At 72.7% G+C, this 49,651-nt stretch carries 32 protein-coding genes; 20 read left to right on the top strand and 12 right to left on the bottom strand.

What is annotated here, in order from left to right; all coding sequences use genetic code 11:
- Positions 1 to 80 precede the first annotated feature (80 nt).
- The 3 genes from ACFV2J_RS24985 to ACFV2J_RS24975 form a co-directional block, all read right to left on the bottom strand.
- Positions 81 to 962 (bottom strand): RNA polymerase sigma factor SigF, encoded by an 882-nt coding sequence (locus ACFV2J_RS24985; protein ID WP_385087163.1) that lies wholly within the window; start codon positions 960 to 962, stop codon positions 81 to 83.
- Positions 963 to 1,305: 343 nt separating this feature from the next.
- Positions 1,306 to 1,881, bottom strand: coding sequence for a Dps family protein (locus ACFV2J_RS24980; protein WP_385440658.1), 576 nt, complete (start codon positions 1,879 to 1,881; stop codon positions 1,306 to 1,308).
- A gap of 79 nt (positions 1,882 to 1,960) precedes the next feature.
- Positions 1,961 to 2,131 carry a hydrophobic protein gene (locus ACFV2J_RS24975; RefSeq protein WP_385087168.1) on the bottom strand — a complete coding sequence of 57 codons (171 nt, stop codon included), beginning with the start codon at positions 2,129 to 2,131 and terminating at the stop codon, positions 1,961 to 1,963.
- Between the two features lie 751 nt (positions 2,132 to 2,882).
- Here ACFV2J_RS24975 and ACFV2J_RS24970 point away from each other — a divergent pair.
- The 9 genes from ACFV2J_RS24970 (at position 2,883) to ACFV2J_RS24930 (ending at position 9,278) form a co-directional block, all read left to right on the top strand.
- Positions 2,883 to 3,221, top strand: coding sequence for a hypothetical protein (locus ACFV2J_RS24970; RefSeq protein WP_385087171.1), 339 nt, complete (start codon positions 2,883 to 2,885; stop codon positions 3,219 to 3,221).
- A gap of 177 nt (positions 3,222 to 3,398) precedes the next feature.
- On the top strand, positions 3,399 to 3,575 hold the full coding sequence (locus ACFV2J_RS24965; protein ID WP_148014566.1) for a hypothetical protein: 177 nt from the start codon (positions 3,399 to 3,401) through the stop codon (positions 3,573 to 3,575).
- Positions 3,576 to 3,742: 167 nt separating this feature from the next.
- Complete coding sequence (locus ACFV2J_RS24960; protein ID WP_385087201.1) at positions 3,743 to 5,419, top strand: PP2C family protein-serine/threonine phosphatase; 1,677 nt, start codon at positions 3,743 to 3,745, stop codon at positions 5,417 to 5,419.
- Positions 5,416 to 5,853: a B12-binding domain-containing protein gene (locus ACFV2J_RS24955; RefSeq protein ID WP_385087174.1), complete on the top strand. Its 438-nt coding sequence runs from the start codon at positions 5,416 to 5,418 to the stop codon at positions 5,851 to 5,853. Before ACFV2J_RS24960 ends, ACFV2J_RS24955 begins: the two co-directional genes overlap by 4 nt.
- Positions 5,850 to 6,233, top strand: a complete 384-nt coding sequence (locus ACFV2J_RS24950; protein ID WP_385087177.1) for an STAS domain-containing protein — start codon at positions 5,850 to 5,852, stop codon at positions 6,231 to 6,233. The genes ACFV2J_RS24955 and ACFV2J_RS24950 overlap by 4 nt, the downstream gene beginning before the upstream one ends.
- A gap of 209 nt (positions 6,234 to 6,442) precedes the next feature.
- Positions 6,443 to 6,808, top strand: coding sequence for a PRC-barrel domain containing protein (locus tag ACFV2J_RS24945; RefSeq protein ID WP_385087180.1), 366 nt, complete (start codon positions 6,443 to 6,445; stop codon positions 6,806 to 6,808).
- A gap of 210 nt (positions 6,809 to 7,018) precedes the next feature.
- Entirely contained in the window at positions 7,019 to 7,390 is a 372-nt protein-coding gene (locus tag ACFV2J_RS24940; protein ID WP_385087183.1) for an STAS domain-containing protein, read from the top strand.
- A 43-nt stretch (positions 7,391 to 7,433) separates the two neighbouring features.
- Entirely contained in the window at positions 7,434 to 7,916 is a 483-nt protein-coding gene (locus tag ACFV2J_RS24935) for an ATP-binding protein (protein ID WP_385087186.1), read from the top strand.
- A gap of 156 nt (positions 7,917 to 8,072) precedes the next feature.
- A complete protein-coding gene (locus ACFV2J_RS24930) occupies positions 8,073 to 9,278 on the top strand; it encodes a cysteine desulfurase-like protein (RefSeq protein ID WP_385440651.1) in 1,206 nt (401 codons plus the stop codon).
- Positions 9,279 to 9,401: 123 nt separating this feature from the next.
- Here ACFV2J_RS24930 and ACFV2J_RS24925 read toward each other — a convergent pair whose 3' ends face one another.
- The 3 genes from ACFV2J_RS24925 to ACFV2J_RS24915 form a co-directional block, all read right to left on the bottom strand.
- Positions 9,402 to 10,448, bottom strand: a complete 1,047-nt coding sequence (locus tag ACFV2J_RS24925) for a MerR family transcriptional regulator (RefSeq protein WP_385087191.1) — start codon at positions 10,446 to 10,448, stop codon at positions 9,402 to 9,404.
- Positions 10,449 to 10,666: 218 nt separating this feature from the next.
- Complete coding sequence (locus ACFV2J_RS24920) at positions 10,667 to 12,700, bottom strand: ATP-binding protein (protein ID WP_385087193.1); 2,034 nt, start codon at positions 12,698 to 12,700, stop codon at positions 10,667 to 10,669.
- Between the two features lie 124 nt (positions 12,701 to 12,824).
- The gene (locus tag ACFV2J_RS24915) at positions 12,825 to 13,715 is read right to left on the bottom strand and encodes an oxygenase MpaB family protein (RefSeq protein ID WP_385087195.1); all 891 of its coding nucleotides are present in this window, start codon (positions 13,713 to 13,715) and stop codon (positions 12,825 to 12,827) included.
- 473 nt (positions 13,716 to 14,188) lie between these two features.
- Between ACFV2J_RS24915 and ACFV2J_RS24910 the strand changes: the two genes are divergently transcribed.
- Positions 14,189 to 14,818 carry an RNA polymerase sigma factor gene (locus ACFV2J_RS24910; protein ID WP_385440646.1) on the top strand — a complete coding sequence of 210 codons (630 nt, stop codon included), beginning with the start codon at positions 14,189 to 14,191 and terminating at the stop codon, positions 14,816 to 14,818.
- 82 nt (positions 14,819 to 14,900) lie between these two features.
- Here ACFV2J_RS24910 and ACFV2J_RS24905 read toward each other — a convergent pair whose 3' ends face one another.
- Positions 14,901 to 17,135, bottom strand: a complete 2,235-nt coding sequence (locus tag ACFV2J_RS24905) for an FUSC family protein (protein ID WP_385087199.1) — start codon at positions 17,133 to 17,135, stop codon at positions 14,901 to 14,903.
- A gap of 325 nt (positions 17,136 to 17,460) precedes the next feature.
- On the bottom strand, positions 17,461 to 17,796 hold the full coding sequence (locus ACFV2J_RS24900) for a UBP-type zinc finger domain-containing protein (protein ID WP_385440644.1): 336 nt from the start codon (positions 17,794 to 17,796) through the stop codon (positions 17,461 to 17,463).
- A gap of 664 nt (positions 17,797 to 18,460) precedes the next feature.
- Between ACFV2J_RS24900 and ACFV2J_RS24895 the strand changes: the two genes are divergently transcribed.
- Complete coding sequence (locus tag ACFV2J_RS24895; RefSeq protein ID WP_385098190.1) at positions 18,461 to 19,387, top strand: SGNH/GDSL hydrolase family protein; 927 nt, start codon at positions 18,461 to 18,463, stop codon at positions 19,385 to 19,387.
- Positions 19,388 to 19,708: 321 nt separating this feature from the next.
- The gene (locus tag ACFV2J_RS24890) at positions 19,709 to 20,314 is read left to right on the top strand and encodes a GPP34 family phosphoprotein (RefSeq protein WP_385440641.1); all 606 of its coding nucleotides are present in this window, start codon (positions 19,709 to 19,711) and stop codon (positions 20,312 to 20,314) included.
- 44 nt (positions 20,315 to 20,358) lie between these two features.
- On the opposite strand, the gene ACFV2J_RS24885 is transcribed toward ACFV2J_RS24890, so the two are convergent.
- Complete coding sequence (locus ACFV2J_RS24885) at positions 20,359 to 21,525, bottom strand: hypothetical protein (protein WP_385097700.1); 1,167 nt, start codon at positions 21,523 to 21,525, stop codon at positions 20,359 to 20,361.
- A 1,164-nt stretch (positions 21,526 to 22,689) separates the two neighbouring features.
- Between ACFV2J_RS24885 and ACFV2J_RS24880 the strand changes: the two genes are divergently transcribed.
- Genes ACFV2J_RS24880 through ACFV2J_RS24855 form a run of 6 tightly spaced genes read left to right on the top strand, consistent with a single transcriptional unit; the run spans position 22,690 to position 39,667 of the window.
- The gene (locus ACFV2J_RS24880; RefSeq protein ID WP_385091826.1) at positions 22,690 to 26,667 is read left to right on the top strand and encodes an amino acid adenylation domain-containing protein; all 3,978 of its coding nucleotides are present in this window, start codon (positions 22,690 to 22,692) and stop codon (positions 26,665 to 26,667) included.
- Positions 26,667 to 36,299: an amino acid adenylation domain-containing protein gene (locus ACFV2J_RS24875; RefSeq protein ID WP_385440636.1), complete on the top strand. Its 9,633-nt coding sequence runs from the start codon at positions 26,667 to 26,669 to the stop codon at positions 36,297 to 36,299. The genes ACFV2J_RS24880 and ACFV2J_RS24875 overlap by 1 nt, the downstream gene beginning before the upstream one ends.
- Positions 36,300 to 36,324: 25 nt before the next feature.
- The gene (locus tag ACFV2J_RS24870) at positions 36,325 to 37,398 is read left to right on the top strand and encodes a GSCFA domain-containing protein (RefSeq protein WP_385096914.1); all 1,074 of its coding nucleotides are present in this window, start codon (positions 36,325 to 36,327) and stop codon (positions 37,396 to 37,398) included.
- Positions 37,343 to 38,038 (top strand): hypothetical protein, encoded by a 696-nt coding sequence (locus ACFV2J_RS24865; RefSeq protein WP_385440633.1) that lies wholly within the window; start codon positions 37,343 to 37,345, stop codon positions 38,036 to 38,038. The genes ACFV2J_RS24870 and ACFV2J_RS24865 overlap by 56 nt, the downstream gene beginning before the upstream one ends.
- A gap of 46 nt (positions 38,039 to 38,084) precedes the next feature.
- Complete coding sequence (locus ACFV2J_RS24860) at positions 38,085 to 38,963, top strand: TauD/TfdA dioxygenase family protein (protein WP_385098350.1); 879 nt, start codon at positions 38,085 to 38,087, stop codon at positions 38,961 to 38,963.
- Positions 38,960 to 39,667, top strand: a complete 708-nt coding sequence (locus ACFV2J_RS24855; protein WP_385440629.1) for a SpcZ — start codon at positions 38,960 to 38,962, stop codon at positions 39,665 to 39,667. The genes ACFV2J_RS24860 and ACFV2J_RS24855 overlap by 4 nt, the downstream gene beginning before the upstream one ends.
- 393 nt (positions 39,668 to 40,060) lie before the next feature.
- On the opposite strand, the gene ACFV2J_RS24850 is transcribed toward ACFV2J_RS24855, so the two are convergent.
- The 3 genes from ACFV2J_RS24850 to ACFV2J_RS24840 form a co-directional block, all read right to left on the bottom strand.
- Positions 40,061 to 40,432 (bottom strand): ArsR/SmtB family transcription factor, encoded by a 372-nt coding sequence (locus ACFV2J_RS24850; RefSeq protein WP_385098334.1) that lies wholly within the window; start codon positions 40,430 to 40,432, stop codon positions 40,061 to 40,063.
- A gap of 211 nt (positions 40,433 to 40,643) precedes the next feature.
- On the bottom strand, positions 40,644 to 41,018 hold the full coding sequence (locus tag ACFV2J_RS24845; RefSeq protein ID WP_385440626.1) for a hypothetical protein: 375 nt from the start codon (positions 41,016 to 41,018) through the stop codon (positions 40,644 to 40,646).
- Positions 41,019 to 41,413: 395 nt separating this feature from the next.
- Positions 41,414 to 42,832 (bottom strand): hypothetical protein, encoded by a 1,419-nt coding sequence (locus ACFV2J_RS24840; RefSeq protein ID WP_385440623.1) that lies wholly within the window; start codon positions 42,830 to 42,832, stop codon positions 41,414 to 41,416.
- Between the two features lie 203 nt (positions 42,833 to 43,035).
- Between ACFV2J_RS24840 and ACFV2J_RS24835 the strand changes: the two genes are divergently transcribed.
- Together ACFV2J_RS24835 and ACFV2J_RS24830 are read left to right on the top strand one after the other, a co-directional pair.
- Entirely contained in the window at positions 43,036 to 47,868 is a 4,833-nt protein-coding gene (locus tag ACFV2J_RS24835; protein WP_385091705.1) for a hypothetical protein, read from the top strand.
- A 2-nt stretch (positions 47,869 to 47,870) separates the two neighbouring features.
- Positions 47,871 to 49,514, top strand: coding sequence for a hypothetical protein (locus ACFV2J_RS24830; protein ID WP_385091702.1), 1,644 nt, complete (start codon positions 47,871 to 47,873; stop codon positions 49,512 to 49,514).
- Positions 49,515 to 49,651 lie beyond the last annotated feature (137 nt).

Here is a 49,651-nt window from a genome sequence, read left to right as displayed (position 1 = left end):
TTCTCATACCGGAGTTCCGGTATGAGAAGCAGCCCCCGGCACGACGGACCCAGAAGGGACCCGGGCCGCAGCCCGGTGTGTCAGGCGACCGACGGGTCGAGCAGGCCGGTGCGCAGCCGCTTCAGGATGCGGGTGATCAGACGCGAGACGTGCATCTGCGAGATCCCGAGCTCCTCGCCGATCTGTGCCTGGGTGCGCTCCTCGACGAAACGCATGTGGATGATCTGGCGCTGACGGTCGTCGAGGCCGGCGATCAGCGGCGCCAGGGAGTTGAAGTCCTCGACCAGTTCGAGCGCGGGGTCGTCCTCGCCGATGAAGTCCGCGAGGACACTCTCCCCGTCCGCGCCGTTGTCGGCCGTGAGCGCGGCGTCCAGGGACGAGGAGTTGTAGCCGTTGGAGGCCTTGCGGGCCTCGATGACCTCTTCCTCGGAGAGGGACATCAGCGCCGACAGCTCACGCGTGGTCGGGGTCCGGCCCAGCCGGGTGCGCAGCTCCTCGGTCGCCTTGGCCAGCTCGATGCGGGCTTCCTGCAGACGCCGGGGCACGTGGACGGCCCAGCTGGTGTCGCGGAAGAAGCGCTTGATCTCGCCGACGATGTAGGGGACGGCGAAGGAGGTGAACTCGACCTCGCGGGTGAGCTCGAACCGGTCGATCGCCTTGATGAGCCCGATCGTGCCGACCTGGACGATGTCCTCCATCTCGTCCTGGTTGCGGCTGCGGAAGCGGGCCGCCGCGTACCGCACGAGGGAGAGGTTCATCTCTATCAGGGTGTTGCGCGCGTACTGGTATTCGTGGGTGCCTTCCTCCAGCACCGCCAGCCGGTCGAAGAACTGGCGGGACAGGGTGCGCGCGTCCTTCGGGCTGACCTTCAGAGGCTCGTTGATCAGAGGAAGTGCCTCCCCCTGGACCGTCACCGCATGCCGTGCCGTGTCCGTTGCCATCGCTGCCGTCACGGCTGCCATGCGGTCCACCCCAAATCGTCCGAAGGAACTGAAGACAGGGCTCGTGTGCCCTGCCCTATGCGAGTCATGCCGGCCAACACACCGAAATTCTGGAACTTGTTCGTCCCGTGGTGCGCCGACGCCGGTTCAAGCACCCCTTCCTGCCGGAGGTGCCTTCCGGATGCACCCGGTCCCGACGGATGACCGGGCGGCCGAGTGACCGGGTGACCGGACGGCCGAGTGGCCGAGCGGGCGGCTGATCAGGTGGTGAGGTGACCCGTGGTGGGCGGGCGTCGCGCGAGAGCGAAGGCCCGGACCCCAGGTACGGGTCCGGGCCTTCGTCCGGAGGACTGTCCACCGACGGCTACTGCTGCTTCTCGCCGCTCCGCTCAGCCAGCCGCGCCGCCTGCCGTTCCGTCTGCGCGGTGGCGTTGGCCAGGGTTCCGCCGGAGCTTTCGAGATGGGCGCGCACGAACCACTGGAACTGTTCCAGTGAACGCAGCTGCCCGATGAGGAGGTCCTCGGTCACCGGATCGATCTTGCCGATCTCGGCGACGGCCGCGCGGTGCTCCTCGACGATCCCCGTGTAGACCAGGTCGAGGGCCCCGAGATGGGCGATCGCGTCCGCGCGGCCGACGCTGTAGTCGTCCCAGGTGCGCTCGGCCACCAGGGCCCCCGGGGTGCCCTGGGGCACCCCGCCGAGGGCGGAGACACGCTCGGCGGTGTCATCGGCCATCCCCCGTACCGATTCCACCTGCGGGTCGAGCATCTCGTGCACGGCGATGAAATGCGGGCCCACGACGTTCCAGTGAATGTGCTTCAGCGTGAGGGAGAGGTCGTTGAGGGCGTGCAGCCGTGTACGGAGCAGATCGATGATCCTGCCGCCGTCGCTCGTGCTGATCCCGGGAATCGTGTAGTTCGGGGTCGTGGAAGAAGCCATGATTTCATTCTTTCTTTCGCGTCGTATTCCCTGCGGGTCTTGTCTGCGGGTCTTCGCGGACGCCGCGTCGACGGCGTGACTACCAGCGGTACCAGCGTCCACGGCGGCCCCCGGCCGCCCCGGGCCGTACCACGAAACCGAGCAGCCAGACGGCCAGCACGATGACGGCGATCCACCACAGGGCCTGAACGGCGAAGCCGGCGCCGAAAAGCAGCAGAGCGAGCAGAAGGACCACGATCAGGGGAACCATTCGGTATCAACCTCCAGGACCGCGAGTGCCCCGGTTCCCTGGGGCCACACATGTCCCCCGGGCCTACTCGCCCCTGTTGCGCCAGTACCAGACCGCTCCCACGACGAGCGCGAGGAAGGCGGCCAGGGGCAGGATCAGGCCCGGGACGCGGGACGCGATCACGACGCCGCTCCGCCCGGGAGGCGGGCCGGGGCGGCCGGGACGTGTGCCATGGAGTCTGCTTCCGACGGACTGCGGGCCGGTACGGCGCGGACGGCGAGGGAGCGGACCGAACGGTACGCGCGGGCCCGGGTGGCGGGGGCTCAATGATGGCCCCAGGGAACGCCGTTGGGGGCCGCCCGGGAGGGCTGGACTTGTGTACGGCGGTCGTCGTCACCCCGCCCAGACGTCATTCGAACGGCTGAACGACTTTCTGGTGACTGGCTCGTTGTCCTGTCGTGAGCATCGTCGATGCGGAGATGAGGAACCGATGAGCCGACACCGCAAGGGGCGCAGGCACCGCACGGTGAACATGACGCCGCGTCCGGTCGGACGGGCCGGGGCGCCGCGTGCTGTGCCGCCGGCGACGGCCGGTCGTGAGGAAGTGACGGCAGGCCGTGGGACGCCGTCGACCGGACGTGAGGCGCGGGTGGCCGGTGAGGGAGCACCGTCGGCCGGACGTGAATCGCGGGTGGCCGGTCGCGGGGAACCGTCGGCCGGACGCGAGGAGGCGGCCGCCGGTCGTGAGACGCCGGCGACCGGGGGCGCGGGCGTGCCGACGCCCGCTCGCGCCCCGCTTCCCGGGCAGATCCAGGGGGACGAGGGGGACGAGGAGCACCCCGCCGTTCTGCGGAGGGTGCGGGAGAGCGGACTGAGCCGCCACGCGGTGCGTACGTGGGAGCAGTTGGCGAGCGCCGGCGCGAAGGGGTCCGGCCTGGACGAACTCTGCGCGGCCGTCGGCTTCCAGGAGGCCACCGTCCTGCGGCATCTGAAGGGACTGGCCGACCAGGGGCTCGTCGTGCGGGAGGAATCCGTCTGGCGGGCGGCCGGTGCGGGCCTGGAGCCGGCAGCGCCGGAGCGCGAAGAGGCGCCCGAGTCCGTCGTCTCCTAGCGATTCGTCAGGACGCGCCCGGCGAAGGCGTTTTCCTTCGCCGGGCGCGCCCGCGTCCTCCCGGTGCCCGAGATGCCCGTATTCCTCCCGGGCGGGTGACGAGGGCGACCGGAGGTGGTGTCGGCGGGCGTCCTGGGGGCATCCGGACGTCACCATTACTTCGGAAGAGGAGACATCATGCTCGGCATCGTCGCGGCGGTCCTGCTGTTCATAGCGTTCCTGATCAACGCCGCGGACATCTCAACGAATGACGTGTTCACGTCAACCAACGTCATGCTCATCGGCCTGGCCCTGCTCGCACTTCACGTGGCCGGGATCGGCAGTGGCTGGGCCGCCCGGGGGCGCAGGCGCTGACGCGGGGCGGGCGGAGGGTACGCGAACCGGACGCGTCCCGCGGGGCTTGACGGGACTTGTGGTGGGTGACTTGCAGTGACGCGGCCCGACGCGAGATGGTTGCCGGAAGGAAACTGTTCTCGTCCTCGGAAAGAAGGTTGTGGGCACGCAGTCACGCGCCCTTGCTCGTGGACACTTCCCAGCAGCCTCCCGCCGGCCCGCGCGGTATCGATTCCGGTACGACGTGGGGCGCCGCCCCCTACCCCGTCCTGGTCGCCGACCCGTCCGGTGACGTCGTCGAAGTGAACGCGGCGGCGGCAGCCCTTTTCCCGAGCGCCGTTCCCGGCGCGTGGCTGCGCTGTGTGGTGCCGGAGTGGATCGCGGACGCGCACGCCCGGACCGGTTCCCCCGCCGTGGAGAGCGGGGACACCGCGTCCGGATCTCCCGCGTCCCCCGTCCACGGGCCGGTCGGTGACCGGAGCTTCGAGGCACATCCCACCCGCACGGACGACGGTGACGTGATGTGGTGGCTGGTCGACGACACCGACCGGCGGCTCGCCGAGGACGCCCTCGCGAGCGAACGCAAGCGCACCGCGTTCCTGGCCGGCGCCTCCAGCGCGCTGCTGTCGTCACTGAACGTCGAGCGCTGCATGGAGGTCACCGCCCGCCTGGCCGCCGAACACCTCGCCGACGCCGCCGTGATCGTCGCTCCGCCACGCGGGCGGAAGGTGCCCGTGACGTACTGCGGGCCCGACGGCGACGTCGTGCACCGGCAGATCCAGGCCGACCCGGACCAACTGCCCGGCCTGAGCGACGCCCTGCGCGGATTCCCGCCCGTGCCGTCGCGCTGGATCGACCCGGCCGCCGTTCCCGGGTGGGCCGTCCCCGACGGGTTCACCGACCCGGTCGGCTCCGCCGTCGTGACGCCCCTGCCCGGCCACGGGGTGCCCGCGGGCGCGCTCGTGCTGCTGCGCTCCGGCCGCCAGACGGCCTTCACCGAGAGCGAGGAGATCTTCGCCCGTCTCTTCGCCGCCCGGGCGGGTGCCGCGATGTCGGCGGCCCGCATGTACGCGGAGCAGGCCGCCATCACCACCACCCTGATGCGCGAACTGCTGCCGCCCCAGCTCCACAGCGTGCACGGCGTGGAGTTCGCCGGGAAGTACCTGCCCTCGGGCCAGGCCGACCGGGTGGGGGGCGACTTCTACGACGTGCATCCCGGCGCCGACGAGGGGCAGGAATCCCTCGTCGTCCTCGGGGACGTGTGCGGCAAGGGCCTGGACGCCGCGGTGCTCACCGGCAAGGTCCGCAACACGGTGCAGGCGCTCCTGCCGCTGGCCGAGGACCACCAGCGGCTGCTGGGACTGCTCAACGGGGCGCTGATGAACTCCCATCACACCCGCTTCGTCACCCTGGCCCTGGCCTCCGTCGTGCGCCGCGGCGGGACGGTCCGCCTGCGGGTCACCAGCGCCGGACACCCCGCTCCGCTGATCGTCCGGGCTGACGGCCTGGTCGAGACGGTCGAGACGCGGGGGACGCTGGTCGGCGCGTTCTGGGACATCAGTTCCACCACGGCCGAGGTCGAACTGGCCCCGGGGGAGACGTGTCTGTTCTTCACCGACGGCATCACCGAGGGCAGGGGCGGACCGCTGGGGGACGAGCTGTTCGGCGTCCGGCGGCTGGAGTCCGCGCTGGCCCGCTGCGCCGGGCTGCCCGCCGAGGCCGTGGTCGAGCACATCCAGATGCTCGCCGCGCAGTGGGTCGGGCGCGGCGGCCATGACGACATGGCGACGGTCGCGGTCACCGCACCGCACCACGCGCACCTGAGCGCGGTGAACGGCCACACCCGGGGCAGGTACACCGCATGACGAGTCCGTCCGTCCGCTGCGAGGACCACGACGCCACCGTGCTCGAACACGCCCGCGACCGCCTGTGGTCGGCGGTCAGTACGGGTGACGAATCCGGTGCCGCCGCCGCGGTCTTCGCCACCCTGGGACCCGCCGCCGACGCGGAGACGGTTCTGCTCGACGTGATCGCCCCCGTACAGGTGAGGGTGGGCGCGGAATGGGCGGCGAACCGGCTGACCGTCACGCAGGAGCACACCGCCACCGCGATCCACGAGCGGGTCATCGGCGCCCTCACCCGGCACCCCGGCCACCGGAACGACACCCCCGACGGCCCCCGCGTCACCGTGGCCTGTAAGGACTTCCCGCGTGCCCGCCGAACCCTGGGCCGGGCGCGGGAGGCGCTCGCCGCCCGAGCGCCGTCAGCACAGGTCCCCGGCCCCGGAAAGCCCGCATGACCCCTTCGAACACCCCGCCCTTCACGCTCACCGTCGAGGCCGAGGCCACAACCGTCCTGATCCACGTCGCCGGTGACCTCGACTTCGAGACGTGCGGCGAACTGATGAGGACCGTCGAGGAATGCCTCGGCGACCGGCGCGACGACGGCGACGGGCCGGCCGCACTGCGCGTCGCGTTCTCCGCGCTCGACAGCATCGACTCCATGGGCCTGTCCACGCTGCTGATGATCCGTCGGCTGACGGACCTCGCGGGCGTCCGCCTCCACCTGGACGAGCGTCCCCCCGCCCTGGAACGACTCCTGGACATCACCGGCACGCTCCACCACCTCACCGCGCCCGGTGCCGAGGGCAGCGGTGCGCGACGGCCCGGCGCGGGCTGACCTTCCGAACAGCCGTACGTGGCTGTCACGCGCGTCGGCGAATACGCCGACGCACCGGAATTTCCGCCGAATGCGATCCGGATACCAGGGTATTTGCAGCTCTGGAGCACGCGGGAGACGGTTTCCCCGTCCCGCGATCTCCCTCCGCCGGGTTTCCCCACGGGTGCGTCACCGGCGGAGCGAACCGGCTACGCAGGAGGAAAGAAGAGATGACGCTCGAGAGAATCTGGTCGTACGCGCCGCATTTCCGCAGCCCCGAGGCACAGGACCTCACGGGGTTCGCCGTCGAGGCGACCGACGGGACGATAGGACATGTGGACCGGCAGGCCGACGATTCCGGGATGCGCCATCTCGTCGTCGACACCGGTGTGTGGGTGTTCGGCAAGAGCGTCCTGGTGCCCGTGGGTGTGGTCGCCGACATCGACTCGGCGACGCAGAAGGTGACGATGGCATGCACCAGGGACGAGATCAAGTCGGCACCGCGCTTCCGGACCGACAGCGAGACCCTCGACCCCGAATACCTCGCCCGGGTCGGCACCTACTACCGCAGCCTGCCGCCGAGGCAGCCCGCCTGATGGCGGCCGCAGAGAGCAACCCCCGGGCCCGGGGCCGTCGGCGGAACCCGGCGCGGCCGCCGCACGGCCCGGTCCCACGGAGTGGACGTCGTATCCGCAGTCGTGCATGCGGAGGCTCAACCCGTGCCGAAACGCACATGGGACACGTGATGCCCGTGATGCCAGGCCGGAAGAGTGCCCTTGCACCAGCAGAGCAGAAAGAGTGTGGAGATGCCCGACGAGTTGGAGGCCACCGTCACGTACGCGGAGGCCCAAGACGCGTTCGTGGTGCGAGTCGGCGGCGACATCGACCACGAGAGCGCGCCCCAACTGGAGGAAGCCCTTGATCTCGCGCGACGGGTGGGCGCCGCCCGCACGGTCGTCGACCTGTCGGGGACCCTCTTCGCGGACTCGTCGATCCTGCACGTCCTCCTGGAAGCGCAGCGCGCCCATCGGGCCTGCGGCACGTTCATGGTGGTGTGCGGGCCCTTCAGAGACATCGTCCGCAGGCTGTTCGACGTGACGGGCACGGAGGGCTTCTTCGTCCTCACCGACAGCGTACGGGCGGCGATGACCGTAGCCGATCCGGCGGTCGGGCGATGACGGCCGGTGTGCCGCGGCAGGGCGCGACCCACGAGGAAACCGTATGAGAGCAGCGGAACGCAGGGACATCACCATCACGGACCAGAACGACGCACTCCAGCACGCCTCTCTCGCCCCGCCGTCGAGGCCCTCGGCGGCCCGGGCGCCCGAGGTGACGAGCCCCGCGACGGCACGCCGGCAGGTGGCGGCCCTCGTGCGCGAACACTGGAGATCCGCCGGTGGGGTGCGTCAGGAGGCCCTCGTCGACCTGCTTCTGGTGGTCTCGGAGCTGGTCACGAACGCCATCCGGCACGGTGAGGGCCTGGCCGGGTTCCGGGCGACACCGACCGCGGCAGGCATCCGGCTGGCCGTGCGCGACAACAGCGACGTCGTGCCGGCCGGCGCCTTCGGCTTCGCGGCGATTCCCGACGGGTACCGCCCGAACGGGTACGGATGGCCCCTGATCAACCGCCTCGCCCGTGAGGTCACCGTCGAACCGTCACCGGGCGGCGGCAAGACGATCCGGGTCCTCGTCCCGCTGACGTGACGGTCCGAGGCCGGGGCGGACGCCCCGCCTTCCCCGACGCCCGACCGCCTGCGATGATCGTCCACGGACCGTGCCCGCGCCCGCGGGCGAGCGCCTCCCCGGACGTGGCCCGGCCGGACAGGGGCGGGATCCGACGCCGCCGATGAGGAGCCCGAGTTGACCTTCGACGTCGGCGCGTTGCGCGCCCAGATCCCCGCCCTGCGGGCCGGTCTCGCCCACTTCGACGCTCCGGGCGGGACACAGACGCCCGCCCCGGTCGTCGCGGCGATCGCCGACGCGCTCGAGGGCCCCCTTTCGATCCGGGGCAGTGTCGCCCCGGGAGAGGCGAACGCGGAGGCGCTCGTCAGGGAGTTCAGGCAGGCCATGGCCGACCTGCTGGGGACGCACCCCTCAGGGGTCGTCTTCGGCCGCAGTGCCACCCAGCTCACCTACGACTTCTCCCGGACGCTGGCGAAGGACTGGGCGCCCGGCGACGAGATCGTGGTGAGCCGTCTCGACCACGACGCCAACATCCGCCCCTGGCTCCAGGCCGCGGAGCAGGCCGGCGCCGTGGTCCGGTGGGCGGACTTCGATCCGGCGACGGGCGAACTCCCGCCGTCGGCCGTGGGAGACCTGCTCACCGAGCGGACCCGGCTGGTCGCCGTGACCGCCGCCTCCAACCTCATCGGCACGATCCCGGACATCCCGGAGATCGCCCGGCTGGTCCACGGCACGGGCGCCCTGCTCCACGTCGACGGAGTGCACTACGCGGCCCACGCCTTCGTGGACCTCGCGGAGCTCGGCGCCGACCTCTTCGTGTGTTCGCCCTACAAGTTCCTCGGCCCGCACCACGGTGTCCTCGCGGCGTCCGCGGACCTGCTGGAGACGCTGCGCCCGGACAAGCTGCTGCCGTCCACCGACGCGGTCCCGGAGCGTTTCGAGCTCGGGACGCTGCCCTACGAACTCCTCGCCGGCACCCGCGCCGCCGTCGACCTGCTCGCCGGTCTGGGAACCGGCCCGGCGGAGGGCCGCCGGGCACGCCTCGGTTCCGCGCTCCGGTCCGTCGAGCGGCACGAGCGGGAGCTGCGCGACCTGACGGAGTCCGGACTGGCCGCACTGGACGGCGTCACCGTCCACTCACGGGCCGCCGAGCGCACCCCCACCCTGCTCCTGACCTTCGACGACCGCGACGCGGTGGACGCCTACCACTTCCTGGCGGAGCGGGGCGTCCACGCGCCCGCGGGTTCCTTCTACGCGCTGGAGGCGTCACGGCACCTCGGACTGGGCGACACCGGCGGTCTGCGTGTCGGGCTCGCGCCGTACAACCACCAGGGCGACGTGGAGCGGCTCCTCGACGGCCTGGCGGCGTTCCTGAAGTCGTGACCGGTCCAGCGGAGGAACCGCTCCCGCGCGACGCGTCCCGCCGGTAGCGGCGGCGATCCGTGTACCCGGGACCGGCGGGCCCCGCGGAGAACCAGGCTCCGCGGGCCGGTGGGCCGCCGGCCCCTAGTGGTCCGCGGGTCGGTGCTCCGGCGCGCCGAGCATCCGCAGCGCGTCGTCCAGCCGGCGCGGCCGCAGCAGTCCGGGTCCCGGGTCCTCGTCCCAGCCCGGGCCGCCGAGCAGGACGAGGCTCCGCGTCCGCGCGCCCCGTACGCCCCATCGTGTCCCGGCGACGTGGCGGGCGAGGGGCGGGTTCGCCGTGGAGCGCGACTGCGACCACAGGACCACCGCCGAGGGACCGACCCTTCGGACGGCCGCGATCAGTGCCTCGGCGGGCACGGTGCCACCGAGCATCAGGGCCGGCACGCCCCGCTCCGTCAGCACGGCGCCGAGCGCCTCGAGGGGCAGGGTGTGCGGTTCACCCGGAAGACAGGCCAGCAGGACGGGTGGCACACCCGTGCGCGGGTTCCGCGTCGCACACACGTACACGTGCCGGAGGGTGGCCGAGACGTGCCAGGTCAGCAGGTGCTCGACCTCGACGTACCGGTCGCCCGAGGACTCCCATTTGCGCCCGACCGCGCGGAGCGTGGGCACCATCACCTCGGCCCAGGCCGTCGCGAGTCCGTGCCTCTCGACCGCGGCGGTCAGCATGCCCTGCACGGCCGCCGCGTCCAGTCGTACGGCCGCGCGCGCCAGACCCCGGCACTCCAGCCGTACGTCGCCGAGCGGCAGACCGGTCCCCGACCGCGAGGCCGGCGCGCCCGGGGGAAGGGCCGTCGCGGGTGGTGAGTTCGGCATCCGCGGTTCGGCCGGCGGCCGTACCAGGGCGAGCGCGGGGGACCGGACGCGGCCGCGGGCCCGTTCCTTCGCCGCACGGGCGGCCTCCGCGGGAGGCAGACCCCCGGCCGTGAGCCGGCACATCTCCTGGAGCATGGCCACGTCCTCGGGTGTCCACCGGCGGTGGCGGCCGTCGGTCCGCAGGGCGGGACCGATCCCGTACCGGCGGTCCCAGGACCGCAGTGTCGTGGGCGACACGCCGAGTCTGCGCGCCAGGGAGCCGGTGGTCACGCCCGCGTCCGTGGAGTGCGGGGCCGCGTGTTCGGTCACCTTCATGGAGTGGCCTCCACCGGCGCGCGGCCGGGCGTCGCCCGGGTACGGGAGCACGGCCTCGTGAGGCGCCCGAGCGGGCGGAAGCAGCGGATCGTCACCAGTGGTTCGCCTCGATTCGGGCACCGTCCGGGATCGGCGGTCCGCCCGGCTCACCGCTTCTTCGGCGCTCGGGGGCCCCGCGGATGCAGGAAGACGCGGTCGGCCCCCGGACCGGACCCGGTTCAGGAGTCCTGGGCGGAGTCGCCGAGAAGTTCCCGCAGCACCACCTCGGGGTCGCAGAGCACCGACTGGAGCCTCGCCTCCTCGTACCCTTCGCCCAGGAGCGAGCGGGCGGTGTCCTCGTACCGCTCACGTACCGGTCCCAGTTCCGGTGTGCCGCGCTGCGGGTGCCCCACCGCGCCCCAGTACACCTCGCCGGCCCCGTACGCGGCGACCGCCGACTCCGCCTCACCCCGGGAGGCGAGCGCCGACGCCAGCAGGTCCAGGCCGAGCGCGAGGCCGAAGCTGTCACCGATGTGCCGTTTCCCGTCCAGCATCGACAGGGCGTGGACGGTGGCGTCCTCGGGGCGGTCCTCGAACAGGGAGATCAGCGCCAGCTGGTAGTCCGTGTACGAACGGGTCCACCACTCGCCGCGCCCGACACAGTCGCCGCGCAGACCCTCGGCCTCCGCACGCGCCTGCTCCAGCAGCCCTTCCGCGGTCAGCGCGAACACCCGCACCAGCCGGCACAGCACCCGGCCCGTGGAGGAGAACTCCGTCCCGTCCACGGACGCCAGAGCCCGGTCCACCTCGCTCCGCGCCGTCATCGGAAGGCCCTGGAGCAGCTGGGTCAGCCCCAGCAGATAGGCCGCCAGCAGGATTCCTTCGTCGTCGTCCTGGGCCTGCGCGCGACGGTGGCAGAACCCGGCGAGGGTCCGGGAGGGGTCGCGCTCGCCGCGCAGGACACGGGTGACGCCCAGCGCCCACAGAGCCTTGGTCCTGACCGGCCCGGCCTCGTCGGACAGCGCCAGCGCGTCCTCCAAGTACGAGGCCGACTCCCGCAGATGCCCGCAGCAACTCCAGAAGAAGCCGACCAGGCCCGCCAGTTCGAGCGCCGCGCGCGGGCGGACGGCGAGCAGGTGGTCGAGCGCCGCGCACAGATCGGCGTTCGCCCGGTCGATCCGCCCGTACCAGCGGGCCTGCTCCGGACCCGGCCAGCCCGCGTCGGCGTCGCGGGCCAGCTCCAGGAAGTGCCGGGCGTGCCGGTCCGACAGCTCGGCGCTCTGGCCGAGTTCGTCGAGCCACATGCGCCCGTACTCCCGGACGGTGTCGAGCATCCGGTACTGATCGCCGTTGCGCGAGAGGACCGACTTCCGCACCAGCCCGGTCAGCGCCCGGTCCACGTCCGACGCGAGGAGCGGGCCCCCGGCGCACACGGCGCCCACCGTGTCCGCGTCCACGACGTCACGGAACACGGACAGGCGTGCCCACATCAGGCGCTCCTGGGGCGTGCACAGTTCGTGACTCCAGCCGACCGAGGTCCGTACCGCCCGGTTCCGCGCCGGACCGGCGAGCAGGGTGTTGCCGCCGTCCGCCGCGATGTCCAGCCTCGATCCGAGCTCCCACTCCACTTCCGTGAGCGTACGGTGCGACAGCTGTCCCGCGGTCAGCTCGACGGCGAGCGGCATCCCTTCCAGCCGTCGGCACAGCCGGGCGACGGCCACCAGGTCCGCGGGGGCCGACAGCACCGTTCCCGCGGCCGAGGCCCGGCGGCAGAAGAGTTCCACGGCGTCGGTGGCCGGTGGCAACGGGCCCACGGGAACGACGTGTTCGCCCGGCAGGCCGAGCGGCTCCCGGCTGGTCGCGAGCACGCTCAGCGCGGGGCAGGCCTTGAGCAGGCCGGCGATCACCGGCCGGCAGGCCGCGAGCAGGTGCTCACAGGAGTCGAGCACGAGCAGGACGTCCTTGTCCGCGAGCCAGGTCCCCAGGGCGTCCAGCGGCATCGTCGTCGTGTGGTCGGAGAAGTCCAGCGCGTCGGCGAGGGTCGCGACGAGCAGCCGCTCGTCCTGGAGGGTCCAGAGATCGGCCCAGGCCACCCCGCGGGCCTCCGCGCGCAGGACGCGTTCCGCCGCGTGCAGCGCCAGACGGCTCTTGCCCACACCGCCTACCCCGGTCAGGGTGACCACCCGGTGCCCGCGCAAGGCCTCGGCGAGACGGATGAGTTCGTCGCGGCGCCCGACGAATCCGGGCGGAGCTTCCGGCAGGTTTCTCAACACGTCCGACAGTCTGACGCCCTGCGTCCCCCCGCGTGGCGGGGTTGGCCCGCCCGGTACCCGGACTTGAGGACTCCGCTCCCGGCGACGCCGAAGTCCCGCCGAGCGGAGGGACGCTGACGGCCGCTCACTGGGCGGGGGACGGCAGCCTGCTCCGCGACGGTGCCAGCGCCCATCGCACCACCGAGGTCACGACACCGCCGAGGGGGCGTACGAACAGTCCGTCGACCACCGGAAGTCGGGGGAGCCGCAGCTCCGCGGCGGCCCAAGGGGGCAGCAGGGAGACGGCGTTGGCGGCGAGAACCCCGTAGGGCACGCGGGCGACGAGCGGCACCGGCGGGTCGAGCAGCAGGAAGCGCGCGGTGGCGCGCGCCTCGGGGGTGGCCCGCAGTTCGCCCCGGTACGCCGTCAGTCGCGCGGCCAGTTCCGCGCGGCTCCTCGGCGGGTCGGTGACACCGAGCGCGACGGCGACCCGGGCGGTGTCCGCGACGTACGCGTCGCAGTCGTCGTCGGACAGGGGACGGACGCCGTAACGCTGGTGCGCGCGCAGGAAGCTGTCGGTCTCCGCGAGGTGGACCCAGCCGAGCAGCCGTGGGTCCGAGGCGTGGTACGGCGTTCCCTCGCCGGTGACTCCGCGCACCCGCTCGTGGACCGCGCGAACCCGGTCGCAGGCCCTCTGCGCGCTGTCGGCGGTGCCGTACGTCGTCACCGCCAGGAACGTGCTCGTGCGCTGCAGCCTGCCCCAGGGGTCGCCCCGGAAGCCCGAGTGGGCGGACACGGCCGCCATGGCGAGCGGGTGGAGCGACTGGAGGAGCAGGGCCGAGAGCCCGCCGATGAACATCGACGCGTCACCGTGCACCCTGCGGACGGGGCGGTCCGGGCCGAACCACCGGGGTCCGGGAGTGCCATGGATCCGGGCACGGTTCTCGGGGCCGTCGGGTCCCGCGACACGGGCGAAGAGGCTGTCCCCCAGCCGTTCGCGCAGGCGGGCGGCGTGCGGTCCGGTCGGTCTCGTCATGGTGGCCTTCCGTCGGGCGGTGGTCCCGTCGGTCCCGCCGTGCGGGCCTTCCGCCGTCGACGGCGGAAGGCCCGGGGACCACGGTCCATTGTCCCGTCGGTCGGGGACACGGCACCGTCCCGTCATGGATTCCGTGCCCCGGATGCTTCCGGATGCGGCCCGGGAGGGGCCATCGCCGACGACCGCGCCGATCCCCGCCTTCGCCCCTCTCCGTGCCCCTCTTTGCCTCCGCTCTTTGGCTCCGCGCTCTTCTCTTCAGCCCCGTGCCGCGGACTCCTGCGGGGGAGCGGCGCAGGCAGTCGATGCAGAGTCGATGCAAGTTGCCGCGCCGCATCGGATCTCCGCATGGTGGCAGGGACGGAACGGCTCCGAACGGCTGGAGCACCCGACATCTCCGGGACGGCACGCCCTGACGGCGGGGCACACCGTCCCGGAGCCGGGGCGGATTCCGCCCGGCACGAGGAGCAGTCACCATGACCGCACAGCAGAGCACCGAGCGGACTCCCGACTCCGCGGTGCCGAGGGCCGCGGCGCGGGAGTCACTCACCGACGAGGAACTCGCCACCGGATTCGCCGACGGCGACGAGGAGTGCCTCGCCGCCGCGTACCAGCGCTGGGGCGGCCTCGTCCACAGCCTGGCCCGGCGTTCCCTCGGGGACGCCGCCGAGGCGGAGGACGTCACCCAACTCGTCTTCCTCGCCGCCTGGCGGGGGCGCGCCGGCTTCTCGCCCGAGCGTGGCGCCGTCGCCGCCTGGCTCGTCGGGATCACCCGCCGCAAGATCGCCGACGCGCTGACGGCCCGCACCCGGCGCGCCGAGCTGGTCGCGGCGGCCGGCGCGGTGATGTCCATGGCCGCACACGACTCCGCGTCTCCGGCCGACCGGGTGCTCGACCGGGTCCTCGTCCGGCACGAACTGGCTCGACTGCCCGCGCCGCAGCGCCGCGCCCTCAGCCTCGCCTTCTACGACGACCTCACGCACACCCAGATCGCGCAGCTCACCGGATGGCCTCTGGGGACGGTCAAGAGCCATGCCCGCCGCGGGCTGCATCGGCTCGGCCGCCGACTGCGGGAGGAGTCGGCGGTCGCCGGCCCTCGCGGCTGACGCGTTCGCGGGCCTCGTGAGGACGAGGCGGAAGTCCGCCGCCTCGTGAGCGCGGGGTGTGCCGAGCGGCCATGGCGCCGCCCTACACCGCGGGACCTCGGGAGGACGCCGTCCGCCGGGACGACGCGGACCCCGGGGACGACACGCCGTCGCCGGTCGAGACGGGGACGCCGAGCGGGCGGGCCAGACCGACCACACCCTCGTCCAGCCGTTGCAGATGCCGCAGGACACGCGTGGTGACCCGGTCGTGGCGCGGGCCGTCCGGTCCTTCCGGTTCCAGCAGGGCCGCGAGGCTCGCGCCGGTCTCGGCCACCCCCTCGGTGTCGTCGTCCTCGACGCGCGCGACGAGCACCTCGATGTTGTGCGCGATGCGCCGGCCGGCCCTCCTCAGACGTGGATCGGCCGCGACCGTCTTGCTGTGGGGGAGAAGTTCCGCGGTCGCCGCCAGGGAACGCGCGTGATAGGCGCACGTCTCCAGGAGGGCCACCAGATAGCGCGCCGTCTGACGGCGGGAGCGCAGCGGGGTGATCGGGTGGGTCAGGGGCTGGACCGAGGACCGCAGATCGTCCAGCGCCTTGTCGAGATCCCGCGCCCTGTCCAGCAGGTCGAGCGCGGGGCCGCCGCTGAGCTGGTCCACCGCCGCGCCGGTGACGTCCCCGAGCCGGCGCAACACGGTGGCCAGCAGTTCGTCGGTGCGGCGGTCGGTGTGCACCGGCAGGACCAGGGCGGCGGCGATGATCCCGCAGACGGCACCGAGCGCGGTCTCCTCGATGCGCAGGACCAGCACCGCGGTGCTGTAGGTGTTGAGCAGGGTGTACAGCAGGCCCAGCATCGCCGTGACGAAGAACGACATCAGTGCGTAGGACAGCGGCGCGGTGAAGAACATGGCGAAGATGAACAGCAGGACGAGCCCGAACGCCGTCCACGTGTGGGTGCCGACCAGGCCCGCCAGCAGGGCACCGGCGACGACACCGAGGACGGTGCCGATGAGCCGGCGGTACCCCTTGACGAGGATCTCCCCGGTGGACGCCGTGTTCAGGAACACGACCCAGCAGGTCAGTACCGCCCAGTACCAGCGCTGACTGGAGAGGAACTCGCCGCCGACGATGGCCAGCGCCGAGCCGACGGACACCTGGACCGCGGTCCGGGTCGTCGGACGCTCCCAGCCCCTGCGGTCGTTCTCCTCCCGTTCGGCCTCCTCGGATCCCGCGATGGAGACGTCCTCGGCGTCCAGCTCCTCGCGGGAACGGGTCGTCGACGGGGTGTCGTCGGACTCGTCCTGGGGCCCGTCGAGGGCCAGCCGCAGACCGAGTACGGAGCGCGCCGTCTCGCCGATGCCACGGAAGACGTCCTGCACGGCGGCCGAGGCCTGCGGCAGGTTCTCCTCCTCGCGGTAGCCGAGGAGCCGGTTGCGCAGGTGGGCCAGCGCGGTGCCGCGGTCGCCGGTGATCGGGCGCATGACCAGCAGACGCAGCGCGTCGAGATCGCGGCGCAGGGTGGCGGTGATGCCGTCCTGGGCCCGCAGGCGGTCTCCGGCCGCGGGCACCGGCGCGTGCGGCAGATGCAGGGTGAGCGTGTCGGCCCGTTCCGCGCTGCGGGCGGTGAGCAGGAGCACGCCGAGCCGCTCGGCGGCGATCTCGGCGTCGGCGACACGGCGCTGCACGAGCGAGGCCGTGGCGCTGTCGCTGGTCCCCTCCGCCAGCTGTCCCTGGATCATCATCGCGCTCTCGTGGAGCCGGGCCGTGTGCCGCCGCAGGTCCTCCAGCGCCTTCTCGACGCGGTCCGGCCCGGCGTCCAGCAGTTCGATCTGGGCGGACACGAGCTGGGCCAGGCGGGCGCGGAAGGCCTTCCGCAGCCGCTGCAGAACGCGTTCGGGCGTCTCGGGCACGACGACGAACCGCACCAGCGCGCTGCACACGAACGCGATGGCGAGCGTGACGCACAGGCCGGGCAGCGCGGTGAAGGTGGCCCTGACGAAGAGCGAGACGAAGTAGATCTGGAAGCCGATGAGACCCAGGGCGGTCCCGCGGTCGCCGAACCGGCGGCTGTACACGGCGGCGAAGATCAGCGCGATGAAGAAGAGGTCGCCCACGACGACGGTCTTGTTGAGCAGCGCCCCCAGCGACATCGCGGCGAGCGCCACGGGCAGTCCGAGCAGCAGCGTCAGTGCCTGTGCGCGGCGCTGTTTGTCCTTGATGGCGAAGGTGCCGACCATGGCCGCCATGGCTCCGGCCACCATGTGCGTGACATCCACACTCAGGAGGGCCAGCACGGCGAGCGTGAGCGCGATGGCGCCCACGGTCCGCAGCCCGGCCATGAGCCGCAGCAGCCCGGGATCCGATGCCGCGAATCGGTCCCAGATCCTTGTCCGGCGCGGCCGTGTCGCTGTCCTCACGCTGCCTTTCGTCCCCGTTCTCCGCCATGATCAGCGTTTCCCAGCATGGCACGAGTCGACGTCCGTGCCGCCGGGCGGGGGCTCGGGCGGCCGGCTCGTGGCGGCGGGCCCAGGGGGGTGGAGGTCCGGGGAGAACGCCGCCTGTCGCGGTAGCAGGGCGTACGCGGTACCAGGGCGTGTGGACGGAAGGCCGCCGATGGCGTCGCGGCGCCCGGCACGTCCAAGCGGCGCTCCGCCCGGCCCCGTCCTAGCGGCGCTCCAGGAAGACCTCGTCGCGGTAGCACCACGCCCAGGTCTCGCCCTCCTCGGCCGACCGGGCGATCGGATGCCCGGTCCGTTCGTAGTGCGCGGTCGCGTGTTTGCCTCGGGAGCTGTCGCAGCAGCCCAGGTGGCCGCAGGTGAGGCACAGCCGGAGGTGCACCCACCGCTGTCCCCGGGCCGTGCACTCCGCGCAGCCGGGCGCGGCCTCGGTCCTTCCGCCGGTCCCGGGGAAGGACCCGGCGTCCGCAGTGACCTCTCCCAGGTGCGAGCAGCTCCGGCCTTCGGGGCGTCCCCCGTCGGCGGCGACCGTCCATGTTTCCATCGGCCCTCCAAGGTGCAGTTTCCCGGCGGGCGACCTCGCCCGGCGCGACCCGTTCAGAAAATCACGGTGCCCCATCGGTTGGCCCAGGCGGACGGCGGTGCCGTGGGACCGCGTCCGGCCGGGCCCCGGCGCCCCGGTACCGCGGCCGTCGCGTCCGTGCCGCGCCCCGCCGCCGACCTGGCGGGCCCCGCCGCTGACCTGACGGGCTCCGTCGCCGCCGTCGCCGCCCCGCCCGGTTGCCTGCGTCGGGAGCCCCGACCTGGTGATTCGTTGATCGGATCAGCTGGTGACATGCCCGGAGAACGAGTGGACGCCAGGGAAGGAAACGCCCGCCGGGTGCCGGGAGCGGATCAGTGGGGTGGGCGCCACGCGGACGTTCTCGGACGATCCGTGGATTCCGGGCGAGCCGTCCCGGCTCCGCGCGCGGGGCGTCAAAAGGCGGCCCGCGCAGGGCCGTTCGTCCGGTTCGGAGCGACGGACGGTCCCGGCCGTGTCCGAGCTGCCCCTGTCAGACCTCTGTTCCAGCGACCTACCGGCCGGTATACAAGCGATGTTGAATCTGCAAGGGCAGCGCTCTCCTGACCGTGATGGCGCTCGGCGTGGCCGGGGCGCCGGCGACGGCTGTGATCGGGCTTGCTGTGTCAGCGACGACGGAGGAGAGTTGATGAACCATCACATGATCCCGAGCGGCACGGCCCCACGACGGCGACCCACGCCCGCGCTCGGAGCCGCCCTCGGCTGCGGCGTCCTGCTCCTCGGTGTCGTCGCGGCGTCCCCCGCCGTCGCCGACGGAGGGCACGCGCACCGGGGCGAGAAGTACGTGGCGCTCGGTGACTCGTACACCTCGGGTCCCCTGATACCCCGTCAGGTCGACACGAACTGCGCCCGGTCCGACCAGAACTACCCCTCGCTGGTCTCGGCCGCGCGGAAGACGGCCGCCTTCACGGACGTCAGCTGCGGCGGTGCGACGACCGAGAACATGTGGAAGGCTCAGGGGACCAACGGCCCCCAGCTGAACGCTCTGGGGCGCTCCACGGACCTGGTGACGGTGCAGATCGGCGGCAACGACGTCGGCTTCAGTTCCATCATCGGCACCTGTGTCGCGCTGAGTTCGAAGGATCTCGCGGGCGACCCCTGCCGGCAGTACTACAACGCGTCGGGTGTCGACCAGCTGACCCTGAGCATCCTGCAGACGGCGCCCAAGCTGGCGCGGGTGCTGCGCGCCGTGCACGACCGTGCCCCGCACGCTCGCGTGCTCGTGGTCGGTTACCCGGACCTGCTGCCCGACGACGGCAGCGGCTGCTATCCGTCCGTCCCGTTCGCCGCGAAGGACTTCGCGTACCTGCGCGACGTGAGCAAGCGGCTCAACCTGGTGATGCGCGCGGTGGCGCTGTTCAACCGCGCCGGCTACGTCGACACGTACAAGCCCACGATCGGGCACGACATGTGCAAGGCGCCCGCCGACCGCTGGATCGAACCGCTGAAGCCCGCCTCGCCCGCCGCCCCCGCTCACCCCAACGCCAAGGGTGAGGCGGCGATGGCCCGGGCGGTTCTCGCACAGCTGTCCAGGGGTGGCGGACACCGCCACTGAGTCCCGGCCCCCCGTGGGCGTTACCCGCGCCCGTGGAATGCCCCCCGTACCGCGTCCGGTGCGGGGGGCATCGCCGTGTCGTCCCCCCTGCCGAACGACCCCGGCGAGGCGGGGGCGCTAGAGTCCCGAGTGCTGGAGGCCACGTCGGCCGGACCTGACGCCCGTCGGCCCGGCGGTCCGTTCCGTGAACGCGGCGGCCGCCGACGACGACGTCGGACCGTGCCCTGCGGCCGCACACCGGATCCCGTCCGTTGTCCGCGCAGTACCAGGACACCTGCTCAGCGACCTGTCGCCGGCGATGACTCTGTGGGAGTTCCCTTCATGACCACGGCCAAGGACCTCTTGATCATCGCCATCGAAGTGGACCCCGGCGGCCCCGTGGGACAGGGCGATCTGTCCCTCGCTCTCGCCGGCGCCGAACTGATCGATCTCCTCGGCACGCGGGCCGTCACCCTGGCGGGCGACGGCGTCGTGCCGGCCGGGGACGCCGTGCCGGAGGACCGCCTCCTGGCCGAGGCCGCGGCGTCGCTCGTACGGCAAGGGCCGTACGAGTCGGTCGACGACTGGCTGTGGCGCAGGGGCCGCGACCTGTTCTCGGCCTACACGGCCGTCCTGGAGGAGGAGGGCCAGCTGACCCGGCAACGCCGTCGCCGGATGTCCTTCGCGGCGGCCCGGATGACGGTGGCCGATTCGCCCGCCCGCCGACGCGCCCTGCACCGCTGGGCGGCGGACGAGCCCGTGGTCCTCGCCCTCGCGGCGGCCGTCGGGATCCAGTGCGACCAGAGCGCGGACGAACCGGTCGTCACCGACGACGCGGTGACGACCGTACTGGCCGCCGTCCACGGCGCCGTCATGGAGCTGGAGGCGGTCCGCCAGCGCCGGTCCTTCGAGAACGCGGCGTTCGCCAACGTGTGGCGAGGAGCCTGAGGCCCCCGGGCGCTCCGAACGGGCAGGCCTCCACCGCCGTACGTTCACGCGGACGTGTCGGTCCCGTCCCCGGGCGTGTCCGCGCTCCGGCCGGGGGCGTCGTCGCGTGCCGTACGGCGTGGCCGGATGGCCCCGGTGAACCGCTGGAACGTCCGTGTCAGCTGGTGCGGCAGCCCGCCCCCGTCCGCGTCGCCGGACGCCTCTTGGGCACGGGACGCCGCCCCCCGGAACTCCTTGATCTCGGCCAGTGCCGCATGCGCGAGTTCGGTCGCCTCGCGGTACTGGTCACGCGACTTGGTCATCGCCTCCAGCGCTTCGGCGTAGGCGGCCACCAGGGCGCGGGCGCGGTCCAGCTCCTCCTCCATCGTCAGGAGCTTCCACTGCTCCCGCAGCGCGGTCACGGCCTGCTCCGCCTCTTCGGACAGCGGCCGGGGCAGGGCGGCGTACCGTACGACCTTCTCCAGGAGCTCCGTCGGCTCCGACCCGTCGAGGAACACACTGCGCACGGTGAAGTCCTGCTCCGTGTAGCCGGTCCGGGCCGGTTTGCCGGGCAGGATCACCGCACCGCCGCGCGGCACCCGGACGCCCAGGTCGTAGAGGGCCCAGTTGACGGCCTGGTACTGGTCGGGAGCGGCCCGGTGCTCCACGACGCGGTGGCGCAGAGCCGGCGGCAGCAGGCGCACCAGGGGGACGCGGCCGCGCTGGTCGGTCGTCATCGCCTCGTGGACCACGACGTTGATGCTCCAGCTGTGCTGCGCCGACTCCCGGAGCAGACGGCGCAGCTCCTTGTCCTCCTGCGGAAGCGGGTTGAGGTCCTGAAGAGCGAGGTCACCGACCACGTCGCGGTCCCAGCGGACCTCGCCGCCGCCCGGCCAGAACATCGTCGCGGGGGAGGGCCAGGAGAGGTCCCAGGGCCGGTCCGCCTCGGCGGCCAGCGTCCAGCGCCGCTCCTCGTCCACGTGGGCGCGTCCGTCGGTCGTGAGGCGCGCACGTACGGTGACCGTGTCGTCGACGACCCAGCGTGCTTCGAAGACGTGCGCGTCGGGTTCCGTCGAGTTCCCGGTCTCCAGGAAGTCCCGGATCGTCCCGTCGGCCTTCAGTCTCCGCAGGTTCTCCCGGAGGGGCTCCTGCGGCGCGGGCCCGGCCTGGCGTCCTCGGGCCAGCCAGACGGTGTCCGGAGCGGTGGGGCGGGCGGTGGTGGACTTGGGCATGAGTCACTTTGCAGGTGGGAGGCGGCGTGCGCTCCCAGTATGGTCGCTGCGGGTCGCCGGCGGCGAGGCGAGGGCGGTGTGGATCACCGACCTCCGCTCCCGTCCCCCTATGGCCGGTTTTTCGCTTTGCGTGCGTCCGTGGGTATTCGAGGGCGATATGGATGCTTGTGGTCCACGAAGCCTGCATTCACGGACGTCGTGTTCGCGAGCCTCGTGTTCGCGGGCGTGAGAAATCGCAGAAAATTTGATCTTTCCCCTTTTCCGGGCGTGGTCAAACCATGAATTTCCGCGCGGGTTCACGGCTCGTAATGGGCGTCCTGGGTCGGGTCACGGTGAAGGGCGACGAATGGCGCGTCGCATTCGCAATCCGCGGCGGTGGGGGAGAGGGGTCCGGTCGTGCTGGGGGTGGATCCGCGCGGCGTGGCGGGGCGTGGTCGTGGCGCCGGGGCCGGCCGGAGGGTCTGTTGGTGCGACTGACCTGGTAACTCCTCGTAAGGTGACCCGGCCGGACCGCGTCGGTGAACCCGCCGCGCCCGGTGCCGCGAGCCGGTGAGGAGGAACTCCGAGCAGGAAAATCACACCTGTTAATTCGACCACGCCAAAGAAGATGGCTGATGCATGGAGTTATCGTCCGCGACTTGACGATTATTTGGTGCAGGACCGGCGAATCCGCGACTCGGTGGCATACGCGGCTGTTCGGGGATCTTGGTGCCCGTCGAATGGAGGCCATTGACAGGGTCTCGTTAGCTGATCAATTATCGCCGTGCATCCCGGTGGCCGGTTTCGGCCCCGCGGTCGGACGGTGTGGCGGCGTTCGCGCGGCGCCATGAACGAGAAGGCTGGTACGGAACATGCCGGACGGCGGTGATACGGGCAAGGGTCCGTTACACCCTGGCAACGTTGTCCCACCCCTGGCGGCCCCCGGGCCGCGGGCCGCCGCAGGCGGCACACCCCCGTATCCCCCCTCCGCACGGCAGGGCGGCGACCGCCGCACCGGCCGCTTCCCCGGGAGGCGTCCGCACCCGGAGCATCCCCCCGGCGGCACTCCTCCTGAACGGCACGCAGGGCGCGACGCCGACGTCCCCCTGCCGCGCGTGCCGACCGAACAGCATCCGTGACTCTCGAAACCAGTACCCCTGCAGACGGGAAGAGCCAGCTTTGTCGGTGCAACAGACCCCCCACGTTCCCTCCCCCCGCCGACTCGCGAACGCCGTGCCCCAAGGCGGCTCCGCGGCGGAACGGGCGGACACCTCCGACCTCGCCCCGGCGTCCTTCGCCCAGCAACGACTGTGGTTCCTCTCCCAGTTGCCGGGCGCGAACGAGGCGTACAACGAGCCGATCGCCTTCACACTGCGCGGCCCTGTGGACCGCGCCCTCCTGGGCCGCGCCCTCGACGCGCTGGTCGCCCGCCACCAAGTGCTGCGCACCCGCCTCTCGGCCGTCGACGGAGAGGTCTTCCAGCGGATCGACCCGCCCGGCACGGGCTTCGCCCTCGCCACCGACGACCTCTCCGGTCTGCCCGACGCCACGGCCCGGCTCGACGAGCTGCGGCTGGAGGAGGTCTCCGCCCCCTTCGACCTCGCCCGCGGACCGCTCGGCCGCGGCCGTCTCGTCACCCTCGCTCCCGAACACCATGTCCTGCTGCTGACGATGCACCACACCATCTTCGACGGGCAGTCGATGAACGTGATGATGCGCGAACTCGGCACGCTCTACACGGCGTTGCTCAACAGCGAGCCCGACCCGCTGCCCGCCCTCCCGCTCCAGTACGCGGATCACGCCCGCGCCCAGCGCGCCCGCGTCCTCGGCGGTGAACTCGCCGTACAGGCGGACCACTGGCGGGAAGCCCTGCGCGGCGCGCCTCCGCTGACCGGGCCGCCCACCGACCGTCCGCGCCCGGCCGAACAGGATCTGCGCGGCGGACGCGTCGAGTTCACCCTCGACGCGGACCTGACCACCGCCCTGCGGGCACTGGCCCGACGCCACGGCGGCACCCTCTTCGTGGCCGTCCTGACCGGGTGGACCCTCCTGATGGCGCGACTGAGCGGCCGTGACGACGTCGTCGTCGGCACACCGACGGCCAATCGTCCGCGCGGGGACGCCGCCGGACTCATCGGATTCTTCGTCAACTCCCTCCCCCTGCGCGTCGATCTCTCCGACACCCCCGACGCCGCCGAGGCCCTGGGGCGGGTCAGGGGCGTCCTCCGTGCCGCGCTCGACCACCAGGACCTGCCGCTCGAACGCATCGTGGAGCTGGTCAACCCGCCCCGCAGCGTCGCCCACACGCCCCTGTTCCAGACCATGTGCGCCTGGGTGCCCGAGCGCGGGGGCCTGTTGAGCCTGCCGGGCATCGACGCCGAACCGCTCGACATCTCCTACGCACCGGCGAAGTTCGACCTCGCCCTGTCGCTGACCGAGTCGGACGGACGCACGGTCGGGCACCTCGACTACGCGCGGGCCCTGTTCGACCACGACACCGCGGAACGCTTCGTACGCCAACTGCGCCACCTCCTCACCGACATGACGGAACGCCCGGACGCGCCGGTCGACACGCTGGAACTGATGGACGCGGAGGAGCGGCGGCAGCTGCTCGCCGACTGGGACGCCACCGAAGGACGGGATCCCGCGCCCGCGACGGCCGGCCTCCTCGCCCGCTTCGACGAGCAGGTCCGGCTCCGCCCCGCAGGGACCGCGCTGGTGTGCGAGGACGAACGGCTCGACTACGCCACCCTGGACCGGCGGGCCGACCGCCTCGCCCGGGCCCTCGCCGTGCGCGGGGTGCGCCCCGGACAGGTCGTCGGCCTGCACACGGGACGCTCCACGGGCTATGTGGTCGGAGCTCTCGGCATCCTGAAGGCGGGCGCCGCCTATCTGCCGCTCGACCCCGCGCAGCCCCCGCTGCGGCTGGCCGCGATGGTGCGGGACGCGGAGCCCGCGCTGGTCCTCAGCGACCGCACGGCGGCGGACCGGCCCGCCGACTGGTGCGCGCTCGCCGAGGTCGAGGCCGGTGCCGACGACCTGGCGGCACCCCGACCGCCCGCCGACCCCACGCGGTTGGCGTACGTCATCTACACCTCCGGCTCGACCGGCAGCCCCAAGGGTGTCGCCGTGACCCACGGCAGTGTCATCAACCTGTTCGACAACTGGCTGGCGCGCATGGGCGCCGCACCCGGTGAGGCCGCCTCCGCGTGGTCGAGCATCGGCTTCGACGCCTCCGTGCACGAACTTCTGATGCCGCTCACCACCGGCGGCGAACTGCACCTCGTCCCGGACGAGCTGCGCGGCGACCCCGAGGCACTGATGCACTGGATGCGCGAACACCGCGTCGTGCAGGCGTTCCTGCCCCCGTCCTACATCAAGTGGATCGACGAGGACCCCGGAAAGCGGCTGCACGGACTCTCGTTGCGGCAGGTGCTGACCGGGGTGGAGTCCCTGCCCGAGGCGGCGCTGCACCGGCTGCGGCAGCATCTGCCGGGCCTGCGGATCTGTTTCGGGTACGGCCCGACCGAGGCCACGCTCTACAGCACGGCCCACTACGACCCACAGCCGCTCGACCGGCCGTGCCCCATCGGCCGGCCCCTCCAAGGCACCCGTCTGTACCTGCTCGACCACCGGATGCAGCCCGTGCCGGTGGGCGTCGCGGGGGAGGTGTACCTCGGCGGCGCGAGCCTCGCGGCCGGATATCTCCACCGGCCCGACCTGACCGACGAGCGGTTCCTGCCCGACCCCTTCGTCCCCGGGGCGCGTGTCTACCGGACCGGCGACCTCGCCCGACGGCTGGCCGACGGCACGGCCGTGTACCTGGGACGCGCGGACGACCAGGTCAAGCTGCGCGGCTTCCGGATCGAGCCGGCCGAGGTCGAGGCCGCGCTGCTCGCCGTACCGGGGGTGCGCGAGGCGGCGGTGCTGCTGGACCGCGACTCGGGGGCCGAGCCCCGTCTGGTGGCGGGCGTCGGCCGGGGCGACGCGCCCGTGCGCGCCCCGCACGAGTGGCGCGCGGCCCTGGCGGACAGACTGCCCGACTACATGATCCCGGCCGTCGTCGTCGACCTGCCGTCCCTCCCGCTCAGCCGGAACGGCAAGCTCGACCGGGAGTCGCTGCTGCGCCGGGCGGGCGAGACCACCCTCGGCCAGGTCAACACGTCGAGTCCGCGCGACCACATAGAACTGACGCTGTATCAGATATGGCGGGAGATCCTGCTGTACCCCGACATCGGCATCAGCGACAGCTTCTTCGACATCGGTGGCACCAGCCTGTCCGCCATCAAGATGGCCCACCGCGTACGCGACCGGCTCGGAGCCACGATCCCGGTCCGGGACCTGATGCTCCACCCGACGATCGAAGCCCTCGGCGGACTCGTCCGGCAGGGCAGGTCGGGGCCGCCGCCCAGCAACCTCATCGAGTTCCGGCCCGGCGGCGGCCAGGGGAACGTGATCTGTGTCCACCCCGCCGGCGGCACCGCGTTCTGCTACCTCTCCCTGGCCACGGCCCTGCCGGACCCGGTCGGCCTCTACGGCATCCAGTCCCCGGGGGTGAACCCGGGGGAGGAGTTCCTGCCCAGCGTCGAGGCCATGGCCGAGGCCTACCTCCGGCTCGTCGCACCACTCGGCGACGGCCCCCTCGTCCTCACCGGCCTCTCGTACGGCGGTCTCGTCGCCCACGAGATGGGCCGCCGCCTCGCACGGGCCGGGCACCGCGGGGTGAGCGTGGTGCTCCTCGACACCCAGGCCACCGACGATCCCGCGGCACGAGCGGCGGTCGAGCCCGTGGACCTGGCCGAGTTCAAGGACAAGCTCGTGAAGTTCAACGGCATGTACCCGGGCATCGACGACGAGCAGATCGACCAGTACTTCCGCATCTACAACCACAACCGGATGACCGCGCGCGACCACGTCCCGGCCTCCTCGGCGGCCCGGCTGGTCCTGGTCCAGGCCGTCGGAGGCACACCGGATCCGTCGTTCGTCTCGGACGTCCGCGCGTTCTGGCAGCGGCGGGCCGAGGGCGACTTCCGCGTCGAGCCGCTGGACTGCGACCACTGGGAAGTCCTCGAACACACCGAGGTCCCGCACGTGGCCCGGCAGATCGAGGCGGAACTCGCCGTGCTCGGCGCGGCGTTCGCGGCGCCGGGGGAGGAGGCGTGATGAACGACCAGGACCTCACCGGCATGCCCGACGCCACACCGCCGCTCACCCTGGCCGACGCCGTACTCGCCCAGGCCCACCGCCGCCCCGCCGCGCCCGCGGTGATCGACGGCGACCACGTCCTCGACTACGCGGAACTCGACCGCCGCAGCCTGGCCGTGGCCCGGGGGCTGCGGGCGCACGGCGTCCGCGCGGGACAGGCCGTCGCGGTACGTCTGCCCCGGTCCTGGCAACTGGTGTGCGTGATGCTCGGCATCCGCCGGGCCGGCGCCACGGTGGTGCCGCTCGACGCGCAGAGCCCGGCCGGGCGCCGCCGCCACATTCTCGACGACTCCGGAGCCTGCGTCCTCGTACTGGACGCAGACGCAGACGCAGACGCAGACGTCGACGTCGACGTGGTCGCGGACGACGTCGAGGTCCCCCCGTCGGCGCTGGCTCTCCACGCCGGGGACCTCCTCGACACGGACGCCGTGACAGGGCCGGAGCCGGAGCCGGAGCCCGACCCGGTCGGCGAGGCGACACCCGTTCTCGACGACCCCGTGGGGTTCCTCTTCTACACCTCGGGCACCACCGGCCGCCCCAAGGGCGTGGAGGTACGGGACCGGGGCGTGCTGCGCCTGGCGCTCCCCGGCCCGATCCGCCTGGCGGAGGACGCGCGGTGCGCGAGTCTGTCCAACCCGGCCTTCGACGCGCTCAGTTTCGAGGTCTGGGTCCCGCTGCTGAGCGGCGCGACCTGCGTGATCCTCGACGACGCCCGGGTCCGGAACCCCCACCTGCTGGCGGAGGGTCTGCGCCAGGACCGTATCGACGCCGTGTTCGTCACGACCGCGCTGTTCAACGCCGTCGTCGACAAGGTCCCCACCTGCTTCGACACCGTGAGCCAGGTCCTCGTCGGCGGGGAACAGCTCAACGCCGTCCGCGTCCGCCAGTGGTACCGCGACAATCCGCACGCCCCGACCCGACTCGTCAACGTCTACGGCCCCACCGAGTGCACCACCTTCGCGCTGTCCCACCCGATCCCCCGCGACTTCGACGGCGACGTCGTCCCCGTCGGACGACCACTGCCCGCCACCGGCGCCCTGCTGATCGCCGACGGCTCCCGCCCGGCCGAGGCCGGCGAGGTCGGTGAACTCCTCCTGTCGGGCGAGGGCCTGGCGATCGGCTACCGCCACCTGCCGGAGGAGACCGCGCGCCGCTTCGTCCGACTGCCCTGGCACGACGGAGGCCGGGACCGCTGGTACCGCACCGGTGACCTCGCCCGCCGCGACGCCGCCGACGTCATCACCTACGTCGGCAGGACCGACCGGCAGGTCAAGGTGCGCGGCTTCCGCATCGAGCCCGGGGAGCTGGAACGGCAGCTCACCACCCACCCGGCCGTCCGCCAGGCGCACGTCTTCACCCTCCGCGACGTCGACGGTGCCCACGAGTTGCTCGCCTACCTGGTCCTCGGCTCCGAGCTGGAGTTCGAGGAGTACGACCGGCACCTGACCGCCGTCCTGCCGCCGTACATGCGCCCGCACCGTACCCACCTCGTCGACGCCCTGCCGCGCAACCCCAACGGCAAGATCGACGAAGCCGCCCTGCTGGACTCCCCGGCCGAGCCCTGGCGGCGCGCCCGCACCACCGGCACCGAGGCGACCGAGGACCAGCGGCAACTGCTGGAGCTGGCCGGAGACATTCTCGGCATCCCCGGACTGCGGCCCGACGACCGGTGGATACCCAACGGCGGTGACTCGCTGAAGGCGCTGCGGCTGTGCTTCGAGATCCGCAGCCGCTGGCACGTCGATCTGCCCCAGTCCCTCGTCCTCCAGGCCGACTTCGCCGCGCTGAGCGACGCGATCGCCGCCGGCGAGCAGTCGGTCCCGCTGCCGCCGCCGGTCGCGGCACCGAGCGGGCTGCGCACCGCACCGGCCACCTCGGAGCAGCAGCGGCTGTGGCTGCTGCACCGGCGCGACCCGCGCGGCCGGGCCTACGACGTTCCGCTCGCCTTCCACCTGGAAGGAGCCGTCGACGAGGCGGCCCTGCGCGCGGCTCTGCGTCAACTCGTCGCCCGTCACCCTGCGTTGCACACCTCCTTCCGCGCCACGCACGACGGCCTGGTCCAGGAGATCGGGGACCCCTACGACCCCTGGCAGCCGACCGACGCGTCCGATGCGACTGCCGGGTCCGACGCGTCCGCCGGGTCTGACGAGACCGCCGGGTCCGACGCGTCCGCCTGGCCCACTGTGCCCGCGGGACCCGACGCGTCCGCGGGACCCAGTGCGACAGCCGTGCCGTCCGGTCCAGTCGTGCCGTCCGGACCCGTCGTGCCGTCCGGACCCGACTGGCGGGACACCGCCCGTCACTTCTTCGCCTCGCCGTTCGACCTCGGCACGCCGCGCATGCTCCGGGCGGGACTCGTCCGCGACGCCGAGGGCTCCGTGCTGCTGCTGCACCTGCACCACATCGCCGTCGACGGCTGGTCCCTCAACACCCTCTTCCGCGACCTGTCGGCCGCCTGCGCCGAGCCGGCGGACGGCGCCCGGGCCGCGCTGACCGCGGACGAACCCGGCGTGACCCCGGTCGATTTCGCCCTGTGGCAACAGGAGTGGCACCGCAGTCCCGCCTACCGTCACCAACGCGACGCACTCCACGAGCACTACGCCGGGACGGAGGCCCCCACTCCCGTCCCACCGGCCGGAACCGGTGGCGCCCGCGCGCGACTGCTGCGCACCTCGCTCGACCTCGTCCGTCGCTCCCACCTCGACCGGCTGTGCGCAGAACTCGGGCTCACCCGCTTCCAACTCCTGCTGGCGGCCTACTCCTGGAGCCTGTACGGAGTGACCGGCGCCACCCGTCCGCTCGTCGCCGCGCCCGTCGCGGGCCGGCCGGGGGCCGAATTCGGCCCCACGGTCGGCATGTTCGCCAACACCGTGCTGCTTCCCATGGAACTCGACCCCCGCCTGCGCCTGCGTGAGCAGCTCAGAGGGCAGGCCGCCGGGGTCCAGGAGGTCCTGCGGCGGCAGGACGTGGCGCTCTCCGACGTCCTGACCGACCACCGCTTCGGCGGTGACGGGCCGCCGTTCGACTTCATGTTCGTGCTGGAGAACACCGACTTCGACGCTCTGTCCCTGCCGGGCTGCCGTGTGCGCCCCCTGTGGTGGGAGGCCGCCGAGGCGAAGTGCGCGCTCACCCTCTCCGTCGTGGAGCGCGAGGACGGCTTCGACTGCCTGTGGGAGTACGCCGAGGAGCGGATCGACGCCGAACGCGTCGCCGCCGCCGCGCGGTTGTTCCGGCGGGCGGTGGACCTGCTCACCGAGGACCGGGCCGAGACCCTGACCGACCTTGTCGCCCCCTACCGGCGCGCACTGCCCGAGCAGGGGCGCGGAACGGAGACGGCACCCGCGTTCAGCACGGTCGCCGAAGGCTTCGCGCGACAGGTCCGCCGCACCCCCGACGCGCCCGCGCTCACCTCCGGGGACCGCACCCTCACCTACGCCGAACTCGACGCCCGTGCCGCGACATTGGCCGCCGAACTGCTTCATGGTCATCCGCTCCCCACCGATCCGGCAGCACCGGCCCGGGTCGCCCTTTACCTGCCTCCCTCGGCCGAGCACGTGGTCGCGCTCCTGGCCGCCGCACGACTCAACCTCACCGTCGTCCCCCTCGACCCCGCGTATCCCCCCGCCCTGCTGCGTGACGTCCTGCGACAGATCGACCCCGTGTGCGTCCTGGTGCCGCCCGGCGGCGACGGGGACATCGCCACGATCGCGCCGGCGGACCTCGACCGGCACACCGTCGATCTGGCGGCCCTCGACCTGCGCGCCGCCCCGGCTGTGTCCGAGTCCGCCTCGCACCGAGGTTTCCGGCCGCTGTACACGCTGTTCACCTCGGGCTCCACCGGCACCCCCAAGGGCGTCGACGTCCCCGACCTGACGCTGTGCAACCTGCTGCACTGGCAGAGCGACACCGGCGGTCTGCCGGACGCGGCGGTCACCCAGCAGTTCTCGATGCTGTCCTTCGACGTGTCCTTCCAGGAGATCTTCACCACGCTCTGCTCGGGCGGCCGGCTGCACCTGGTGCGCCCCGAATGGCGACAGGACCTGCCGGCGCTGCTCGACCAGTTGGAGAACGCAGGAGTGGAGCGGCTGTTCCTGCCCTGCGTGGCCCTCCAGCTCCTCGCCGAACACGCCGTCCACCGCGGCCGGTTCCCCTCCCGGCTGCGGGAGGTGATCGCCGCGGGGGAGCAGCTCATGTGCACCGACGCCGTACGGGCCTGGTTCACCGGCATGCCCGGCGCCCGGCTGTTCAACCACTACGGGCCCACCGAGACGCATGTCGTCAGCGCCCTTTGCCTCGACGGCGATCCGGCGCGATGGCCGACGCGTCCGGCCATCGGACGGCCCGTGGACAACGCCGTCCTGCGGGTGGTGGACGACAGCGGCGAACCGGTCCCGCCGGGCGCCACCGGACACCTGCTGATCGGCGGCCCCATGGTGGCGCCCTGCTATCTGGGCGACAACGATCTCAACCGCACCCGCTTCGTCGACCTGCCCGGTACCGGCACGGTCTACCGCAGCGGCGACCACGCGCACTTCGACCGCGACGGACTGCTCCACTACGACGGGCGGGCCGACGAGCAGATCAAACTCAGCGGTCACCGGCTGGAGTTGGGTCAGGTAGAAGCGGCCCTGCTGCGGCACCCGGCGATCCTCGGCGCCCTGGTCGTCCGGGACGGCGAGGGCCTCGTGTCCCTCCTGCAGTGCCGCGGGGACGAAGACCCCGACCCCGCGGAACTCACCCGTCATCTGGCCGGACTGCTGCCCCCTCATGTGCGGATCCGCGACTTCCGCCGGGTGGACGCGCTCCCGCGCACCCCGAGCGGCAAACTCGACCGGCGGACGGCCCCCACGACGGGCAGGGAACTGCGGGCCGTTTCCGGTGCCACCGAGCAGGTCACGGAGCGAGAGGCCCGCCTCTGCGCGCTGTTCCTGCGGGTGACCGGCAAACCCGTCGCCCCCGACCAGCGCTTCTTCGACGCCGGGGCGAGCAGCCTGGACCTGATGCGCTTCCACCTGCGCTGTGGTGCAGACCTGGGCCTCGTGTTCACCGTCGCCGACCTCTTCGAACACGTCACCGTCCGGAGTCTGAGCCGCCACCTGGACGCGGCCGACGACACGGCACCCGGGACCGGCCCCGACACCGGTGCCCACTCGGACGTCAACTCCGGCCCCGATACCGGCCCGGTCACCAGGACGGCCGTCGGCGAGGCCCCCGGACGGGAGACGGCCGAACCCGTCGCCGTCATCGGCATGGCGGTCCGCGTTCCCGGTGCCCCGGACCTGGCCGCCTTCTGGCGCATGGTGGAGACGGGCGGCCGCGGCATCACGTACTTCCCCGCGACCGAGGGCCGCGTGGGCGCGCGCAGCCAGCTGGACGGCCTGCTCGCCTTCGACCCGGACCGCTTCGGCATCAGCCGTCAGGAGGCCCGGCTGATGGACCCCCAGCAGCGGCACCTGCTGATGAGCTGCGTCGAGGCACTCGCGCACGCCGGCATCGCCGACCCCGGCGCCCGGCGCACCGGGCTGATCGCCGGCTGCGGGGAGAACACCTACTTCCAGTCGATGCTCCGCGAGGCCGATCCCGCCGCCCTGCCCGACAGCTTCCGCATGGCCCTCCACCACGACAAGGACTTCCTCGCCACCAAAGCCGCCTACCACCTCGGTCTGACCGGACCCGCCTTCACCGTGCAGGCCGCCTGCGCCAGCTCGCTGGTGGGCGTCCATGTCGCGGCCGGACTGCTCCGCCAGGGCGACGCCGACGTCATGCTCGCCGGAGGGGTGCTGATCGATCCGCAGCTGACCGACGGCTACACCTACCGCCCGCAGCACATCTTCTCCCCGGACGGTCACTGCCGGCCCTTCAGCGACGACGCCGCCGGCACGGTCGGTGCCAGCGGCGTCGGCGTCGTGGTGCTCAAGACCCTGCGGCAGGCCCGGCTCGACGGCGACACCGTGTACGCCGTGATCACCGGCTCGGCCGTGAACAACGACGGCTCCGAGAAACTCGGCTACAGCGCCCCCTCGGTGGCGGGGCAGCGCGAGGTCATCCGGACCGCCCTGCACCGCAGCGGCCGCTCCGGCTCCGACGTCGGATACGTCGAGGCGCACGGCACCGGCACCCGCCTCGGTGACCCCGTCGAGGTCAGCGCGCTGCGCCAGGCCTTCGGCCTGACCGACTCCGCGCACTGCGCGCTGTCGTCCGTGAAGAGCCAGATCGGTCACCTGGGGGCCGCCGCGGGCGTCGTGGGCCTGGTCCGCGCCGCCCTCTCGGTCCACCACGGCCTGATTCCGCCGAACATCGACTTCCGACGCCTCAACCCGGAGATCGGCGCCGACCCGACACCGTTCCACGTCCCCGCCACCGTACGGCCCTGGCCGGACGGGCGGCCGCGCGTGGCCGGGGTGAGCAGCTTCGGCATCGGTGGCACCAACGCCCACCTGATCCTGGAACACCCCGACACCACGGCTCCGCTCCGCGCGCCCGCGACGATCCCGTGCCTCGTGCTGTCGAGCGGCAGCGAGACCGCGCTGCGCGCGGACGCCGGTCGCGTCGCCGACCACCTGACCGCCAGGCCGGAGAGCTACGCGCAGGTGCTGCGCCACCTCCAGGCGGGCCGCCCGGCACTGCCGTACCGCGCGGCGACTGTCCCCGACGGCCCCGAGACCGCGATCGGTTGGCTGCGCGGGCTCGCCGCCGGCGACGTACGACCGACCGCTGGTGCCGACACACGGTCGGGCCTCCGCCCGGAGGAGCAGCCGGGGTCCGGCTCCGGCGAGCAGGCGAGCCCCCGCCCCGAAGGGACGCCCGACGACGGCTCCTGCCCGCCCCTCACCCCTGACACCGACGGCGTCCGGGCCTGGCAGACGGCGCGTGCCTGGACGGCCGGCGACGACCTCGTCTGGCCCGTGGGCCCCGCACCGGCGCCCTGGGACTTCCCGCCCCCGTCGTTCGACCTGACCGACCACGACTTCCCGCGCGCCACCCCCGAACCCCCCGCCGCCCCCACCATGGCGCCGCCCCCGTCCTCCGTCCTGGCACCCGCCAGGGCGCCCGAGGACGAGTGGCTCCACCAGACCGTCTGGTCGCGGGCCCGGCGGGCCGTCCCGGTCGACGGCCCGCCGTCACGCCGGGTCGTGGTCGTCGTCAGCGACGGGTCCACCGCGCCGGACGGCTGGCGCGGCCTCGAAGCGAGGCACACCCGCGTCGTGCACGTCACCGCCGCGGCCGCCTACGCCCGTGTCACGGACGACCGTTACGAGGTCGACCCGGCCGATCCGCAGGCCCTCACCCACCTTCTCAAGGTGGTCACGCGGGACGCGGACGACGGCGTGGAGTGGCTGCACGCGCTGCCCCTCGCCGTCCGGGGAACCGTGGACGAAGCCTCCCTGGAGCATGCCCGGCACGCCTGCCTAGACGCCCCCGCCGCGCTGTGCCAGGCGCTGGCCGCCCTGCCGCGACAGCTGCGACCGCGCGTGTGGTGGCTGTCCCACCGGGCCCAACCGGTCACCGGCCCGGTCCACCGCCCCGAACTGGCGCTTCTGGCAGGGGCGGTGGAGGTCCCGCGCCAGGAGATCGGCCTCGACACCCGCTGGCTCGACCTGCCCGGCGCGGACCCCGCCGACTGGGCACAGCTGCTGCCCCTCGTCCTCGCCGACGGACCGGCGGCGCCCGGCCAGGAACCGCGTCTGGCGCTGCGCGAGGGCTACTGGTGGCGACCGGTGCGGCAGCCCGTGCCCCGGCCGCTCCCGCACACCGGGGCCGGCCTCACGGAAGGCTCGGGCACCCACCTGGTCCTCGGCGGCACCGGGGGCATCGGTGCGAGCGTCGCCGCCTGGCTGCTCGAACACACCGAAGGCCGGGTCGTGTTGCTGGCCAGGCACCCGCACCTGCCGCCCGCGCTCACCGCGCACTCCGCGCGCGTCACGCTCGTCGAGGCCGATCTCGCCGAGCGGGACGGTGACGACGTACTGGCCCTGCTCGCCCCGCACCTCGGACGGCTCGACGGTGTCGTGCACTCGGTGGGCACCGCGGCCGGAGCGCTCCTCGCGCGCCGGGACGGCCACGCCCTGCGCCGCGCGACGGAGGCGAAGCTCCGCGCGGCGCTGCTGACCGAGCGGCTGATCGCCGTGCACCGCCCGCGCTACGCGGCCTACTGCTCGTCCCTGTCCGCCCTGTTCGGGGGAGTCGGCCAGTTCGACTACGCCGCCGCCAACGGGGTCCTGGACGCCTTCGCCCACCACGACCCCGACCCGTCGGCGTCGTCCACCGTACGGCTGGGCATCGGCTGGGACGTATGGCGGGAGGCCGGTATGGCCCTGGACCCTCTCGCCACCGACGCACGCCACCAGGCACACCTGGAGGTGGGGCTGACGACCGCCGAGGGACTGCGGGCCTTCGCCGACGCCGTGGACGTGCAGTTGCCGCACCTCCTCGTGTCCACCACCCCGCTCGAAGCGTCCCGGTACTTCTACGAACCCTCGCCACGGACCGGCACGGACCCGGGAGCCGCGCGGGCGACGGCCTCGACGACCGACGAACTGACGGACGCCGTACGCCAGTTGCTGGGCGTCGACACGTTCGACCCGGAAGCCTCCCTCTACGACCTCGGAGCCGACTCGCTCACCCTGCTGGACCTGCTCTCCGAGGTGAAGAGGCTGTACGGCATCGACCTCGACCTCGCCCGGCTCGGCCACCGGGTCAGTCTGAACGAGATCCTGGCCCAACTCGACCCGCCCACCACGCCGGACACCGCCGACGACCCCTTGACCGTGGAGATCTGGCAGCAGGGCCACGGTGCCGACGTGCTCTGCCTGATCCATCCGGTCGGCGGCGACATCCAGGCCTACCGGCCCCTGGTCTCGGCGCTCGACCCCCGCACCACGGTCTGTCTGATCGCCGACCCCGCACTGCGCGACCCCGGCCTTCCCCACTGGTCGGTCGACGAACGGGCCGCCCGCTACCACGAGGCGCTGCGCGCCCGCTTCCCTGACCCGCGCGCTCGATTCCGGCTCGCCGGCTGGTCGTTCGGCGCCCTGGTAGCCCTGTCCATGGCCGCCGACGCGGAGGCGGCCGGCCGTCCCGTCGGCGGGCTCTACCTCCTCGACCCACCACCCCCGTACGGCGCGGCACGGACGGACGCCTACGACGACCACGCCCTCCGTACCGTGTTCGAGCACGAACTGCGGGGCAACGGCGGCCAGTCACCGCTCGCCGGAGCCGGACAGGCCTACGCCGAGCGGCTCGCCCACTGCTGCCGGGCGAACCTCGCCGCGATGACCGCCCACACCCCGCCCCGGCTCACCCGCACCCCGAGCACCCTGTGGCTGGCCACCCGGGCCGTCACCGACCTGCCCGGGGCACCGGACGCGCGGACGGCGGCGGGGGAGTGGCACGCATTCCTGCCCGACGGTTCGGCCGTCCACCACCTGCACGCCACGCACTACGAGATCGTCACCGGCCCGCACATCGAAAGCGTCGCCCGCACGATCAACGACGAGATCCCGGCCGAACCCCTCCCCGACGACAGGGACCAGCACTCCAGGCCGTCCACCGCCGCTCCCGCACCGCTTCTGCCGGCGAACCCCTCCTGACCTCCCCGCACCAGGAAGAGATCCCATCGTGCACCCCTACGAGTCCCTCCCGGAGCGCTCCTTCTGGCGCACCGCGGTCGCCGAGCGGGCCGCCCCCGCCATCACCGACCTGTGGGCGCCCGCCTTCCCCCTCGACCCGGACGAACCCGTCCTCACCGCGGGCTCCTGCTTCGCCCGGCACCTCGGTCCCGCGCTGCTGCTGGAGGGCATGAACTGGTACGAGGCCGAGACCGCGCCCCCCGGCCTGACCGCGGCCGAACGCGAAGCCCGCTGGTACGGGCAGTTCTCCTTCCGCACCGGCAACATCTACACGGCCGCCGCCCTGCGCCAGTGGCTCACCTGGGCGTTCGAGGAATCGGCACCCCCCGGCGAGGTGTGGGAGGAGGCGGGCCGCTTCCACGACCCGTACCGTCCGTCCGTCGAACCCGGCGGCCACGCCACACCCGGTGCCGTGCTCGACGCCCGGCACCACACCCTCGCCGCCATCCGCACGGCCGTCTCCTCGGCGGGCTGTCTGATCTTCACCCTCGGCCTGACCGAGGCCTGGACCGACACGGTCACGGACACCGTCCACCCGGTCTGCCCGGGAACCGTGCGCGGCTCCTTCGACCCGGGCCGGCACGTCTTCCACAACTTCACGGCCGCCGAGGTGCATCGGGACCTGACGGCGGCCGTGGCCCTCGCCCGGCGCGCCAACCCCGCCCTGAAGATCCTGCTCACCGTGTCACCGGTACCTCTGACCGCGACCGCCACGGCCGGTCACGCCCTCGTCGCCACGACCTACTCCAAGTCCGTGCTGCGCGCGGCGGCCGGACAGCTCGCCCAGGAGCTCGACCACGTCGACTACTTCCCGTCGTACGAGATCATCACCGGCCACCCCTTCCAGGGGGCCTTCTACGAGCCGAACCTCCGCACGGTGAGCCCCGAGGGCGTCGCCTTCGTCATGCGCCACTTCTTCGACGCGCTCCACGGCCGCCGCGCACCGGCCCGGCCGGACACCCCCAGGGCCGCCGCCCGAACCGACACCGGAGAGGACCACTGGTGTGACGACGCCGTACTCGACTACTACAGCCACGGCCCGGTTCCTCCTGCTCGGTGACTCCCACGCGGGCCCCCTCGGACGTGCCGCCCGGGCCGCCGGCCTGCCCTTCCTGGGCGGGCCGATCGGCGCGGGCCGCGAGTTCAACGCGGACTTCTTCGATCTGCGGGGCGGCGACGTGGTCTTCCGCAAGGAGGAGGCGGAACGCCTGTACAGGGCCTTCCTCGAAGAACTCGGGGTGCCGGGCCTCGACCGGCTCACGATCCCCCTCGTCGCCACCTTCGGACTCAGCGCGCACACGCTCGCGACGACCGAGAACTGGCGCGTCTACCGGGACCGCGCCGGTGGCCTCGCCCCCGGCTTCCTCACGAGCGCGCTCTTCACGGACATCGTCCGGACCATGGTCCGCGGCGCCCTCGGCTTCTACGCGCACGCCCTCGGCCTCGGCCTGCGGGTCCTGGCCGTGATGCCGCCCCAGCGGGTGCCCGGCATGTCCGACCAGGACGTCTTCCTGGCCGCGCAGGAGGTGGTCCGCGGCGAACTCGACCGCCTCGGCGTCGAGATCGTCGACCTGCGCTCCCGGGTCACCGACGGCACGGGCCTCCAGCGCGCCGCGTTCTGCGAGGCCGACGACACCATCCACGGAAACCTCGCCTTCGGCCGTCTGGTCCTGGCCGACCTCCTCGCCCGCGGCCTCTAGCCCCGCGCCCCAAGACCCCCGCCCCACCCCCCGACAGGAGATCCCCATGGAGCAGTTCGCACTGGACGCCGTCGAGCGACTCAGCACCCGGCCGAAGGAGACGTACGAAACCCTCGCCGTGGAACAGCTGACCCCGCTGATCGGCGCCGAGATCACGGGCATCGACCTGTCCCGGGAGCTGACACCCCGGCAGGAGAAGGAGGTCAAAGAGGCCTTCCTCGCCCACCACGTGCTCGTCTTCCGCGACCAGCACCCGACACCCGAGGACCACAAGCGGTTCGCCGCGCTCTTCGGCCCGCTGCATCCCGACTCCCTGCCGGTGGAAGGCTCCGACCCGTACATCCTGGAGATCAGCGCGGACAAGAACTCCCGTGACGTGGCGGGCAACGGCTGGCACGCGGACGGCACCGCGGACCCCGAACCATCCCTCGGCTCGATGCTCCACATCACCCGGATCCCGGAGACCGGCAGCGGCGGCGACACCCTGTTCGCCAACATGCACCTGGCCTACGACATGCTGTCACCCGCGATGAAGTCCCTCCTGGACGGCCTGACCGCCGTCCACGACGGCGCGCGGCCCTGGCTGACCCAGGGGCTGACCCCGCCGGCCGAGTACGACGTCCCGCGCAGCGAGCACCCCGTCGTGGTCCGCCACCCCGACACCGGCCGCAAGCTCCTCTTCGTCAACGCGCCCTACACCTCGCACATCCCCCAGCTGTCGCGCTCCGAGAGCGCCGCGGTCCTCGGCATGCTGTACGAGCACATCGCGCGCACCCCGCTGTTGCAGTGCCGCGTCCGCTGGCAGCCGAACACCCTGGTGTTCTGGGACAACCGCTGCGTCCAGCACCACGCGATCTGGGACTACTACCCGCACGCGCGCCACGGCCGGCGCGTGGCCATCGACGGCACCAAGCCCCAGGCATGACCGGGCTGCCCTCCTGGGTGACGGAACTGACCGACGTGCTCCCCGCGGGCCGGACCGGCCCGGCGGGCCCCGGCGGGGCACGGCCCGCACCGGCCACCGAGCTGCGTCCGGGCTGCCCGGCCGTCACCCTGGACGTGGTCCACGAGTGGCATCTGCGCACGGTGGTCCCGCTGTTGACGGAGGCCACCGCACGTTCCGGGCGCGTGACGGCCGCCTGCGCCCGGCTGGCCGCCGTTCACGGGCGGGCACGGGAGGCGGTGGCCGTCGAGGAGGAGGAGTGGTTCGACGTGCTCGAACCGGTGCTCCGCCAGGTCTATCGCGACGCCTACGGCTTCCAGCGGGCCTTCGCGGCGGCGTACGAGAACGCCCGGTCCTACGCCGTCGCGAACGGCTACGACGCCGCCGGGGCCCATCGGTACGGCACCGACTACGCGGAGTTGACCACCGAGCCCAACACCCGTGCCTTCGCCGAGGCCAACGCCCTGGCGAACGCGCGGGCGGTGGCGGCGGCGTTCGCGACCGGCGACGCCGACGCCTTCGCCCGTAGCTTTCCCGCCGCCCGGACCCGTGCGTACGCGCGGGCGGTGGCGGCCGGGACGGGGCATGCGCCGCGCGACGTCGACGCCCGGTTCGCGTCGGCGTACACGGATCTCGTGCGGGGCCTGTGGTCGGCCCTGCACCGGACGCCGGTCGGACCTTCCTGACGCACGCCAGGAAGGCGGACGGTCCGCCCGCCGCGGCTGGGTTTCCGGCGCGCGTCGCCTGCCGGTCGGGGCGGGACCCACACGGTCTCGCCCCGACGGACGCCCCCTCGGCCGACGCCGTCCTCCGCCTCGGCGGCGCGGACGGCCGGGGACCCGGGTCGGGACACGGAGGTCACGGCGAGCGCCTTCGGGGCGGGCCGGTCGACTTGGGGACGGGACAGGCCGCGTCGCCAGGCGTCACGTGGGTAAGTCGGCTTGTGCCAGACCGAGTTCACGCAGCGGTGTGCCCGCGTGCGCGTCTCATGTGACGCCCCTCGCGACTCCGCCGTGGCGCGAGCTCGGCGACGGGCGAGCTGGGACGGGCGGCCGGCCGAGGGGAATCGCCGGAGGGGCTCAGGAGGTCGGGCTCGGGCTGCCCTGGGTCAGGGCCGGCCGGACGTCGGCCTGGCGGAGCTCGGCCAGCAGTTCGCTCTGGCCGACGAGGAGTTCGGTCAGGATGCGGCGGGCGGCCCGCAGGAGTTCGGCGACATCGCCGCCGGCGAGCGCGTAACTGACGGTGGAGCCTTCTCGGATGGACACCACGATCCCGGACCGGCGCAGCACGGCAAGTTGCTGGGAGAGGCTGGAGGGTTCGATCTCGATCTCGTCGAGGAGGTCGCGCACGGGGACGGGGCCGTTCTGCAGCAGTTCCAGGACGCGGATGCGCACGGGGTGCCCCAGCATGCGGAAGAACTCGGCCTTGGCCTGGTAGAGGGGGACCTGCATGGTGATCGTTCGCTCCCTACCGCGGTTGACGGACTCTGCTCTGGCCGGCGCGGCGGCCGTGTACGGGCCGCCGCGGGCGCGGGCTTGCGGACCGATGACAGATCCTCGCGTCTCCCGCCCCGCACACCCATCGGATTGGTCTGATCTGGATGTGCCCAGATGAAGAATTCTTCAATTCGTGAGCGTGCGGAGGCAGGGAGAAGGCGGCGGGCTACACCTCCAGTTCGGCCTCGATGCGCTTGAGCTGGTGGCGGGCCATGGCCAGGTTGGACTTCGCCTTGTCGAGCACGAGGTAGAGGAACAGGCCGTTCCCGTCCTTGCCCTTGAGCGGCCGGATGAGGTGGTACTGGTTCGAGAGGGTGATCAGCATGTCCTCGATGTCGCTCTTGAGGCCGAGGTGCTCCATGGTGCGGGTCTTGGCACGGATGACATCGGTGTTGCCCGCGGCGGCGACCGCCAGGTCCAGGTCCCTGCCCCCGCCTAAGGTGCCCAGCGCCATACCGCTGGTGTAGTCGACGAGAGCGGCTCCCAGCGCGCCCTCGATCGACGTCATGGTCTCCTTCAATGAGATGTCCACGCTTGCCATACCGGTGTCTCCTCGCTGTGCGCGGCCCGGCATCCCGGGCGGCTCCGTCAGCCGGACCCTACGGACCGTGCGCGCCGGCTTGCCGAGTTGTTCCGGGACTGACAGAAGGTGCGTCGGCGCGGTGCGCGGCCCGATTCCTTCTGATCACCGATGTGCGATGGGTGACCGTTGCCGCACTTCTGGTTCGGCGGGTGCACCGGTCGCGAACACCGGTCACGAACATCAGTCACGAACACCATTCGCGAACACCGGTGGCGAACACCGATCGTGAACCACGGTCGTGAACGCGGGTCCCGAGCCCGCCCGGCGGGTCCGCGCCGTCGCGCGGGGCGAGCGACGGTTCGCGGCCGTCGAGCCCGGCGCCGGACCACTCGGCGCCGGACCACTGCCGCTTATCAGCTCCGGCTCAGCAATCTGCTCGCCCCCGCCACCACCGAGGTGGCGAGCAGCCAGCCCGCGAGGATCAGCAGGACGGCCACCGCCTTGTCCACTCCGGCAGGATCCCAGGCGGTCCGCTGACCGAGGCCGGCGACGGGGACGACCAGGTCGAGGGTGTACAGCAGGGGGTCCCAGTCCCGCCGCGCCCCGCCCGTGACCGGTGGCGGCGCGTGTGTGGCGAACCACGCGGAGCCCGCGCCCACCAGCACGATCAGCCAGACCAGGGCGCGCCCCGGTGCGTACCCGTAGCCGAACAGCAGGTCCTGGACGGCACCCCAGACGCGGGCGGGCAGCCTCTCCGAGCGCCGGGTCCGGCGCTCGCGGGCGCGTCGGACGACCCGCGCGGACCGTTCGTCACCGGCGCGCTGGTAGGACAGCGCAAGCTGTTCGAACGAGCCGGCGGTGACCGTACCGTCCCTGGCCAGCCACGCCAGCCGCTCCTTCACCCCGACGGGCTCGACCGAGCCGAGCCGGTCGTAGGTGAGCCCCTCCACGTCGAGCGCGCCCGCGGTCGGCCAACTGCCCGGCGCGTCCACGTACGAGCCGATCCGCGCGTCGCGCAGCACGACCGGGCCCGCCGGGTTCGTACGGAAATCCACGCGCAGGCGGGCCGTGCGCAGCCGGGTGAGGATCGCGGCACCAGCGGGGGCACCGAGCACCGCATCGTGAAAGGTGACGATCCCGGCGACCTCGGCGCTGCGCAGGCGGACGGGTCCGGAGCAGGAGAAGCCCCAGTCGGCGTAGAAGCCGCCGTCGCAGCGCAGGCCCGTGGCGTCGATCGCGCTCACCGAGGCGCCCTCGAAGAGAAGGGAGTGGCCGACCTGCCCGTCCCTGAGGTAGATGCCGCCGGACGATTCCATCCCGCTCGCGCGCAATGAGTCACCTACCGTGACGCGAGGGGCGAACAGGATCCACGGGCCGGGACCGCCCAGCACCGCCCGTTCGAGGACGAGCGCGCCGCCGATGTGCGCGGCCACCAGACGCAACGGTGCCGTGGTCAGCTCCTCGGACACCCGACGGGCGGCCAGAACCCGGTCGCCGTCCGTACGGAAGTCGGCGAACGGAGCCGTGGCGCCGGCGTCACCGATCCGAGCTTCGCGCAGCACCAGGTCTCCGTGTACCCGCAGCCCGTCGGCGAGCAGCGCCGTCGCCCGACTACCGCTGAGGTCGAGTGAGTTGACAACGGCTCCGGACAGCAGGACCTCTCCGTCGAAGACGCAGTCCACGAACTCCAGATGGGCGTCGAGGACGGCCTGGCGCAGATCCACGGTCCCCGCGCAGCGTGCCCCGGTGATGACCACGCGCTGTGTCCGCGCGGCGGCGCGCAGCACGTACGCGGCGAAGCGGGCACCGTCGATCTCCCGTCCCCGCGCCACGGCCCTCCGCAGGCCGCGCCCCCCGCTGTGACCGGATGCCATCCGTCCCCAATGTCACTTGTCCATAGGAAAGTTGACGCACTGCGCTGATGATGGCAGTTCGGCACCCGAGGCGGAAGAAGGGGTGATATTCACCTGGTCCGGGTGGGCAGAACCTGTCACAGGTACGGCAGCGGCGAACGGAAGAGGGAGGGCGCCCGACCATGGCAGGACTTCACTTCGCCCCCAGACTCACTCCCGGCAGCTGGGAGAAGGTGATGCAGCCCCCGCGCGCACCGCTCGCGGCGGACGGGCGGTGGACCCACCGGATTCTGGAACACGGGCTCCATCTGAACTTCGCCCGGGTCGAGTTCGCCGACATGGCGGCGCTGGCGCGAGCCCTGCTGCTGATCGACGCCGCCGTGCGGGACAGCGTGCCGGTCCGGGTCACACTGCCCACCGCGGAACTGGCCGGCACCGGTGCCGATCCGGTGGACACCGGCGGCCCAGGGGACGAGTCGGGCGCGGAGCGGGACCGGGCGGTGGCGCAGCGGCTCCTGACCCGGCAGGCCCGGGCGCGTGGCGACGCCCGGGCGTTCATGGGGCAGGTCGGCTTCCTGGACGCCCTGCGGCCCGGGCGCTGGCCGGAAGGAGCCGTCGAGGTGGACGACGCGGCGGCGGTGGACCATCTCCCGTCCGCCGACGACGCGACACCGGGCGGCGGCAAGTCCACGGCCCGCGACGAGTCCCCCTACGTGAGGCGGCGCATCCTGCCGTTCCAGTGGCTGTCGCCGCTCGACGGCGACGAACTGCGCGTGTCACAGGACTTCCTGGGGATCGTGGCCCGGCTCCGTGACCTCGGCTTGTCGGAGCCGGACGCCGACGCGCTGAGCCAGACGGTCCTGCTGGAGCTCCTGGAGAACGTGGCGGAGCACGGTGCGGCCGGGGTCGTCGGTGAACCGCCCCGTTGCCTCGTGGGCGCTGTCCTGCTCGATTCCGTGACCTATGACCGGCGTCACGCCGACATGCCGCCCGCCTCGGCCGAACTGGCGGAGCTGGCCACGACGACGCGCAGCCAGGTGCTGCGTCTGCTGGTCGGCGACTCGGGCAGTGGGCTGGTGACCCGGCTGGATCCGGTACTGGCGCGGCACGGGATTCCGTCCGGGGTGCGGCCCGCTTCGGGACACCGGCCGACCGAGGCGGAGGACACCGTCTTCTACGCATTCGGCCACCACTTCCCCGTGCCGGAGGGCGCGCGCGCCGACGCGAACGCGCCGCGGCCCGGCCAGAACGGGCTGTGGCGGGTGGCGCACCTGGTCAGGAGCTACGGCGGCAGCATCGTCGTGCGGACCGCGGACACCATGACCGGCTGGGTGTACACGGAGTCCGACGGCCAGACGGTCATAGCGGAGGGCTCGCTCGGCCACGCACCGGGCACGCTGCACGAGGTGCAGGTCCTCACCGATCCGAAGACGCACCGCACCCCGGTGTCGTGGATCGACCGCCCCCAGGCGGCGGTGGGCCAGCAACTGCGCTGGATCCGCTGCGAGTTCGACCCGGTGAGCGGCCTCGACGAGCCCGGACGCGCCGCGTTGGTCAACGCGGCCCGGGAAACCGCGGGGGATCCCGCGCTGGGCGGAGTGGTCGTCTCGGTGCCGTTACGGGACAGCGGCTACCTCAGCCCCTCCGGACTCCAGGACGCGCTGAGCGCCGCACTCGGCGTGGCCGACGGGCTGGCCGACCTCACGGCCGTCGCTGTCCTCTTCCCCGACGCCGATCCGCGGATCGTGGATCTCAGCGTGAGTGGGCTGCACGCCGAGCAGCACCCGGGCACGGGCGCACCGCCGAGCCCGACACTCGTGCACGGCTGCTACGGACCACCCCTCTGGTACGGCGGCTCGGCGGCCGTCCGCGCCGTCCTCACCGAACTGAGCAGGGTCGGCGGTGCGGTGTCGACGGAGACGGCGATGCGGTGCTGGACGGAGGCCGGAGGGGAACCGGGTGACGGCCTGTGGCGGGCGCTGGAGCAGTACCCACGGCTCTTCGAGGTCACCGGCGGCCGGGTCTGCCTCGCGCTGACCCCCCTGGGGGTGCTGCGCACCCTGGAGCGGCAGGCGCACCGCGAGCTCGCCGAGGTCGTCGAGCACGGGGGAGAGGCCTCCGGTGTGGCGAACGGGCTGTTCCGCACGCCCGGGCTGCGGATCACCCGGCGCTGGGTCGACTCCGCCCTGCTCCTGGTCGCGACGATCGGAACGGCGACCGCGGCGTACGTGCTGGCTCGCAAGGTGGAGGCCGTACTGGACGAACGCGGCCACGGCGAGGTGCCCACGGTGGTCGCGCATGTGTCGGCGGCGCCGATGCCGCTGGCCGCGCGGCTGAGCGAGTGCCTCGCGTTGGGCGGGAGGCACCACGCCATGCCGGGTGAACTCGACCTGGAGGGGCTGCATCCGAGCGAACCCGTTCAGGCCGGCGAGCGGGTGGTGCTCATCACCGACCTGTTGTCGACGGAGAACACCACGCGGCGTGCGGCGGCCGCCATCGTGGGCGCGGGCGCCGAACCCGCGCTGATCGCCTGTGTCGTGGACGCGCGACCGGAACGTCGCGACATCCAGCTGCTCAACCGGAGCATCCCCGTCGTCTCGCTCACCGACGTCGCCATCGACATCTACGCGGCCGACGGGCGAACGCCGCCGACCGGCGACGCGGCCGGAGTGGACGTCGTGGACATCGATCCGATCCTGCGGCACCCGGTCGTTCCCTCGCCCCCGGAACCGCCCCGCATCTCGGAGCTCGACTTCCTGCGGCTGTGCAAGGGCGCCCCCGACACCCTCTCGCTCGGGCATCTGGCCGGCCCTCGGTCGCACTCCAGCGCGATGCTGCACCTCGACCGCGCGCTTCGGCACCCGGGCACGGGAGCCCGGATCACGGACGCCGTCCTCGACGTGCTGAGCGAATCACTCGCCTCCGTGGCGGAGACACCGGGACCGGCGGACGCGTCGACGCTGCAACTCTGGTACGCCATCTACGACAGCAGGCTCCCGGTGGCCGTACACGCCCGACTGGGCGAACTCGGCCGTGAGGTGGGGGAGTTGGTGCCCGTGCCCCGTGGGGTCGCGCAGAACAAATGGATCTTCCCGACGGCCGTACGGTACGACGCGCGTGGCCAGACCGTGGTGGTACTGGACGGTCGTGCGACGACCGGGACCACACTGCAGCAGATGATCCGGCTGGCCGCGGCGAGCGGGGCGGTGGCGGTCGTCGCGGTGGTACTGCTCGACCGGCTCGACCACCAGGAGGCGGCGGCGCTGCGCATGCTCAGGGCCGTGGCCCCGCCGGGCGGCGGAGCACCCGTGCCGGTGGTGGTGCGGTTCGTCAGCGCGAGCAGCATCCCGGGCGAGCCGCCGCACGACTGCGCGATCTGTGCCGCCCGGCTGCGCGTCCAGGACGACTCGGCCGCCCCCGGCCGGCTCCGGCGGCACGCGGACCAGCTGCGTGAACTGTTGCGCCCGCAGCGCCGCGACGAGGTGTTCAGCAGCGCGGCGGCGGACCTGTTCGCGGTCCCGATCCGTTCGGACGACGTGATCGACTACATACGCTGGCGTGCGCTGCTGCGCGAATCGTTGCGCGACACGGGCTCGCGACAGCGGGTGGTCGACGCGCTGCGCGCGCTCCTGGACGGCGCGCCGCGCACCGAGTTCACCAGGTCCAACCTCATCCGGCTCCTCGCCGCCGAACAGCAGTGGCTGAAGCTGCCGCCGCTCCGGTTCACGGTGGCCCGGGACCTGCTGGCGGAGATCTGTGTGGCCGGGGTCGGCAAGTCGGTCAACGTCTCACCGTGGCTTCGCGTGCAGGCGTTGATGGTGCTGGCGGTGACCACGCCGCAGCAGATGACCGAGATGCTGCCCCGGTTGCTGACCCTGGTGCTGGACGAGCCCGTCCTGGTCGACCAGATGCTTCTCGACTGCCACCGGCTCCTGCGTCGTCCGCCGCACGACACCCCCATCGACGTGGTACGGCTGCGCAAGAGCCTTCTGCGCTGCCGCAAGAGCCTCGAGGACCGGCGTGAGGCACGCGTCCCCGGCCTCGCGGACGAGTATCTGCACGTGGTGCAGCAGCTGATCACCGTCGCGGACCACAAGGTGGGCCCCAAGCCGGACGATCCGCAGAAGGCCTGGGAGCAGCTCCGCGAGGACTTGGGACACGCGGTGATGCGACACCGGCTGGATTCGGGGCTGTTGCGCGTACGGGACTACGTGGAGGACCTGGAGGACGCGGCACCCTCGCAGCGCGCGGCGCTCGACGCCCGCTCCGACTGGGAGACGTGCAAACGGCATCTCGCCGAGCGGGCCCTGGTCTGCCTTCCCGCGCTGCGCCACGTCCTGGCCGGAGAGTACGTGGACGACCGGCTCGGGCGTCGCGATCATGAACGGCTGATGCGGCTGGTGCCCAACGGGATCACGGCGCTCAGCGAGGTGACGGAACGGCTCGACCGGCTGCTGCGCGCACCGCGCCAGGTGGATGACCCCGACTGGCAGACCGTACGGTACGAACTGCTCGACCGGCTCGACTGGTGGTACCGGATGTTCCTCGCGACACATCTGCCGGAGACGGGCAAGCGCGCCCATCTCGTGGACCTGGTCTCGTCCGCCCCCACCAGGCTCGGGCCCCGGCTTGAGGCCCTCCTCGCCACGCGGGACACCGCGGTCGAGGTGGTGGCGCGCGCGGCCGTGGGGGAGGCCGAGGTGTTCTGTCCGGCGCCCCTGCTGACCGAGGCCGTGGAACACGTACTGGACAACACGCGGCGCCATCGCGTCCCGGACGCCGAGTGCCGTGTCCACATCGCGTACGCGACGTCCGCACCGGGCACCGTACAGGTCTCGTTCCGCAACACCGGCACCCGGCCGCGACGCGCGCCCGGTCAGGGACTGCGGGCACTGGACGCGAAACTCCGGCCTTTCGGCGCCTCGTTGACGGGGCATGCCCTCGACGAGGAGGACGGCGGGAAGGGCTGGACGTTCGAGACACTCCTGGCGCTGCCCCTGTGGGAGGGAGCCTGATCATGCAGGAGATCCGAGGGCTGATCATCGACGACGAGGAACGCAACCAGCGGCGCTCCAAGGCCCGGCTCCGGACGCACTTCGCAAAGATCGGCTGGGACGTCCTGTGGGACTCCGCCACCGAGCCGGACCGTGGCCAGGAGCTGATCCGGGACGCGGACCGGCCCTACGACGTCGTCCTGGTCGACCTGCTGTTCGCGCGTGAGGACCTGCCGGACCTGCCGGAGCCGCGTGGCCTGGAGCTGATCGCCGAGGCGAAGGAACGATCGGCACGGACGTACATCATCGCCGTCAGTTCCGGTGACGACACGAGGCCCGACCTGTTCGACCAGGCGCGCCGTTCCGGGGCACATCATGTCTTCCGCCGGTACGAGTTCACCCAGGGATCGCTGGACAACAGTCCGGCGGCCGTCGTCCGGGCGGTACGCGAGCACCTCCTCAACAACGGGACGGTGAGCACGATCCAGGTCGAGGCGGACGCCGACGACCCGGCGGTCCAGTCCATCGTCGACGAGGTCGGGGCACCGACGCTCTCCCAGCTCTACAGCCGCGTCCTGGAGGCCGAGGGCGCCGAGATGGAGACGATGCGACTGGCTCATCTCACACCTGGCGCGTCCGGAGCGGTGGTGTGCTCGGTCGCGGCCGTCTCACCGGGCAGCCCGGTGCTGCGGCATGTCCTGAAGGCGTCCCGCGACGAACGGTCGCTGGCGCACGAGGCGGAGCAGAACGCCCGGGCGGCGAAGGTGTTCCCCGCGCTGCTGTTGATCCGGCAGCGGCCCGAACGGCCGGTGGGACCGGTCAACGGCTGGTACGCGCTCGGCGCTCCGCTGCCCGAGAACGCGATCACGCTGCGCGCCTGGCTCGCGGCCGACCCGCCGAGGCGGGACGTCGAGGACGTCATGTTCAAACTGTTCCGGGAGGGGCTGCGCACACCGCACACCGAGAACCGGGAGAGCGGCGTACCGCTGGTGGAACTGCTGCGGTTCCCCTCCCTGCGGCGCCGGTTGGTCCTCCAGGCGCTGGCGGAGTTCTCGCCCGCGCTGACGCGCTCGGACGGGGGCGGGCTGTCCGACGTGCGGGAACTGACCAGGGAGCTGCGGTCGTTCCTGGAGGAGGGCAGGCCGCTGGGCGTACCGCTGAGCGAGTTGACCCGGCCGACCGTGACGACGTACGCCCACGGCGATCTGCACGGAGGCAACGTGCTGATCTGTCTCGGCCGGCACCCGACGCCGGTGCTCATCGACACCAGCGCGTTCGGCCGGCTCAATTGGGCCGCGGACGTGGCCCGGTTCGGTGTGGACCTGTTGATGCGGTCGATCGACGCGGGCGTGGAATCGATGTTCTTCACCCGGTTCGCCACCTGGCGAGCTCTGGCGTCGCACCTGGGCAGCCGCACCCCGCTCGCCGAACCGGACGCCCCGGACACCCCGGCGGCCTTGGTGGCCCTGTCGTGGCTGGTCACGCATCTGCACGTGGTGTGCCCGGACGCCGGCGAGGCCGAGCGGGCCTGGGAGTGGCACGTGGTGCTCGCCGAGTACCTGCTGCGCGCGGCCTGTCACACCGACGTCCCACCCCCGAAGCGGGCCCTCGCCTTGGTGGCCGCCCACGATCGACTGAGGTCGGCGACCGCGCTGTTGATGTCCTGAGTCCCAGCCGGTGCCCCGACGGCGGTCGGCGGGTTCGTCCTGCGCGGTGGGGGGGGGGGGGCGGGGCCGGCGCGCGCCGCCCACCCGGCCCAACCCACCCGCCCCGCGCGGGCGCGCCCCCCCCCCCCCCCCCCCCA

This window comes from Streptomyces sp. NPDC059668, from assembly GCF_042734135.1.
In the GTDB taxonomy this organism is placed as follows: domain Bacteria; phylum Actinomycetota; class Actinomycetes; order Streptomycetales; family Streptomycetaceae; genus Streptomyces.
This window is presented reverse-complemented; position numbering and strand designations above follow the sequence as displayed.

What these genes read in the sequence shown, in the direction of transcription:
- ACFV2J_RS24985 (WP_385087163.1), bottom strand. Translation starts at nt 962, where the DNA reads ATGGCAGCCGTGACGGCAGCGATGGCAACGGACACGGCACGGCATGCG.
- ACFV2J_RS24980 (WP_385440658.1), bottom strand. Translation starts at nt 1,881, where the DNA reads ATGGCTTCTTCCACGACCCCGAACTACACGATTCCCGGGATCAGCACG.
- ACFV2J_RS24975 (WP_385087168.1), bottom strand. Translation starts at nt 2,131, where the DNA reads ATGGTTCCCCTGATCGTGGTCCTTCTGCTCGCTCTGCTGCTTTTCGGC.
- ACFV2J_RS24965 (WP_148014566.1), top strand. Translation starts at nt 3,399, where the DNA reads ATGCTCGGCATCGTCGCGGCGGTCCTGCTGTTCATAGCGTTCCTGATC.
- ACFV2J_RS24955 (WP_385087174.1), top strand. Translation starts at nt 5,416, where the DNA reads ATGACGAGTCCGTCCGTCCGCTGCGAGGACCACGACGCCACCGTGCTC.
- ACFV2J_RS24950 (WP_385087177.1), top strand. Translation starts at nt 5,850, where the DNA reads ATGACCCCTTCGAACACCCCGCCCTTCACGCTCACCGTCGAGGCCGAG.
- ACFV2J_RS24945 (WP_385087180.1), top strand. Translation starts at nt 6,443, where the DNA reads ATGACGCTCGAGAGAATCTGGTCGTACGCGCCGCATTTCCGCAGCCCC.
- ACFV2J_RS24940 (WP_385087183.1), top strand. Translation starts at nt 7,019, where the DNA reads ATGCCCGACGAGTTGGAGGCCACCGTCACGTACGCGGAGGCCCAAGAC.
- ACFV2J_RS24935 (WP_385087186.1), top strand. Translation starts at nt 7,434, where the DNA reads ATGAGAGCAGCGGAACGCAGGGACATCACCATCACGGACCAGAACGAC.
- ACFV2J_RS24925 (WP_385087191.1), bottom strand. Translation starts at nt 10,448, where the DNA reads ATGAAGGTGACCGAACACGCGGCCCCGCACTCCACGGACGCGGGCGTG.
- ACFV2J_RS24915 (WP_385087195.1), bottom strand. Translation starts at nt 13,715, where the DNA reads ATGACGAGACCGACCGGACCGCACGCCGCCCGCCTGCGCGAACGGCTG.
- ACFV2J_RS24910 (WP_385440646.1), top strand. Translation starts at nt 14,189, where the DNA reads ATGACCGCACAGCAGAGCACCGAGCGGACTCCCGACTCCGCGGTGCCG.
- ACFV2J_RS24905 (WP_385087199.1), bottom strand. Translation starts at nt 17,135, where the DNA reads ATGGCCGGGCTGCGGACCGTGGGCGCCATCGCGCTCACGCTCGCCGTG.
- ACFV2J_RS24900 (WP_385440644.1), bottom strand. Translation starts at nt 17,796, where the DNA reads ATGGAAACATGGACGGTCGCCGCCGACGGGGGACGCCCCGAAGGCCGG.
- ACFV2J_RS24895 (WP_385098190.1), top strand. Translation starts at nt 18,461, where the DNA reads ATGAACCATCACATGATCCCGAGCGGCACGGCCCCACGACGGCGACCC.
- ACFV2J_RS24890 (WP_385440641.1), top strand. Translation starts at nt 19,709, where the DNA reads ATGACCACGGCCAAGGACCTCTTGATCATCGCCATCGAAGTGGACCCC.
- ACFV2J_RS24885 (WP_385097700.1), bottom strand. Translation starts at nt 21,525, where the DNA reads ATGCCCAAGTCCACCACCGCCCGCCCCACCGCTCCGGACACCGTCTGG.
- ACFV2J_RS24875 (WP_385440636.1), top strand. Translation starts at nt 26,667, where the DNA reads ATGAACGACCAGGACCTCACCGGCATGCCCGACGCCACACCGCCGCTC.
- ACFV2J_RS24860 (WP_385098350.1), top strand. Translation starts at nt 38,085, where the DNA reads ATGGAGCAGTTCGCACTGGACGCCGTCGAGCGACTCAGCACCCGGCCG.
- ACFV2J_RS24855 (WP_385440629.1), top strand. Translation starts at nt 38,960, where the DNA reads ATGACCGGGCTGCCCTCCTGGGTGACGGAACTGACCGACGTGCTCCCC.
- ACFV2J_RS24850 (WP_385098334.1), bottom strand. Translation starts at nt 40,432, where the DNA reads ATGCAGGTCCCCCTCTACCAGGCCAAGGCCGAGTTCTTCCGCATGCTG.
- ACFV2J_RS24845 (WP_385440626.1), bottom strand. Translation starts at nt 41,018, where the DNA reads ATGGCAAGCGTGGACATCTCATTGAAGGAGACCATGACGTCGATCGAG.
- ACFV2J_RS24835 (WP_385091705.1), top strand. Translation starts at nt 43,036, where the DNA reads ATGGCAGGACTTCACTTCGCCCCCAGACTCACTCCCGGCAGCTGGGAG.
- ACFV2J_RS24830 (WP_385091702.1), top strand. Translation starts at nt 47,871, where the DNA reads ATGCAGGAGATCCGAGGGCTGATCATCGACGACGAGGAACGCAACCAG.